Annotated in this window: 54 protein-coding genes and 1 tRNA gene (2 of these 55 only partly in view); 31 read left to right on the top strand and 24 right to left on the bottom strand. The window is 63.9% G+C overall.

Translation table 11 applies throughout. From position 1 onward, the window contains the following. Nucleotides 1-388, bottom strand: the 5' portion of a protein-coding gene (locus ACVW17_RS02970) for a M20/M25/M40 family metallo-hydrolase (protein WP_456750388.1). 863 nt of this gene lie to the left of the window's left edge; only the first 388 of its 1251 coding nucleotides appear in the window; it begins with the start codon at nt 386-388; its stop codon lies beyond the left edge, outside the window. 54 nt (nt 389-442) lie between these two features. Then, on the bottom strand, nt 443-1309 hold the full coding sequence (locus tag ACVW17_RS02965; RefSeq protein ID WP_456750387.1) for a sigma-70 family RNA polymerase sigma factor: 867 nt from the start codon (nt 1307-1309) through the stop codon (nt 443-445). A gap of 110 nt (nt 1310-1419) precedes the next feature. On the opposite strand from ACVW17_RS02965, the gene ACVW17_RS02960 reads away from it, so the two are divergent. Then, nucleotides 1420-1875: a carboxymuconolactone decarboxylase family protein gene (locus tag ACVW17_RS02960; RefSeq protein ID WP_456756311.1), complete on the top strand. Its 456-nt coding sequence runs from the start codon at nt 1420-1422 to the stop codon at nt 1873-1875. 200 nt (nt 1876-2075) lie between these two features. Here ACVW17_RS02960 and ACVW17_RS02955 read toward each other — a convergent pair whose 3' ends face one another. Beyond that, nucleotides 2076-2897 carry an alpha/beta fold hydrolase gene (locus ACVW17_RS02955; RefSeq protein WP_456750386.1) on the bottom strand — a complete coding sequence of 274 codons (822 nt, stop codon included), beginning with the start codon at nt 2895-2897 and terminating at the stop codon, nt 2076-2078. Nucleotides 2898-3054: 157 nt separating this feature from the next. On the opposite strand from ACVW17_RS02955, the gene ACVW17_RS02950 reads away from it, so the two are divergent. Further along, entirely contained in the window at nt 3055-3597 is a 543-nt protein-coding gene (locus ACVW17_RS02950; protein WP_456750385.1) for a methylated-DNA--[protein]-cysteine S-methyltransferase, read from the top strand. Between the two features lie 146 nt (nt 3598-3743). Here ACVW17_RS02950 and ACVW17_RS02945 read toward each other — a convergent pair whose 3' ends face one another. The 4 genes from ACVW17_RS02945 to ACVW17_RS02930 form a co-directional block, all read right to left on the bottom strand. Beyond that, complete coding sequence (locus tag ACVW17_RS02945; protein WP_456750384.1) at nt 3744-4616, bottom strand: MBL fold metallo-hydrolase; 873 nt, start codon at nt 4614-4616, stop codon at nt 3744-3746. Between the two features lie 217 nt (nt 4617-4833). Then, nucleotides 4834-5448: a glutathione S-transferase family protein gene (locus tag ACVW17_RS02940; protein ID WP_456750383.1), complete on the bottom strand. Its 615-nt coding sequence runs from the start codon at nt 5446-5448 to the stop codon at nt 4834-4836. Nucleotides 5449-5586: 138 nt separating this feature from the next. After that, nucleotides 5587-6429, bottom strand: a complete 843-nt coding sequence (locus ACVW17_RS02935) for a fumarylacetoacetate hydrolase family protein (protein WP_456750382.1) — start codon at nt 6427-6429, stop codon at nt 5587-5589. A gap of 140 nt (nt 6430-6569) precedes the next feature. Then, nucleotides 6570-7418 carry an MBL fold metallo-hydrolase gene (locus ACVW17_RS02930; protein ID WP_456750381.1) on the bottom strand — a complete coding sequence of 283 codons (849 nt, stop codon included), beginning with the start codon at nt 7416-7418 and terminating at the stop codon, nt 6570-6572. A gap of 118 nt (nt 7419-7536) precedes the next feature. Here ACVW17_RS02930 and ACVW17_RS02925 point away from each other — a divergent pair, with 118 nt between their 5' ends. Continuing rightward, nucleotides 7537-7950 (top strand): DUF3775 domain-containing protein, encoded by a 414-nt coding sequence (locus tag ACVW17_RS02925; protein ID WP_456750380.1) that lies wholly within the window; start codon nt 7537-7539, stop codon nt 7948-7950. A 223-nt stretch (nt 7951-8173) separates the two neighbouring features. On the opposite strand, the gene ACVW17_RS02920 is transcribed toward ACVW17_RS02925, so the two are convergent. From ACVW17_RS02920 to ACVW17_RS02910, 3 genes are all read right to left on the bottom strand, one after another. Next, a complete protein-coding gene (locus ACVW17_RS02920) occupies nt 8174-9163 on the bottom strand; it encodes an NADPH:quinone reductase (protein WP_456750379.1) in 990 nt (329 codons plus the stop codon). 166 nt (nt 9164-9329) lie between these two features. Beyond that, nucleotides 9330-10112: an SDR family oxidoreductase gene (locus tag ACVW17_RS02915; RefSeq protein WP_456750378.1), complete on the bottom strand. Its 783-nt coding sequence runs from the start codon at nt 10110-10112 to the stop codon at nt 9330-9332. Between the two features lie 136 nt (nt 10113-10248). Further along, complete coding sequence (locus tag ACVW17_RS02910) at nt 10249-10764, bottom strand: CvpA family protein (protein ID WP_456750377.1); 516 nt, start codon at nt 10762-10764, stop codon at nt 10249-10251. Nucleotides 10765-10886: 122 nt separating this feature from the next. Here ACVW17_RS02910 and ACVW17_RS02905 point away from each other — a divergent pair, with 122 nt between their 5' ends. Further along, complete coding sequence (locus ACVW17_RS02905; RefSeq protein WP_456750376.1) at nt 10887-11267, top strand: hypothetical protein; 381 nt, start codon at nt 10887-10889, stop codon at nt 11265-11267. Here ACVW17_RS02905 and ACVW17_RS02900 read toward each other — a convergent pair. Next, on the bottom strand, nt 11216-12649 hold the full coding sequence (locus tag ACVW17_RS02900) for a coniferyl aldehyde dehydrogenase (RefSeq protein WP_456750375.1): 1434 nt from the start codon (nt 12647-12649) through the stop codon (nt 11216-11218). The two genes, ACVW17_RS02905 and ACVW17_RS02900, sit on opposite strands and share 52 nt — an antisense overlap. A 315-nt stretch (nt 12650-12964) precedes the next feature. Here ACVW17_RS02900 and ACVW17_RS02895 point away from each other — a divergent pair. The 4 genes from ACVW17_RS02895 (at nt 12965) to ACVW17_RS02880 (ending at nt 15381) form a co-directional block, all read left to right on the top strand. Then, nucleotides 12965-13041, top strand: a tRNA-Met gene (locus tag ACVW17_RS02895). 520 nt (nt 13042-13561) lie between these two features. Next, a complete protein-coding gene (locus tag ACVW17_RS02890; protein WP_456750374.1) occupies nt 13562-14590 on the top strand; it encodes a hypothetical protein in 1029 nt (342 codons plus the stop codon). 246 nt (nt 14591-14836) lie between these two features. Beyond that, the gene (locus ACVW17_RS02885; RefSeq protein WP_456750372.1) at nt 14837-14968 is read left to right on the top strand and encodes a hypothetical protein; all 132 of its coding nucleotides are present in this window, start codon (nt 14837-14839) and stop codon (nt 14966-14968) included. Nucleotides 14969-15063: 95 nt separating this feature from the next. Continuing rightward, the gene (locus ACVW17_RS02880; RefSeq protein ID WP_456750371.1) at nt 15064-15381 is read left to right on the top strand and encodes a hypothetical protein; all 318 of its coding nucleotides are present in this window, start codon (nt 15064-15066) and stop codon (nt 15379-15381) included. 27 nt (nt 15382-15408) lie between these two features. On the opposite strand, the gene ACVW17_RS02875 is transcribed toward ACVW17_RS02880, so the two are convergent. After that, nucleotides 15409-15807: a hypothetical protein gene (locus tag ACVW17_RS02875; protein ID WP_456750370.1), complete on the bottom strand. Its 399-nt coding sequence runs from the start codon at nt 15805-15807 to the stop codon at nt 15409-15411. 193 nt (nt 15808-16000) lie between these two features. Here ACVW17_RS02875 and ACVW17_RS02870 point away from each other — a divergent pair, with 193 nt between their 5' ends. Next, entirely contained in the window at nt 16001-17080 is a 1080-nt protein-coding gene (locus ACVW17_RS02870) for an AI-2E family transporter (RefSeq protein ID WP_456750369.1), read from the top strand. Next, entirely contained in the window at nt 17080-17517 is a 438-nt protein-coding gene (locus ACVW17_RS02865; RefSeq protein ID WP_456750368.1) for an ion channel, read from the top strand. Before ACVW17_RS02870 ends, ACVW17_RS02865 begins: the two co-directional genes overlap by 1 nt. Before the next feature lie 8 nt (nt 17518-17525). Here ACVW17_RS02865 and ACVW17_RS02860 read toward each other — a convergent pair whose 3' ends face one another. After that, the gene (locus ACVW17_RS02860) at nt 17526-18194 is read right to left on the bottom strand and encodes a helix-turn-helix domain-containing protein (RefSeq protein WP_456750367.1); all 669 of its coding nucleotides are present in this window, start codon (nt 18192-18194) and stop codon (nt 17526-17528) included. 249 nt (nt 18195-18443) lie between these two features. Between ACVW17_RS02860 and ACVW17_RS02855 the strand changes: the two genes are divergently transcribed. From ACVW17_RS02855 to ACVW17_RS02845, 3 genes are all read left to right on the top strand, one after another. Beyond that, complete coding sequence (locus ACVW17_RS02855; RefSeq protein WP_456750366.1) at nt 18444-20288, top strand: sensor histidine kinase; 1845 nt, start codon at nt 18444-18446, stop codon at nt 20286-20288. 119 nt (nt 20289-20407) lie between these two features. Further along, nucleotides 20408-21040, top strand: coding sequence for a response regulator transcription factor (locus ACVW17_RS02850; RefSeq protein ID WP_456750365.1), 633 nt, complete (start codon nt 20408-20410; stop codon nt 21038-21040). Nucleotides 21041-21209: 169 nt separating this feature from the next. Continuing rightward, nucleotides 21210-21584: a response regulator transcription factor gene (locus ACVW17_RS02845; protein ID WP_456750364.1), complete on the top strand. Its 375-nt coding sequence runs from the start codon at nt 21210-21212 to the stop codon at nt 21582-21584. Nucleotides 21585-21599: 15 nt separating this feature from the next. Here ACVW17_RS02845 and ACVW17_RS02840 read toward each other — a convergent pair whose 3' ends face one another. Further along, nucleotides 21600-22163 carry an invasion associated locus B family protein gene (locus ACVW17_RS02840; RefSeq protein WP_456796767.1) on the bottom strand — a complete coding sequence of 188 codons (564 nt, stop codon included), beginning with the start codon at nt 22161-22163 and terminating at the stop codon, nt 21600-21602. Between the two features lie 46 nt (nt 22164-22209). Then, nucleotides 22210-23097 carry an alpha/beta hydrolase family protein gene (locus ACVW17_RS02835; protein WP_456750362.1) on the bottom strand — a complete coding sequence of 296 codons (888 nt, stop codon included), beginning with the start codon at nt 23095-23097 and terminating at the stop codon, nt 22210-22212. Nucleotides 23098-23394: 297 nt separating this feature from the next. Here ACVW17_RS02835 and ACVW17_RS02830 point away from each other — a divergent pair, with 297 nt between their 5' ends. Together ACVW17_RS02830 and ACVW17_RS02825 are read left to right on the top strand one after the other, a co-directional pair. Then, a complete protein-coding gene (locus tag ACVW17_RS02830) occupies nt 23395-26145 on the top strand; it encodes a decarboxylase (protein WP_456750361.1) in 2751 nt (916 codons plus the stop codon). A gap of 29 nt (nt 26146-26174) precedes the next feature. Continuing rightward, complete coding sequence (locus ACVW17_RS02825; protein WP_456750360.1) at nt 26175-26609, top strand: hypothetical protein; 435 nt, start codon at nt 26175-26177, stop codon at nt 26607-26609. Between the two features lie 42 nt (nt 26610-26651). Here the strand turns inward: ACVW17_RS02825 and ppk2 are convergent, their stop codons facing one another. Together ppk2 and ACVW17_RS02815 are read right to left on the bottom strand one after the other, a co-directional pair. Continuing rightward, nucleotides 26652-27452 carry a polyphosphate kinase 2 gene (ppk2, locus tag ACVW17_RS02820; RefSeq protein ID WP_456750359.1) on the bottom strand — a complete coding sequence of 267 codons (801 nt, stop codon included), beginning with the start codon at nt 27450-27452 and terminating at the stop codon, nt 26652-26654. Between the two features lie 23 nt (nt 27453-27475). Further along, a complete protein-coding gene (locus ACVW17_RS02815; protein WP_456750358.1) occupies nt 27476-27931 on the bottom strand; it encodes a hypothetical protein in 456 nt (151 codons plus the stop codon). A 176-nt stretch (nt 27932-28107) separates the two neighbouring features. On the opposite strand from ACVW17_RS02815, the gene ACVW17_RS02810 reads away from it, so the two are divergent. From ACVW17_RS02810 to ACVW17_RS02780, 7 genes are all read left to right on the top strand, one after another. Next, complete coding sequence (locus ACVW17_RS02810) at nt 28108-28536, top strand: hypothetical protein (RefSeq protein ID WP_456798926.1); 429 nt, start codon at nt 28108-28110, stop codon at nt 28534-28536. After that, on the top strand, nt 28521-29753 hold the full coding sequence (locus ACVW17_RS02805) for an HlyD family secretion protein (RefSeq protein WP_456756309.1): 1233 nt from the start codon (nt 28521-28523) through the stop codon (nt 29751-29753). The genes ACVW17_RS02810 and ACVW17_RS02805 overlap by 16 nt, the downstream gene beginning before the upstream one ends. A 24-nt stretch (nt 29754-29777) precedes the next feature. Beyond that, on the top strand, nt 29778-30191 hold the full coding sequence (locus ACVW17_RS02800; RefSeq protein ID WP_456750357.1) for a hypothetical protein: 414 nt from the start codon (nt 29778-29780) through the stop codon (nt 30189-30191). A gap of 75 nt (nt 30192-30266) precedes the next feature. After that, complete coding sequence (locus tag ACVW17_RS02795; RefSeq protein ID WP_456756308.1) at nt 30267-31592, top strand: TAXI family TRAP transporter solute-binding subunit; 1326 nt, start codon at nt 30267-30269, stop codon at nt 31590-31592. A gap of 86 nt (nt 31593-31678) precedes the next feature. After that, complete coding sequence (locus tag ACVW17_RS02790; protein WP_456750356.1) at nt 31679-33382, top strand: DUF3300 domain-containing protein; 1704 nt, start codon at nt 31679-31681, stop codon at nt 33380-33382. Further along, the gene (locus ACVW17_RS02785; protein WP_456750355.1) at nt 33379-34305 is read left to right on the top strand and encodes a DUF2950 domain-containing protein; all 927 of its coding nucleotides are present in this window, start codon (nt 33379-33381) and stop codon (nt 34303-34305) included. The genes ACVW17_RS02790 and ACVW17_RS02785 overlap by 4 nt, the downstream gene beginning before the upstream one ends. A 29-nt stretch (nt 34306-34334) precedes the next feature. Beyond that, nucleotides 34335-34757: a hypothetical protein gene (locus ACVW17_RS02780; RefSeq protein ID WP_456750354.1), complete on the top strand. Its 423-nt coding sequence runs from the start codon at nt 34335-34337 to the stop codon at nt 34755-34757. 222 nt (nt 34758-34979) lie between these two features. Here ACVW17_RS02780 and aspD read toward each other — a convergent pair whose 3' ends face one another. Next, nucleotides 34980-36605 (bottom strand): aspartate 4-decarboxylase, encoded by a 1626-nt coding sequence (gene aspD, locus ACVW17_RS02775; protein WP_456796766.1) that lies wholly within the window; start codon nt 36603-36605, stop codon nt 34980-34982. Nucleotides 36606-36967: 362 nt separating this feature from the next. On the opposite strand from aspD, the gene aspT (ACVW17_RS02770) reads away from it, so the two are divergent. Together aspT (ACVW17_RS02770) and aspT (ACVW17_RS02765) are read left to right on the top strand one after the other, a co-directional pair. Continuing rightward, entirely contained in the window at nt 36968-38659 is a 1692-nt protein-coding gene (gene aspT, locus ACVW17_RS02770) for an aspartate-alanine antiporter (RefSeq protein WP_456750352.1), read from the top strand. Nucleotides 38660-38672: 13 nt separating this feature from the next. Next, on the top strand, nt 38673-40367 hold the full coding sequence (gene aspT / locus ACVW17_RS02765) for an aspartate-alanine antiporter (RefSeq protein WP_456750351.1): 1695 nt from the start codon (nt 38673-38675) through the stop codon (nt 40365-40367). An 81-nt stretch (nt 40368-40448) separates the two neighbouring features. Here aspT (ACVW17_RS02765) and ACVW17_RS02760 read toward each other — a convergent pair whose 3' ends face one another. The 3 genes from ACVW17_RS02760 to ACVW17_RS02750 form a co-directional block, all read right to left on the bottom strand. Further along, a complete protein-coding gene (locus ACVW17_RS02760) occupies nt 40449-42158 on the bottom strand; it encodes a SulP family inorganic anion transporter (RefSeq protein WP_456798925.1) in 1710 nt (569 codons plus the stop codon). A gap of 311 nt (nt 42159-42469) precedes the next feature. Continuing rightward, a complete protein-coding gene (locus ACVW17_RS02755) occupies nt 42470-42991 on the bottom strand; it encodes an N-acetyltransferase family protein (RefSeq protein WP_456750350.1) in 522 nt (173 codons plus the stop codon). A gap of 380 nt (nt 42992-43371) precedes the next feature. Further along, complete coding sequence (locus ACVW17_RS02750) at nt 43372-44886, bottom strand: helicase HerA domain-containing protein (RefSeq protein WP_456796765.1); 1515 nt, start codon at nt 44884-44886, stop codon at nt 43372-43374. A gap of 284 nt (nt 44887-45170) precedes the next feature. On the opposite strand from ACVW17_RS02750, the gene ACVW17_RS02745 reads away from it, so the two are divergent. Further along, on the top strand, nt 45171-46460 hold the full coding sequence (locus tag ACVW17_RS02745; RefSeq protein ID WP_456796764.1) for an MFS transporter: 1290 nt from the start codon (nt 45171-45173) through the stop codon (nt 46458-46460). Nucleotides 46461-46501: 41 nt separating this feature from the next. On the opposite strand, the gene ACVW17_RS02740 is transcribed toward ACVW17_RS02745, so the two are convergent. From ACVW17_RS02740 to ACVW17_RS02730, 3 genes are all read right to left on the bottom strand, one after another. After that, complete coding sequence (locus tag ACVW17_RS02740; RefSeq protein WP_456796763.1) at nt 46502-47674, bottom strand: OpgC domain-containing protein; 1173 nt, start codon at nt 47672-47674, stop codon at nt 46502-46504. A 152-nt stretch (nt 47675-47826) separates the two neighbouring features. Then, nucleotides 47827-48441 carry a TetR/AcrR family transcriptional regulator gene (locus ACVW17_RS02735; RefSeq protein WP_456750347.1) on the bottom strand — a complete coding sequence of 205 codons (615 nt, stop codon included), beginning with the start codon at nt 48439-48441 and terminating at the stop codon, nt 47827-47829. A gap of 149 nt (nt 48442-48590) precedes the next feature. Continuing rightward, nucleotides 48591-48872: an acyl-CoA dehydrogenase family protein gene (locus ACVW17_RS02730; RefSeq protein WP_456796762.1), complete on the bottom strand. Its 282-nt coding sequence runs from the start codon at nt 48870-48872 to the stop codon at nt 48591-48593. Nucleotides 48873-48931: 59 nt separating this feature from the next. On the opposite strand from ACVW17_RS02730, the gene ACVW17_RS02725 reads away from it, so the two are divergent. The 6 genes from ACVW17_RS02725 to ACVW17_RS02700 all read left to right on the top strand — a co-directional run. Further along, nucleotides 48932-50032 (top strand): asparaginase, encoded by a 1101-nt coding sequence (locus tag ACVW17_RS02725; RefSeq protein ID WP_456796761.1) that lies wholly within the window; start codon nt 48932-48934, stop codon nt 50030-50032. A 131-nt stretch (nt 50033-50163) separates the two neighbouring features. After that, nucleotides 50164-51609: a xylulokinase gene (gene xylB, locus ACVW17_RS02720; protein ID WP_456796760.1), complete on the top strand. Its 1446-nt coding sequence runs from the start codon at nt 50164-50166 to the stop codon at nt 51607-51609. A 174-nt stretch (nt 51610-51783) separates the two neighbouring features. After that, entirely contained in the window at nt 51784-53307 is a 1524-nt protein-coding gene (locus ACVW17_RS02715) for a sugar ABC transporter ATP-binding protein (protein WP_456750344.1), read from the top strand. After that, nucleotides 53300-54337, top strand: a complete 1038-nt coding sequence (locus ACVW17_RS02710; RefSeq protein ID WP_456796759.1) for an ABC transporter permease subunit — start codon at nt 53300-53302, stop codon at nt 54335-54337. Before ACVW17_RS02715 ends, ACVW17_RS02710 begins: the two co-directional genes overlap by 8 nt. Before the next feature lie 70 nt (nt 54338-54407). Then, nucleotides 54408-55355, top strand: coding sequence for an ABC transporter substrate-binding protein (locus ACVW17_RS02705; protein WP_456750342.1), 948 nt, complete (start codon nt 54408-54410; stop codon nt 55353-55355). 21 nt (nt 55356-55376) lie between these two features. Continuing rightward, a protein-coding gene (locus ACVW17_RS02700; protein ID WP_456796758.1) for an MBL fold metallo-hydrolase crosses the window boundary here: on the top strand, nt 55377-55831 show its 5' portion. It continues 352 nt past the right edge of the window; the window shows 455 of its 807 coding nt (coding positions 1-455); it begins with the start codon at nt 55377-55379; its stop codon lies off the right edge, out of view.

Here is a 55831-nt window from a genome sequence, read left to right as displayed (position 1 = left end):
TGCTGCCCTCGACCTTGTAGGGCTGGCTGTCGAGGATGCCGTGCTCATAGACCGTATCCATATGCGCGATCAGCATCAGCTTCCTGCTGCCGGTCCCTTCAAATGTGCCGATCACCATGTCGGCGCCGGCACCCTTCGTGGTCTTGCGGCGCTCGGTCCTGGCGCCGAGCGCCTTCAGCCGCGCTTCGGTGTAGTCGGCCATCTTGTTCAGGCCGTCGACATCGCTGGAGCCTGATTCGATCAGCACCATGTCGTGCAGGCTCTCGATCACGGCCGGTTGGGCCTGCTCGGCGGCCGCGCGCAGCTTCTCATCCGCGGCGGCAAGAGCGGAGGACGAGGCGAGGGCGAGCAGTCCGGCCGACGCGAGCAATTTGATGGATCGTTTCATGATTGTCCTCCCTGCGTGAGCGCAGCGAGAGACTAGCATCGCGATCCAGCCGCGTCAGGCGCGATCGAGCACCTCGACATCAAGTGCTTCGATCTCGGCCGGCTCGGCGGTCGCGTCGATCGCCGCGATTCTGTCGCCTGCGATCGTGACCCGCAGCACGACGCGCAGTCTGCCGCCGAGAATGACGGCAACGCCGATCTCGCCGTCGACCAGCGCCGGCTTCGCGGCCTGAGCGCGTCCCTTGAAGCTTTCGGCGACCGCCGCCGCGCCGCGGATCACCGGCAGCGAGCCGAGCCGCTGCGCGGCCTGATCGGCGCGCACCACGACGTCGGGCGCGAGCACCGCAAGCAGCCCCTCGAAATCGCCGTTGCGGGACGCCGCAAGGAAAGCCTCGACGATGCCGCGCTGCCGGCTGAGATCGGCATCCGGCGCAGGCGGCGTGCCCTGCACGCGGCGACGCGCGCGGCTTGCCAGTTGCCGCGCGGCGGCCGGCGTGCGCCCGACGATCGGCGCGATCTCCTCGAACGGCACCGCGAACATGTCGTGCAGCACGAAGGCCAGCCGCTCGGCCGGCGCCAGCGTTTCCAGCACCACGAGCAACGCCGCACCGACCGAGTCCGCCATCTCGGTCTCGCGCTCGGACGGATTGTCGGCGATCGGCTCGGGCACGTGCGCCCCCATCGGCTCCTCGCGGCGCGATTTGCGCGCACGCAGCATGTCGAGGCAGATCCGCGCGGTCACCGTGGTCAGCCATCCGCCGAGATTGTCGACCGCGGCGGCATCGGTGCGGCCGAGCCGCAGCCAGGTTTCCTGCACCGCGTCGTCGACTTCGGCGGTCGAGCCGAGCATGCGATAGGCCACCGCCCGCAGCCGCGGCCGGTTGGCCTCGAACTGCTCAGCCAGAAATTTCTTCTCGTGCATCGGTCACATTCCCTTGGTCCGCTCCGTCATGGCCATGACGAACGAAACTGGGCCGATGTGACAACAGATCGGCACGGCGGCGTCAAAAGGCAAATCAGGAGACTGACATGATGAAAGCCCGCATGAACCACCCGGTGATGGTTGTTCCCGAGGCCATGAAGGCGCTGCAGGCGCTCAGCGAAAGCACCAAACAGGCCTTGCCGGAAAAGCTGCTCGAACTGGTCCATCTGCGCGCCAGCCAGATCAACGGTTGCAGCGTCTGCGTCGATATGCACCCAAAACTCGCCCGGCGCGCCGGCGAGACCGACGAACGGCTGTTCGCGGTCGGCGCCTGGCGCGATGCGCCGTATTTCACCGACGCCGAACGCGCCGCGCTGGCGCTGACGGAAGCGGTCACCCGGCTCAGCGATCGCGAGGATCCGGTCACGGACGCGGTGTGGGACGAGGCCGCGAAGCATTTCGACGAGCAGCAGCTTGCATCCTTGGTGCTGGGCATCGCGGCGATCAATGTCTGGAACAGGCTGAACGTCGCCGTGCGTCAGCCGGTCGGTGCGTGGAAGGTGTGAGAGCTCTCCCTCTCCCCGTTCTCTTGTCCGCCGAAGCCCGCCTTCGGGCGAAAGCGGATGCGGGGAGACGGTTGGTGAGGGGCTCTCTCCGCGAGCAGTGTAGTCGGATAGACCTGTCCCCCTCACCCGGATCACATTTCGCTACGCTGCATGATCCGACCTCTCCCCGCAAGCGGGGCGAGGTGAAGTGTTGGGCCGGCTCAGCCCGCCAAAAATTCCAGCACGATCTCGCAGTAGCGCTGCGGGGCCTGCTCGAACATCGGGTGCGTGGTGCCGGGGATCATCTCGGTACGCGCACCCTTCACGTTGGCGGCGAGCGCGTGCAGCACCTTCGGCAGCATGCCCTTGGTGTTGGCGCCGCCGATGAACAGCGTCGGCGTCTTGATCGCCTCGGCGTCCGCCTTCGAGAATGGCGGCCGCTGGTCGCGGGTCTGGCCGATCAGCGTGGTCGCGTTATCGCGCAGCAGCTGCTTGGAAGTTGCCGGAATCCGCTTCCAGGCACCGGGGCCTTCCAGCGCGTCCATGAAGATCTGCAAGCCGCCATCGACGTTGCCCTTGGCGATCACCTCGGCGGAAGCCGCGATCCGCGCCGCCAGTGGTGAGGGGCCCGGCTTGAAATCCGGATCGAGGGTCGCGTCGAGTTCGCCGCCGGGTTCGGCGAGGATCAGCCTGCGCAGCAGGTCCGGCCTTCGCTGCGCGACGCGGAAGCAGATATGGCCGCCGCGGGAATGCCCCATCAGGTCGACCGGTTTGGTGTCGAAGGCCTCGATGAAGGCGATCACATCGTCGACATGCTGGGCGATCGAATAGGTGTCGCCGACGCCGTCCCAATGCGCCGGGAAGAAATGCCGCAGGCTGACCGCGATCACGCGATGCGCCTGCGTCAGCGGCCCGAGCACCGCCGACCAGATCCGGAAATCGCACAGCGAGCCATGCACGCAGAGCAGCGGCGGCCCCTTGCCGCTCTCTTTGCCGATATCGAGATAGGGCATGTCGAAACCGTTGACGTGGAGACTGTGCATTCGGGGGCTCGCGGACGGGCAGGAGATGTTGTTGATTTGGCCCAAGTTCCCACGGAATTCGGGTGGATAGCAACATTCTCCAAGCCTAGATTTCAGATCAACAGCAGGCTCACGCGTGAGCCGAAGCAACGATATCAGGGAACATCTGGAGCGAGCCATGACCGGCCAGCATTTTGCAATCTTCGAGACCATGATCGGCGCCTGCGGCGTCGTCTGGGGCGAGCACGGCGTCACCGGCGTGCAGCTGCCGATGGGCACCGAGGAGAAAACCCGCAAGCGGATTGCCCAGCGCAACGGCGAGGTCACCGAGGCGGCCCCGCCGGCCGAGGTGCAGCACGCGATCGACGGCATGATCGAGCTGCTTGCCGGCAAGCCGAACGACCTCGCCGACATCGTGCTCGATCTCGACGGGGTGCCGGAGTTCAACCGCGGTGTCTACGACATCGCGCGGAAGATTCCGCCGGGCAAGACCATGACCTATGGTGACATCGCCAAGCAGCTCGGCGGCGTCGAGCTGTCGCGCGACGTCGGCCAGGCATTGGGCCGCAACCCGTGCCCGATCGTGGTGCCCTGCCACCGGGTGCTCGCGGCCGGCAACAAGCCGGGCGGCTTCTCGGCCAATGGCGGCGTGGTGACCAAGCTGAAGATGCTCGAGATCGAGGGCGCGGTGGTGAACCACACGCCGAGCTTGTTCGATTGAGCGGCGCAAGTTGCGAAACCGTGGGGTGGGCAAAGGGAGCGCAAGCGAACGTGCCCACCCTTCTTGCACCGTGCGCTTGAAGGCGGGCACGCTTCGCTTTGCCCACCCTACGGGTCGACCCCTCCAGGGGAGGGTGAAGCGCCCGCCTACTTCACCGTCTCGCACACGAACCCATTGCCCTTCCGCTTGATCTTGCCGACGGTCGGCGAGGGGAAATGCGCGGGGCAGCACAGCGTGTCGGTGTCGCAATAGCGTTCCAGGAAGCTGCGCCGCGTCTTCGCTGCCAGTGCCGGGTCGACGTCGAACTTCGGCGACAGCTCCGGATAAAGCGTCTGGATCGGCGAGTGCATCAGATCGCCGGCAAACACCGCGTCATCCTTGCCGCGGCCGAGAGTGAAGGCGACATGGCCCGGGGTGTGGCCGGGCGTCGGCAGGATGCGCAGGTGATCGCCGATCGCAAAATCAGTGCCGACGAGCTCGGCGCGCTTGGCCTCGACCACGGGCAGCACGCTGTCGACGAAGGGCGGGACCTCCGCCTTGGCATTGGTCTCGGTCCAATAGTCGAATTCGCTCTTGTCGAACACGTAGCGCGCGTTCGGGAAGGTCGGCACCCAGCGGCCGTTCTCCAGCCGCGTGTTCCAGCCGACATGATCGACATGCAGATGCGTGCACATCACATAGTCGATGTCACCGACCGAAAAGCCCGCCGCCGCGAGGCCGCGCAGATAATTGTCATCGGTCTTCATATTCCAGGTCGGCCGCGTCGGGCGCGGCTTGTCATTGCCGATGCAGCTGTCGATCAGGATGGTGTGGTGCGGTGTCTTCACGATGTAGGACTGGAATGCCAGGATCAAGGTGTCGCTGTCGTCGAGCGCACCGGCCGCCTTCATCCAGGCGCGGTTCTCGGCGAGCAGCTCCGGCGTCAAGCCGGGAAACATGTCCTGCGCGGGCAGGAACTTGCCTTCCTCCTCGACAATGCGATGAATGGTGAGATCGCCGGCTGAAAATTTCAGGCTCATGGTGATTCCTTGGATAAGGTCGGTGCGCGTCGCGCACGGTGAGGTGATGATGTCGGCGCGGTAGCCAACGCCGCAAGCGCTTCGTTCGGCCGGCCGTACCGGGCTGCCGCCGTCGTCATCACAAGATCGAGATCGGCAATCGTCGACACGAGCGCAAGGCTCGCGCCGGGAAGCGAGGGAGACGTGCGTGCATCTTCATCTCCCCGCCTTTGTCCGGTTACGCCGGCGGCGGCGCCGAGATCTTCACCGACGGCCGCTCCAGCATTTTCTGGTAGAACGCGTCGAGCTTCGGATAGGCCTTGCGCCAGCCGCAATCGGCGAAGCGGAAATCGGCGTAGCCGAGCACGCAGACGAGGCCGATCTGTGCGATGTCGAACGACGAGCCATCGAGCACGTCCGGCCGGTTCTCGAACCGCGCCATACCGGCCCAGGCCCGGTTCCAGTGATCGTCATACCAGGCCTGCCACAGCGAGCCCTGCGGCCGCACCATCTTCTCGTAGCGGCACAGCAGCATGGAATCGAGCATGCCGTTGAGCAGCGAATGATCGGTCTTCAGCTGCCAGCGTCGTGGGCCGTAGCCCGGGATCAGCCGGCCGCCGCCGATCTCGTTGAGATATTCGACGATGACGTAGGAATCCAGGATCACATCGCCATGGTCGAGGATCAGCACCGGCAGCTTCTTCAGCGGCGAGATCCTGGAGTATTCGTCGTTGGCCGTGCCGGGCGCAACGGTCGCCGGCACGAATTCGATCTTGTCGATCAGGCCAAGCTCGATCGCCGCGATGCGCACCTTGCGGGCGAACGGGGAGGCGGGAGAGAAGGTGAGTTTCATGGATGGTCCTTGCGCGGGCTATCGAATTTGAGCGTCATTGCGAGGAGCGAAGCGACGAAGCAATCCATTTGTCCGCTTGCTTGGATAGATGGATTGCTTCGCTTCGCTCGCAATGACGGCGGTGGCGCTGGCTGGACCTCAAGCCGCGACGATTTCCTGGCGCTGCTCGCCGAGGCCTTCGATGCCGAGCGTCACGACGTCGCCGACATTGAGATATTGCGGCGGCTTCATGCCGGTGCCGACGCCAGGCGGAGTGCCGGTGGTGACGATGTCGCCGGGCAGCAGCGTCATGAACTGCGAGACGTAGGAGATGCACTTCGCCATGGTGAAGATCATGGTCGAGGTCGAGCCGGTCTGGCGGCGTTGGCCGTTGACGTCGAGCCACATCGAGAGCTTCTGCACGTCGGCGATCTCGTCCTTGGTGGCGAGCCACGGGCCGACCGGACCGAACGTGTCGTGCGACTTGCCCTTGGTCCACTGACCGAGGCGCTCGATCTGGAAATTGCGCTCGGAGACGTCGTTGCAGATGCAGTAGCCGGCGACATGGTTCAGTGCGTCGGCTTCCGAGACATACTTGGCGCGGGTGCCGATGATCGCTGCGATCTCGACTTCCCAGTCGAGCTTGGTCGAGCCGCGCGGCTTCTCGACCGCGTCGTTCGGGCCCGACAGCGCCGTGTTGGCCTTGAGGAAGAAGATCGGCTCCGACGGAATCGGGTTGCCGGTTTCCTTGGCGTGGTCGGTGTAGTTCAATCCGATCGCGACGAACTTCGAGATGCCCGTGACCGGGGCGCCGAAGCGCGGCTTGCCGGAGACGGCGGGCAGGGAGGCGGGATCGAGGGCAGCGAGCTTCTTCAGCGATTCCGGCGAATAGGCCTCTCCGGTCAGGTCCTTCAGGTGAGCCGAGAGGTCGCGGAGTTGGCCGGATTTATCGATCAGACCGGGCTTTTCCGCACCCTTTTCGCCATAACGAACAAGCTTCATGTTGATCACTCCCTACGATGTCCTGAGGATTGTTACTGGTATACCTCGACACGCTTCATGGAACAGCGCGGGCGGAAATTCAACCGCCATGAGGCCGCTGCATTGCTGCCAAGCCTTATTTCAAGGCCGGTTCGGGCCGATCACTCCAGCGCGATGAACCTGAACGCATTGCCGTCGCGCTTGATGTGGCCGGCATTGAAATGCCCGCCGATCACCAGCGTGGGCGTGTCGGCAAAGCGTGAGAACAGCTCGCGCCGCGTCACCGCCGACTGCTTCTGGTCGGAGTCCGCGGTCGACGACCAGTCGAGGTGATACATCTGGCAGGGATGATGCGCGACGTCGCCGGTCAGCAGCCCTTCCTCTCCCGCCGACCTGATGTGGATGCTCATGTGGCCGGGGCTATGCCCCGGCGTCGGGATCAGCGTGATCTCCTCGGTCAGGCGGTGGTCGCTCGGCACCAGCTCGGCCTTGCCGGCGTCCGCGATCGGCTTCACGGAATCGGCGAACACCGCGGCGTGCGCAGCATCGTCACTGTGGTCGCGCCAGTGCTCGAATTCGGTCCTGCCGAATACGTAACGTGCGTTGGCGAAGGTCGGCACCCATTTGCCGCCGGCGAGCTTCGTGTTCCAGCCGACATGGTCGACATGCAGATGCGTGCACAGCACGGTGTCGATGCTGTCAGGGGCAAATCCCGCCGCGGTCAGCTTCTCCAGGAACGGATCGCTGCGGTTGTTCCAGGTCGGCACGTTGCGGCCCTGCTTGTCGTTGCCGAGCCCGGTGTCGACGATGATGCGGTGCTCCGGCGTCTCCACCAGCAGCGAGTGGATCGACATTTTCAGCCGGCCGTCCTCATTGGCGAAATGCGGGATCAGCCAGGGCAGGCTCTGGATCTCCTCCCGGCCGGCGAGCGGCAGGATGAAGCGGGTGCTGCCGACGGTCTCGAGCTCGACGACCTTGGTGATTTTGACCTTGCCGATCGTCCATTGCATGCGGCGTGCCCTCCGTTTTTTGTTCTCTGGCCCGACCATGCTTGTTTCCGCGTGCCGGCGCAATGGATCAAGTCGGCGCCTCCTGCGTTACCGCCTCGTTGGACCAAGGAGTGCGCGAATGCCGGAACTCACAATCTCCCCCGAAAAGGTCGGCTTCTTGATCGAGAAGGCGCGCGAATTCGACGTCAAGGAGGGCATCGTCGATCCGGACTCCGGCTCGAACGGCGCCGACGACGAGATGATCGACGTGCTGGAGGATGACGGCAATGATCCGGTGGCGCGCGAGATCACCGGCTTCATTGACGCGCTGACCGAGGACGAGCAGGTCGATCTGGTTGCGCTGATGCGGCTCGGCCGTGGCGACGCCACGATCGAGGAATGGGCCGATCTGCGCCGCGAGGCCGCGCGCGGCCGCAACGGCCGTACCGCGAGCTATCTGCTGGGCGAGCCGATGCTCGGCGATTTTCTTGCCGAAGGGCTCGACGAGTTCGGCCTTTCGCCGAACGACGAGCGCATCACGCCGATCCAGTAGGAGGAGCTGTTCACTTACCTCGCCCCGCTTGCGGGGAGAGGTCGGATTGCATGCAGCGAAGCGGAATGCAATCCGGGTGAGGGGGAGCTTCCGCAGTCTCTGCCGTCACCTTTTTCGCGGCGAGAGCCCCTCACCCCAACCCTCTCCCCGAATCCGCCTTCGCCCGAAGGCGGGCTTCGACGGACAAGAGAACGGGGAGAGGGAGAAGCAAAACATCCGCGTGTTATCGCGCGCAGTCGACGATCACGGTACCGATCTTGTCGCCCTTCTCGACCGCGAGATGGGCGTCGGCGGTCTCGGCCAGCGCGAATTGGCCGGCGATGTTGTGCACGCGGGTACCCGACTCCAACCATTTGGTGATGTCGGCCTGCGCGGCCGCGAGCAACGTCGGCGGCAGCGCGAACAGCACCAGCGTGCGCACCGCGATGCATTTCTCCATCAATTCGCGCACCGGCAGCGTGGGCGTGCGGTTGCCGTTGCTGGCATAGACCGCGATGGTCGAGTTCATCGCCATGAGCTTCAGCGTGGTGGCGAGGTTGCCGCCGAAATCGACGTCGATCACGCGGTCGACGCCGCGGTTCTCGGTGAAGGCCATCACCTTGGCGACGACGTCCTCGGTTCGGTAGTTGACGACGGCGTCGGCGCCGGCCAGCCGCGCTTCGACGTCCTTGACCTCTGAACTGACGGTCGCGATCACGCGCGCGCCGCCCCACTTCGCCAATTGCACGGCGTAGTGACCGACCGCGCCGGCGCCGCCGGTGACCAGCACCGTTTGCCCTGCGATCGGACCGTCGGCAAACAGCGCGCACCACGCGGTCATGCAGGGGATGCCGAGCGTAGCACCTGCGGCGAACGACACGTCCTGCGGCAGCGGCGTCACCAGGTAGTCGGCGAGCGCGATGTATTCGGCCGCGGTGCCGAAGGCGCGGCCGTTGCGCTGGCCGTTGAACAACCAGACGCGGTCGCCGACCGCAAAGCGCGTCACGCCTTCACCGACCTGATCGATGATCCCCGCGCCGTCGCTGTTCGGGATCACGCGCGGGAATTCCATCGCGCGATAGTTGCCGCTGCGGCGGCCGACATCGGCCGGATTCACGCCCGACGCTTCGAGGCGGACGCGGACTTCGCCAGGGCCCGCGTCAGGCGTCGGCATCTCACCGACAGTGAGCACCGTCGGCGCCGCGCCGGTTTTTTCGTACCAGACTGCTCTCATCTAGCGCCCCTTTCCGAAGTTCGTGAACTCGTCCAGCGACCTCGTGCGCGAACTTCGGAAAGCAAGAGGGCGCTAGAAGACTCATGAATCTCTAGTGCCGCTTGACCGATTTGAAGCTCCAAACCGGTCTCGCCGCATACAGTGCAGGAGCTTCAAATCGGCGGCACTAGAGCGTGCCCGGGAAGGCGCCGCCGTCGAGCAGAATGTTCTGCCCGGTGATGAAGCCGGCCTTGTCGCCGCACAGGAACGCGCAGGCATAGCCGAACTCGTCGGGACGGCCGAAGCGGCCGGCGGGGTTCAGCTTGGCGCGCTCGGCCAGCACCTGGTCGGCCGAGATGCCGCGCTTCTCGGCCTCGGGCTTGGCGGTGCCGCGCAGGCGGTCGGTGTCGAACGGGCCCGGCAGCAGGCCGTTGATGGTGACATTGTTGATCACGGTCTTGCGCGACAGGCCGGCGACGAAGCCGGTGAGGCCGGCGCGGGCGCCGTTGGAGAGGCCGAGGATCTCGATCGGCGCCTTCACGGCGGCCGAGGTGATGTTGACGATGCGGCCGAACTTGCGCGCCATCATGCCGTCGACGGTTGCCTTGATCAGCTCGATCGGCGTCAGCATGTTGGCATCGATCGCCTTGATCCAGTCGTCGCGGGTCCAGTTGCGGAAATCGCCGGGCGGCGGGCCGCCGGCATTGTTGATCAGGATGTCCGGTTCGGGGCAGGCCCTGAGCACGGCCTCGCGTCCGGCCGCCGTCGTGATGTCGCCGACGATCTCGGTCACCGTGACGGACGGATGGGCCTTGCGGATGTCGTCGGCGGTCTGCTTCAGCGCCTCGGCGCCGCGCGCCGTCAGGGTGACGTGCACCCCTTCATTGGCGAGCGCGATCGCGCAGGCACGGCCTAGTCCCTTGCTCGATGCGCAGACGATGGCCCGGCGGCCTTTGATTCCAAGATCCACGAGTTCACTCCCTGTGATGTCGGGTCGGTTTGTAAGGTTTCGATGGCGCCAGTCTAGCCAGGCTCGGCCGCGGCGATAAGGGAGGTGCAATGCATAAGTGCATGCCGGGCCGGAGCGGCCGGGCCAGCGCAACGGGCTAGATGCGCTGCTCCCGCCGCAGCCGCTCGATCGCCATGGTAGCTTCGGGCGGCAGCGAGCGGAATCCGGCCTGACCCGCCGCGGAGAACAGCGGCCGCAATTGCGATCCGTTGAGGAATTGCGGCTGCTTCGCCAGCGGCACCAGCTGGTCGAACACCAGCACCAGCGTGGTCACCACAAGGCCGACCCTGACCGCGCCGAGCAGCGCGCCGCCCAGCCGGTCGCCGATCCCGATCTCCGCGCCGATGGTGTCGTCGAGCATCGTCCGCGCCATCTTTCCGAGGATGACGCCGGTCAGCAGGAACAGGCCGAACAGCAGCACCCCGTTGGGCGGAAACGGCGACGACGGCAGCGTCGCGATGTGTGGCCCGATCATCGCCAGCACCGCGACCGCAATCGGCATGGCGACCAGATAGGCCAGGATGGTGACCGCGCTGCGCAGCAGGCCGGTGGTGAAGCCGGTGACGACTGCGAACAGCAGCCCGAGGATCACGACGATGTCGAAGAGGTTCATGGATGACGATTTCCTGCCCCGATCTCCTACGGTTCCCAGGTTGATGAAACCGGTTTGCATCGAGGACAATTGTAGCAATCAATCGTCCGTGTTCCGCAACCTGTCGATGTCCGGCCTATGCGATGCCGGTAAAGAAATCATCCTCCTCGCCCGCCACAGGCGTCATTCCGGGCGCGACGAACGTGCGAGTTCGTAGCCCGGATGGAGCGCAGCGCAATCCGGGGAGCCTGTGCGCGAAATCCCGGATTACGCTTCGCTTCATCCGGGCTACGATGTCTCGTATTGGCCGCGATCGTTACCGCGCCCGCATCTCCGCCCTGGTCATATCGGCCGCCTTCCGCCGGCGTGTCGAGCAGCCGCCTGGTCATCTTGAAGCCCGCGACCATGGTCTCGACGTCGCTGTCCTCGCCGTGTCAGTCACGTATGTTTCCCCCACTCTCTTGCCGTTCGGCTACGACAACATCCGCATCAGCTTCTCCAGTCGCGCGACCTTCGCGCCATAGGGCGGATAGAGATCGGCGAGCCGGTTGAAGCGCGAGCGGTAGAACACCGGCTTCAGCTTGGTCAGCGTCTTGAATCCCCATTCGCCGTGATAGGCGCCGGTGCCGGACGCGCCGACGCCGCCCATCGGCTGATAGGCCTGCGCGAAATGGAACAGGCAGTCGTTGACGGTGACGCCGCCGGACACCGTGCGCGCCAGCACCGCGTCGCGGGCGGCATTGTCGGTGCCGAACCAGTACAGCGCCAGCGGGCGGTCGCGCTTGTTGATGAAGGCGATCGCCTCATCGGTGTCGCGGGTGCCGATGATCGGCAGCAGCGGTCCGAAGATCTCCTCCTGCATCACGGTCATCTCGGGCGTCGCATCGACGATGACGGTGGGCGGAAATTTGCGCACTCCCTTCCATTCGGGATCGTTCGGCGCCGCCGGCTGCATGATGGTCGCACCCTTTGCGGCGGCGTCGGCGACGAGGCGTTCGAGCCGGGCGTAGTGCCGGTCCGAGACGATCGAGGTGTAGTCGGGATTTTTCGGATTGGTACCGAACATGTGCTGCATATGGCCCAGCAGCCGCATCGCGAACGGCTGCACCGCGGCTTGCGGCAGCAGCACGTAATCGGGCGCGATGCAGGTCTGCCCGGCATTGAGCAGCTTGCCATAGGCGATGCGCTGCGCGGCCTCGTCGATGTCGGCGGAGCCGTCGACGATCGCGGGCGACTTGCCGCCGAGCTCGAGCGTCACCGGCGTCAGATTGCGGCCACAGGCTTCCGCGACCAGCCGGCCGATCCGGGTCGAGCCGGTGAAGATCAGATGGTCGAACGGCAGCGCGGCGAAGGCCTTTGCAACGTCGTCGTCGATCGCGGTGACCGCGAGCTCGGTGGGGTCGAATTTCTTTTCAATCGCCTCGGCCAGCAGTTCGGCGAAGCGCGGCACCAGCTCGCTCGGCTTGATGATGGCGCGGTTGCCGGCCGCGATCGCGGCGACCGCAGGCGCCAGCGTCAGTTGCAGCGGATAATTCCACGGTGCGATGATCCCGACCACGCCGAGCGGCTGCGGCATCAGCCGGTTCTTTGCCGGCGCGAACTGCATGGTGGTCGGCACCTTTTGCGGCGCCATCCACGACTTGAGGTGCTTGGCCGCGTGCTTGATCTCGCCGAGCACCAGCATGGTCTCGGCGATCGCGGTCTCGACGGTGGAGCGGTGGCCGAAATCGGCCGAGATCGCCGCCTCGAATCGCGCCTCGTTCTCGGTCAGGGCGGCGCGCAGGCGGCGCAGCCGGTCGAGCCGCGCCTGCAATGTCGGCGCCGGCTCGCTCCGTGACAGCTCGATCTGGCGGTGAAAGGTCTCCTCAAGCGCGTACAGCCCCGGGCTCTTCAACAGCCGGTCCATGGCGTTCCCCCTCGGATGACATTTCCTTGACGGATTTTGTTGGCGCCAAGCTCCGCTTTTGCGGGCGGTCTGGCAAGCCCCGGTTCCCGGCGGTCATTTTGTCAGGAAAACCGGTGATCTGGACGTCACAAAATCCTCAAAAACCCGCATCCGGGGCTTTCCAAACCCACTTCACATTGATACATACGCCCCGCACCCGACGGCTTCGGCCCGGGTCGCCTTCTCAGGAAGCCCTCCGGACGGATCGATCGGCGCCGTTAGACGCGTTGGCCGGCAGGTTCGGGCACTCTTTCTGCAAGGCACGCAACGGTTTAACGCGGGGTGGAGCAGCCCGGTAGCTCGTCAGGCTCATAACCTGAAGGTCATAGGTTCAAATCCTATCCCCGCAACCAAGTCGGTCAAAAGCCCCAGCAACCTCAATGGTTTGCTGGGGCTTTGTTTTGCCGTCCAATCGAGCGTAACAGTCTCAGTGACTTAGCTCGTAGGTTCAAATCACCCCGCAACCATCAGCCGACGAGCCATAGCGCGGAGCCCCTTTTACCTCGGCTGTTTTGTCGTGTGTGGCGCGTGCTGAATCAACCTGAGTCGGCAGCCGCGTCGATCACGAGGGCCGTTGCATGCGAGGCGCGATGCGTCGCCTCGCAGGTCAGCAATTGCATTCATCCGACGGGCTTCCCGCGCGTTTGCCCCTTCGTCAAGCCCCCAGCATTGTGCCGAGTGTCTGCAGACGCCTGCGAACGGCACCGTCGTCGCCGCGCGACAAGAAGCTACCGGCGACCTGCTGACCTTCAGGACTCAATGGCATCGTCGTGGACCCTGCCTGCGAAGTTGTTGGTTTGATTCAGATCAAGCTACGGCGGGCTTCCATGTTCTGTCTTTCGTGCGAGATCCAGGGTCAAATGGGGGAGCGCCGTGGAAGCCAAGACGCACGCTTTGAGAGTCCTCAGCGCGCTATTTTCCGATGCCTACGTAAAGAGCCGGAATGCCTCGCAGTGCTGTCTGGATCTGCTCGGATTGGCGATGCGACCTTGTCGTGGTCGCTCGATGCCGGCTACCGCCCTCGTCTTGAACATCGCGGTCGCATTGTTCGCGACGACCTGTCTCGCGATGGAATTTTCCCGTGTCCCCGGGTGCTTCGGCGATGTCTTGAAACTCAGGGATGACATTCGGGATGGGGACTTTGTCCGTTTCCGCGGTTACCTTGGTGCAGAGCGACGGATCGTCGGCCTGGATCTCGATTCCGGCGGAGGCTCTCTCTACGAGGGTTTCCGGATCGCCATGCTTGTACACCAGAAACAGTTCGCCACTTACGTTTCCGGAGAATGCGACTCGGCATGCGCTTTTATCTTCCTGGCGGGCGCGAAGCGTTACGTGGCGCCGGACGGCAAGATCGGCGTCCATTCGGTTTCCAACATGCATGGCAACGAAGACCTTGGTACGCTTCGCGACACGATCAAGCTGGCAAGGCTATCGGCCAAGCTCCGTGTTCCTCCGTCGGTGATTGGAAAGATGGTGATGACCCCGCCAGGAAGGATGGCGTATTTGAATAGGGAAGAGCTCGCTTCGCTGAAGGTTGTGGAGCGGAACCCGTTTGATCGCGTCGCTCGCACGGCGACCTCTGGATCAAAGAGCTCCATATGTGGCGCGATGCCCTCGAAGAGCGCGTCGGAAGAGGAACGTCCGATTCGGATTACCGCAGACTCGAAAGGAAGCTTAGAGACGGACCTCCGCCAAGCGAGAAGCGAACGTCAGGCGAGGTGTCCCGAGATATGTCGTTCCGGCTTGAGCGATCCGGCTCTGGTGGTGGGCCGCCAAGCCGCTAATGCATTGTCTCAGCATGTTGCGGCGGCACCGGGCAGGCCGCATAGCCAAATTGGGTCATCGAATCTGCCGCATCTGGGTTTGATGGATTGGCACAAGCTGCACTGGTCATCCTGTTGAACCATGATCTACAGTGGCAATCATGGGGTACGACCGCCATAAGTTTTGGCAAGTGCATGGCGCAGGCCGGCAGGCTGGCGTTCGCAATCGGCTGCGTGCTTGGTTCGACGTGGTCGACGGTGATATTGCCTTCAGGGTCGTAGTCATGACCGCCGGGATGCTGTCGAGTGTGGCGATCGCCTTTGGATTGCTGTCATCCTGAACGGCACCTTATTTGAAGTTGAGCGATCTGATGTCAGCGACGACATGCGCATCCTCGCCGATCTGGTCAATCATCGGGGCGATCATGCCGATCAGGATGTCGACGGGCCGGCGCTTGCTGCGATCGCCTCATCGATGACCGCTTCGCTTCACAAGCTGCGCATAATCCGTGCGTGATGCTGAAATCGCCGTATTCAGGTGCGTCGCCCGCGAAGCTCAGGCAATATGAGCAGGATTTTCAGCACGACACGGATCACTCCCGGCGGCAATGAATGCGCTTCAGATTAGCTGCAAATTCGATCGGACGTCGAGATTGCCCGATCGCAAGTTTAGGCGTCGGGGCTTGGGCCGCAATCGTCCTGCTTTGCTGCGCACAACAGGCGATTGCGCTGCCGCTGACGCCTTTCCGGTATGAGGCTCAGGCCCAGCGGCATTGCCCCGGCGATAGCGTGGTCTGGCTCGATTTTCACCGTGGCCGTTATTACCTCAAAGAGCAGCGACGCTATGCCAAGGGCTTTAGTGGCAGCTTCGTGTGCAGGAATGAAGCGCGCGAGAGCGGCTATCGGCGTTCGCTCCTCGGCCTTCGGTGACATCACCGAAGGGCCGGATGCGCTGGCCTACCAGCCGTAGTAATGCGGTTGGTAGTAGCCGTAGCCTCCGCCGGGCGGGCAATAGCCGTATCCGGAGCCATAGCCGTAACCATATCCGGTGCCGTAATAGGGATATCCACCGTAATAGGCCGAGCTTGTGATGGCTCCGCCGACGATTGCGCCAGCAGCAGCCGCGCCCCAACCGCGATAACCCCATCCTCGATATCCGCCCCAGCCGCCATAGCCGCGCCAATCGCGGTAGCCCCAGCCGCCGCCCCAGCCACCCCACCGAACCTGAACGGTGGCATTGTCGACCGCGCCCTTCATCGCGGCGATGCTGGTCGGTAGTGGGGCTGCCTGGCCGGCGTCAATACCGATCGTGCTCGCAAGCAGGGTCAGGGCCAGCAAGGTTCTGGTGTTCATCATGACGTCCTCCACATCGGGTGACACAGGCAGTCGTGATCGCATGGCAGCCGAAAGGGAAGCCGGCTTTTCGATCGTGCGCAGCCAAGCTTCGCAGCCTGGGGCGAGCCGGCGCTTGATCTGGATCAAGCCGTGCGTTCCAGGGCGATGGCACCGATTCCTGCGTGCCTGCTGACGCTCAATCGAAAGCACGCCCTTGAAAACCCTTCGCCAGCTCGTGGCCGGAGACGAGTTCATTCAGCTCGCAATTCGCCTCGGATTGCTGGCGCTGTTAATCGCCTGGTCGTTCGTTCTGGTTCGGCCGTTCGTGCCGATCCTGGCCTGGAGCGTGGTGCTGGCGGTCGCGCTCCATCCCGTCTTCAATTGGCTTTTGGGCATGCTCGGCGGCCGCGCCGGCATCGCGGCTCTCGTCTTGACCTTGGCCTCGCTGGGCGTCGTCATCGGGCCGGCGACCTGGCTGGGGATTGGAGCCGTCGAGGGGGTGAGGGAGCTCGCCGGGCAATTGAGCGCCGGCAACGTGGTTGTGCCGTCGCCGCCGCCGGAGGTGAAGGATTGGCCGCTGGTCGGCGGGCCGCTCTATGAGGTCTGGGATCGGGCGTCGACCAATCTGCGCGCCGTGCTGCGCGAGGTCGTTCCGCATCTGAAGCCGTTAGGCGGGACCTTGTTTGCGTTTGCGAGCAATGCCGGGGTTGGGATGCTGAAGTTTCTGCTGGCGGTCGTGCTCGCAGGGTTTCTGTTTCCGCATGGCTTGCAGCTTGCCGCGGTGTGCCGAAGCTTCCTGTCCCGCATCGTGCCGGAACAGAGCGAGCACTTCCTCGGCCTTGCAGGCACAACCATTCGGGCGGTCTCCCGGGGCGTCATTGGCATCGCCGTTCTGCAGTCCCTGCTGGCCGGCATCGGCTTCAAGCTGGCTGGAATTCCGAGTGCGGGGCTCGTGGCGTTTGTCGTGATGCTGCTGGCGATCGTGCAGGTCGGGGCCGCGATCGTGCTCGTTCCAATTATCATCTGGCTCTGGTCGGCCAAGGACTTCACGACGGCGCTTGCGTTGACGTTGTTCTTCCTGGTTGTCGGTGTCCTCGACAATGTGCTGAAGCCGCTGGTGATGGGGCGGGGCCTGACCACACCGGCACCCGTCATCCTCGTCGGGGTGATCGGCGGCACACTGGCCCATGGCATGGTCGGCCTGTTCATAGGTCCAATCATTCTCGCGGTCGCCTGGGAGTTGGTCACGGCGTGGATACGGGACGATCGCGCGCGGCTGCTGGGAGAGCGATGATGTTGCTTCAGCTCCTCGTAGGATCGGCGGTCAGTGCGATCAACATCGTGATCCATTCGCTGTGGACTGTTGCGGCCATCGGGTGGCTTCGCAACATCGGCTTGACTACGTCCGGCCGGGCGTGGCTAGAACTCAGCGGCGTGATGGTCGCAACCGCGCTTGCGCTGATGCTGGCTCACACGCTTGAGATCGTGGTCTGGACTTTGGCCTACTGGCTGCTCGGCGCAGCATCCGGCGGCAGCAATCTGCTCTATTTCGCTTTCGTGAATTACACCACGCTCGGCTATGGCGACATCACCCCGGTCAAGCAGTGGCTGCTGGTCGGGCCGATGGCGGCCATGAATGGCATCCTGATGTTCGGCTGGTCGACGGCGGTCCTGTTCGAAGTGCTGCAAAAGACCATCGAACGCCAGGGGATGCTCGCGAAATCCTCGTAACGCCGCGCTCAGTTGTCCAGCCTGGCCAGCTGGTCACGGTCGACCAGCATGATTTCGCGCTGGTTCGAGCCGAGGAAGTCGAGTGCTCCATAGCTGTGCAACTTGGACAGCGCACGCGATACCGTCTCGAGGGTGAGCCCGAGGTAATCGGCGATATCGCGCCGGCACATCGGCAAGGCGACGACGCCGACCCCGGTCAGCCGGCGATCCATTTCGAGCAGGAACGCGGCGACCCGCTCCAACGCGGTTTTGCGGCCGAGCAGCAGCATGTGATCCTCGGCGTGCCGCAGGTTGCTGGTGGTCATGATCAGCAGGTTGCGAGCCAGGGCGAAATCGGAATCAGCCACCCGTTCGAGGCTGGTCCGCCTGATCAGGCGCACATCAGTGTCGACGATGGCCTCGGCCGTGAACCGGTGTGTTTCGGCATTCTCTAGGCCGAAAATGTCTCCGACGAGGTGAAAGGCGCCGATCTGACGGCGTCCGTCGGACAGGAGCTTGTAGCTACGGACTGCCCCTGAAACGACCTGGTAGACGTACTCCGCCGGCTCCTTCTCTCCGTAGATCTCGGTGCCTTTCCGGTAATGGAATTCGCTGGTGATGCAGTTGGTATGCTGGGCGGTCAGCCCGCCGAGGATGCTCGGTATATTGGCCGGTCTGACATTGACGCGAGCGAACATGGACCAACTCTCTTGGATAACGACTGTTGCAGCGTCCGTGGCGGCTCGAAATGCTTGTCCGCGCGCAATCTCTACGACAGGGCCCGGTCAGTCTCTATTGGTCCTGAGGGCATTGTCCCAAAGGACAGGGTGCGCGAAATGCGGCAATTTGTTCGTAATTGATGCGCACCGTCTTAGATTACTTTTCAATTTTCACGACGATAACCGGGTGCTAGGTTTTCAACTTGTTGGTCTCCGGCTCCGAACGCCATGGGCAGTGCAATTCGGCTCTCTGGACTGATCATCCTGCTGGCTGTGTTGTTGGCGCCGGCTGGTCTGCGGGCGCAACAGATGCGCCCCCATTCCATGCTGGTGCTGGACCAGTCCGATCGGCGTGGGCCGTTCTATTACCAGGTGTTCGTTGGGCTGAGGGACGCTGTGAGCGCCCACGGTCACGCGCCGACCACCGTCTACACCGAGAGCCTCGACCTCAATCGCTTCGGCGGTGAAGCCTATCAGGAGGATTTCCGGCGGTTTCTCGAGGCGAAGTATCGCGATCGGCCGATCGGCGTCGTGGTTACGGTTGGGGCGGCTGCGCTGGAGCTTGCACTCCGCTGGCGCCCGCAGCTTTGGCCCGACACGCCAATCGTGTTCGCACTGGTCGAAGAGGCCGATTTCAAGCGATTGCGTCCGCCGGCCTATGTCACCGGCGGGATCGTGACCTCGAAGCTCAGGGACGCCGTCACCGTCGCCCGCGCCGTGGTGCCAGGTCTCAGGTCTGTGGTGTTTATTGGTGCGGAATGGGATAGGCAGGTTCTATTCCGGAATTGGAAGGACGAGGCTACGGCTGGCATTCCGGGTCTCGACATCATCGAGATTGTCGGCCATCCGATGTCTGACGTCGTTGAGCGCGTCAAGGCGCTCCCCGATCATAGCGCGATCATCTACACGGGCCTCTATAGCGACGGCAAAGGCAATTACTATCCGCCCTCGGACGCCCTCGCGTTTGTCGCGGCAAGAGCAAATCGGCCGATCATCGTTGCGTCGGAAACTTTCCTCGACGCCGGCGGCATCGGCGGATTCACCATTGTCCCCTCGCTGATCGGCGCCGAGGCGGCGCGGCGGTCGCTGCGAATTCTGGATGGCGAGGCGCCGGAAAGCCTGCCCCCGTCGGTGGTCGATGCCGTGAAGCCGATCTTCAACTGGCGGCAGATGCAGCGCTGGAATGTCAGCGAAGCGAAGCTGCCGAAAGGCAGCGAAATTCGCTTTCGTGAGCCGACCTTCCTGGAAAAATACCGCTGGCGGGCGATCGCCCTTACCACGGCGCTCGTGGTTCAAACCACACTGATTGCATTCCTGCTGCACGAGCGGTTCATGCGGCGCAAGGCCGAGGTCGAATCCCGCAATCGTCTGTCTGACCTTGCCCATATCAACCGACAGGCGACTGCGGGAGAACTCTCGTCCTCGATTGCCCATGAGCTGAACCAGCCGCTGGGCTCGATCCTGACCAATGCCGAGAGCGCGGAGTTGATCCTGGCCTCGCCAGCTCCCGACCTCCATGAGGTGCGGGAGATCATTTCCGACATCAAGCGCGACGATCTCCGTGCAAGCGAGGTGATCCGCAGGATGCGCAGCCTGCTGAAGCGTGCGCCATTTGAGAAAAAGGAGATCGATCTCAACCAAATCATGCGGGAAGCGTTTGACTTCCTCAAGCTGCAGGCGTCCGCGCGCAACGTCGCAATCTATTTGCAGGCCTCACCGCAGACTCTGCCGGTGAAAGGTGATCCGGTGCAGCTGCAGCAGGTGATCCTCAACCTTGTGGTCAATAGCATGGATGCGATGGCCAAAATGCCCTACGGACGCACGATCATCGGCCGGACCGAGGTCAACGGCGATGCGTCGGCGGTGATTTCGATCTGCGATTCCGGTCCTGGAATTCCGCAGGACAGCCTGAACGATATTTTCGATCCGTTTTTCACCACGAAGGAGCAGGGGATGGGCATCGGCCTGTCCATCGCACGGACGATCGTTCTGGCGCATAGCGGCCAGCTCTGGGCTGAGAATCAGTCCGGCGGAGGAGCGGTATTTCACCTCTCGCTGCCACTGGCGGCTTAGCGCGTTTGGGTCTTGCTTGCCGAAACGTAAGGTCGGATTTACGACGAACGCAGCATTTTTCAGATTGCCGCTGATCATCATTCTACAGATAGCGGCGATCATCCGGCGGTGGAGCGATAATGCACGCTTACGTGCACATAGTCGACGACGACCCCTCGTTTCGCGCAGCTCTTGAGCGCCGGCTGAAGCTCGCAGGCTATTGCGTTGCCACATATGCATCGGCGCGGGAGTTGCTCGATCGATCGCCCGACGACGAGAAGACCGGCTGTATCCTGCTCGACGTCCGCATTCCCGGAATCAGTGGCCCGGAGTTGCAGCGTCGTTTGAACGAGCTGGGGTCGACGCTTCCGATCGTATTCCTGACCGGACATGCCGACACCGCGACGACTGTCCAGGCCATCAAGGCCGGTGCCGAGGATTTCCTGACCAAGCCGATCGCCTCCGACCAGCTGATCGAGGCAATCAATCGTGCCGTCGCGCGGCATGAACGAGCCCTTGGCCAGCGAAACAGGCTCGATTCACTCCGCGCGCTGCTGGCGAAGCTGACCCCGCGCGAGCGGCAGGTGTTCGATCTGATCGTGTGCGGCCGGATCAACAAGCAGGTTGCGCACGAGCTTGGCACCACCGAACGCACGATCAAAGCGCATCGTCACCAGGTCATGGAGAAGATGCAGGTGCAGTCACTCGCCGAGCTGGTTTCGATCGCGGAGCGGCTCGGCACGCGCGCATCCGGTGATGAAATCAAGGCTTGATCCACCGGGAGCTCTGCTCGTCCTGTCCCATGGTACAATATGAAAGCTCTGTGACGGAGCGTATCTCCGCCATTGGCTGCGACGATGTTGCACGCCGATAGCCGCTTGACATGTCCCTCGTCTACAGGCGGATGAAGGTCATTCAGCGATCAGGACGAGGCCTCAGGATTTGCCGACCGCGAAATTCGTCTTCGTCGTGGATGATAATCCCTCGATGCTCCGTGGGATCGGACGGCTTCTGCGGCAGTATGGATTTGCATCCAGGCTGTTTGAGACCGGGAGCGCCTTGCTGAGGGATGGCAGCTTTGAAAGCGTGGTGTGCCTGGTCCTGGACATCAATCTCAGCGATGGTTCCGGAATCGAGTTGCGCAATCGCCTCGCGGATCTGGGCATCGACGTCCCGGTCATCTACATCACCGGAAACGACAACCCGGCGACTCGCATGGCCGCGATGGCATCGGGATGCGTGGCCTATCTGACCAAGCCGTTCACCGCCGATTCGCTGATTCAGCCGATCGAGCGGCTGTTGGAAGGCGTCGCCTAGCGATTGCGGTCCCGATTATTCATCAATGGCCTGATCGAGCGTCAGCGCCGGGACGCCCTTGCGCACGGCCGCAAAGCGGTCAAGAGGCACCGAGGTCGTCATCGTCAGAATGCTGCTATCGACAACCTCGACTGAGAGCGCTTTCCCGCCATCCATGTCCTCGAGCAGCTTGGGATCGGCGACATCTGCCGCAATGCACATGTTAGTCACGCACCAGGTATAGGGCAGGCGATGAACGGCCTTCTGGTCGACCGATAGCTTGACCCCTGCCTGCAGATACATCCCGACCGGGAGGAAGAGCTGGACGCGGTCGCTGCCGTCCTCGCGTTCGACCAGATCGACGCGAACCGCGGTCTGGCCGGTAGCGAAGGTGCCGGTGATCGTCGTTCGGCACAATGTCTTGGCGCCGGCGGCGTTGAAGCAGAGCTTTCGCCACTCGCCATACTTGATGTCCCGGACCAGCGAGCGCGCCCCCCGCGGGGCTACCTCGCCGCCGTGCTTGACCGCGGCGGGCGGTGAAGGCGCCTGTTGGCCGTGGGCCGCACTGATGCCGGCCGCGAACAGCATCAACTTGGCCAAGACTTCATATCGGACCATGGATGCTCCTCCAGCGGGGCGTGATTACCTAGCGAACGTTGCCCAGAAATCGTTCGACCAATGGCGACCAGGTGGGAATGGAATCGGGAGAACCGATGAGGAAGTGCCCTTCGTCGCCGAACGGCGGCAACAGATGGTACTCGGCACGGCCGCCAGCGGTGGTGAAGGCCTCGTGCATTCGTTTCGATAGAACCGGCCCGAAGAACGTGTCGTTCTGGATGTAGAGCCACAGCATCGGCACCCGCGAGGTGTGCCCGAACGCGCCCGTCGCTTCGACCAGTTTGTCGGGATTGCAATTGTTGTTAGGCTTGCCATCGACACGGCCGCCCCGGCCTGCCGCGAAGGTAATGATGGCCTTGACTTGGGGTGGATTGAGGCTCGACAGCGCGATCGCCGCCCAGCCGCCGGCCGATTGTCCGACCACGATGACGTCTTTCGGCACGATGCGCTGCTCGGCCGCTAAATAGTCGATGATCCAGAGATCGACCTGCGCGACGGCGAGGCCCGGATCGAGGAAATTCGGATTAGTGCATTTGCCGATCTTGGAGAAGAACGGGCCGTAAATCCCGCGTTCGGGAATATCGATCGCTGCCGCGCCATAGCCGGTCCCGACCGGCGCTACCACGAGATAGCCGCGCCGTGCGAACCACATCGCGGCATCGCGGAATTCGACCAGCGGGAAGAAGCTGCGATCCCTGGGTTTGAGCGAGACGCCATGGTTCATGATGACCAGCGGCAACGGGCCGTCGCCGACCGGACGAACCAGATAAGCGAACATCGGCAGTGGAAGCGGCAACACCCAGATCTCTTCCTGGAGGCGCTCGGGCGAGCCCTTGTCGTCGACGCGCGCAGGTGAGGTCAGGCCGAGCAGTAGAAGCGCACAGATTGTGAAGGCCCGTAAGCGGTGCTGACGCATGCAACCTCATCCAACGGTCATCGAGCTGGGCACGACAGCAGCCACGTCACCGACCGCGAGGCCTTGATCTGAATCAACGCGTATCGGCTTCGTCGGCGCAACCGCATGCAGTCACTGCGGCTTTATACGGCGGGCTTGAATGTCGATCCGGGGGAAGGCGAGTGGGTGCGCTAGTTTCCGCCGGCGAACTAGCTCGTTAACCGGCCCGATTGGGCTGCGGTTTGACTTGGATCAAAGAGGACGATGATCGCGGTTCTTACGATTGGACAGCACCAGCGCTAAGATCGGGAGACAATAATGGCAAACGAGGCGAAGCCGGCACAGCAGCGCATCGACCAGTTCTTCTCGGGACCCGGCGGGCGAGCCGACAATTGGCGCGATCTCGTCGAGGCGGCCAAGATGTGGAGCAGCGGTGGCGACCTTGCGGCATATGAGGCCGCGCTGTCGGCGCTTGCGGTGACGGAGGAATTTCACGGCTACCCGGGCTTGCGTTTGATGGCCGCGCTGAAGGAAGCCGCGGTAGCAGGCGACGCCGCTACCTCGCATATGCTCGTGGCGCGGATCGCCCAAGCGCTTCAGACCAAATCCTTCCGCCAGCACGCCAGCGACTGGAGCACGCAGGATGAGGGCAATGGCGATGTTCCCGATCTTCTCCCGCCGACTCTCGGACTATCGGCGGCGCGCCGTCCCTACTTCGAAACGTTGATCGTGACCGGTGTGCCGGCCGGAAACTGGCCGGGGCTCCTGTCGGAGTGGCGCAAGCTGCGGCGTCCGGTCGACGCCTTCATCTATGAGCCTGTCGTGGTGGGCAATCTCGAGGACGCCTTCTGTGCGGCCATGCTCAACCCCAATATTGCGGCGGTCGTGATCAACGAAGGCTTTGGACTGCGCTCGCGACACGATGCGCCTGTGCTTCGTGCCATGACTGGCGCCATGGGCCTCAACGACGAGTCGGATGCGTCCGCACTGCGGCTCGCCCATATCCTGAAGCGGGTCCGTCCCGAGCTTGACCTCTACCTCATGTCCAATCGCGACGTCGAGGAGCTGGCAGGCAATCCCGAGGCCGACGTTGTGCGCCGAGTGTTCTACTCGGTCGAGGACATTCTCGAACTGCATCTTTCAATTCTGGAAGGCGTGCAGGACCGCTTCGACACGCCGTTCTTCGACAATCTGAAAAAGTACGCGCAGCGGCCGATCGGTACCTTCCACGCGCTGCCGATCGCGCGCGGCAAGTCCGTGTTCAAGTCGGACTGGATCCGCGACATGGGGGAATTCTACGGGCTGAACCTGTTCCTAGCGGAGAGTAGCGCTACCACCGGCGGCCTCGACAGCATGCTCGAGCCGACCGGCAACATCAAGAAGGCGCAAGAGAAGGCCGCGCGTGCCCTCGGCGCCGACCGCGTCTACTTCGTAACCAACGGCACCTCGACATCGAACAAGATGGCGGTGCAGGCACTGCTCGGCCCCGGCGACATCGCGATCGTCGATCGCAACTGCCACAAGTCGCACCACTACGGCATGGTGCTGGCCGGCGCGCAGCCGCTCTATGTCGAGGCATTTCCGATGACGGAATACTCGATGTACGGCGCGGTGCCGCTGAACACGATCAAGCAGGCGCTTCTGAACGCCAAGGCCGATGGCCGCCTCGACCGGGTCAAAATGATCGACCTGACCAATTGCACGTTCGACGGTCACATCTACAACACGCGGCGGGTAATGGAGGAATGCCTCGCCATCAAGCCGGACCTGATCTTCCTGTGGGACGAGGCCTGGTTCGGCTTCGCGCGGTTCTCACCGTTCCTGCGGCGGCGAACCGCGATGGGGGCGGCAAACCAGATCGAGGCCTGGATCCGCGATCCCAAATCGGTCGCCGCCTACGAGAAGCAGCAGGCCGAGCTCGGCAAGAACCCTTCCGATGAGGTTCTGCTCAAGACCAGATTGATCCCCGATCCGCGCAAAATCCGACTGCGGGTCTATCAGACCAACTCGACGCACAAGTCGATGTCGGCGATCCGGCAGGGCTCGATGCTGGCCGTCAAGGACATCGAATTCCAAACCGTCGAGGCGCAGTTCAAGGAGGCGGTATTCACCCACGCCTCGACCAGTCCGAACCAGCAGCTGATCGCGAGCCTCGACGTCTCGCGCCGGCAGATGGAACTCGAGGGCTATGGACTGGTCGCTAATGCCATGGAGATCGCGTTCGCGATCCGCAATGCGGTCAACACCAACCCGCTGATCTCCCGGTATTTCCGCGTGCTCGGCGCCGATGCCATGGTGCCGAAGCAATATCGCCAGAGCGGGTTCACGGATTATCTGGCTGATGGCACGAACTGGGCGAGCGCGCTGAAGAGCTTGAACGACGACGAGTTCTGTCTCGATCCGACCCGCATGACGCTGGTCTGCGGCACGGCCGGGTACGACGGTACGCAGTTCAAGGGACTGCTCGCTAGCCGCTATAACATCCAGGTCAACAAAACCTCGCGCAACTCGGTCCTGATCCAGTCCAACATCAACAACACGCGGAGCGATGTCGCGCATCTCGTCCGGGTGCTGGCAGAAATTGCCGGTGAGATCGATCGCGGGCTCGCCAAGGCCGGCGCGACCGCCAGGGTCGATTTCGACATGCGTGTCAACAGCCTGATGAAGGACGTGCCCGACCTGCCGAACTTCTCGCATTTCCACGCCGCCTATCGCAGCGACGCCGGCACCAAGACAAACGAGGGCGACATCCGCGGCGGGTTCTACTCGGCCTATGACGCCGCGGGATGCGAATATATTCGCCTGAACGATCCCGAGATCGACCGGCGTCTGAAGGATGGGCCCGATCTCGTCTCGGCGAATTTTGTCATCCCCTATCCGCCTGGCTTCCCGATTATGGTGCCCGGCCAGGTGATCACACAGGAAACCATCGATTTCATGCGCAAGCTGGATGTGAAGGAGATCCATGGCTACGACGCGGCCGAGGGCTTGAAGCTCGTGACGGCCGAGGCGCTCGCCAGGAAAGGCAGGCCGAAGACGGCAGCGCCGAAGCTGAAGGCTGCTTCATAGTATTCGACACAACAGGTCCTGGAGGGAACATGAGGAAGGCGGGTTTGATCGGAGCTCTTGCTGCACTGGCGATCGGCGTGGCCGGATTCAGCGCGCCATCGTTGGCTGAAACCGGCTCGGTGGCTGTCATCTTCACCAAGGGTGGTTTCATCGTCGGCGTCGGAGGCGGCGAGGGCGTCCTAACGCTGCGCGGCAAGCATTATCCGTTCACGGTGTCGGGTATGAGCGTCGGCTTCACGATCGGTGCTTCGACCACCAAGCTTGTCGGGCGTGCCATCAACCTCAGGGGACCCGCCTCGATCGAAGGCTCCTACAGCGTCGCAGGCGCCGGCGGAGCAATTGCCGCGGGCGCCGGTGGGGTGCAACTGCAAAACGCTAACGGCGTGATCCTGCAGCTCAGCGGCCCGAAGGTCGGCGCCGAGGTCTCGGCCGCTGTGGGCGGCGTTTCCATCCGCTTGAAGTAGGTTCGAGAGACCCAGGTCGCACGCTCGCCGCGGCCTGGCCTTTCAGTAGCGCTCCTCGACGAACTTCATCCCGCGGAGACCGGCCTGATCATTGTAGCGGCCCTTGGTTGAGCGCTTGGGCAGCTTGACCTTGTCGCGCTTGATCCGTCCGTGGGGAATGTTCTTCAGCAGGAACGAGATGCAGTTCAGCCGTGCCCGCCGCTTGTCGTCGGATCGGATCACGTTCCAGGGCGCGTGCTTCGAGCTCGTGGCCTTGAACATCAGGTCGCGCGCGCGCGAGTAATCGTACCAGCGCCGGTAGGATTCCGTGTCCATCGGGCTCAGTTTCCACTGCCGCATCGGATCGTCGATCCGCGCCCGAAAGCGCCGTTCCTGCTCGTCCATCCCGACTTCGAGCCACAGCTTGATCAGGATGATGCCGCCCTCGATGATGTATTGCTCCATCTGCGGACAAAGCGACAGAAACCGCTTGTGCTCCTCCGGCGTGCAGAACCCCATCACATATTCGACGCCGGCGCGGTTGTACCAGCTGCGATCGAAGATCACGATTTCCCCGCCAGCCGGAAAATGCTGCATGTAGCGCTGGATGAACAGCTGGGACTTCTCGCGATCGGACGGGGCGGGGAGGGCGACCACGCGAAACACACGCGGGCTGACCTTCTCGGTGAGGGCCTTGATCGTTCCGCCCTTGCCAGCAGCGTCGCGTCCCTCGAACAGGATGATGACCCTGAGCTTGTTCGCCTGCACCCAATCCTGGAGACGGCAGAGCTCGACCTGTAGCTTCTGCAGCTCTTCTTCATAATCCTTGCGCTTCATCTTATCGGCGGGTTTGTCTTTCGCCATGGATACCCCGTCTATCGTTTGAGCTAGTCGCCCCAGGCAATGACGATGCCGATGTCGCCAGGCATGCCGCCGGGGTAATCGACGACCTGATAGAGGATGCGGTAGCCGCGCGGCTGCAGGTAGTCGGACCAGAGCTGGTATATCTCCCTGGGTATACCTGTCAGCGTCTTCTCCCAGCCGGCCTCCATCTGATTGATGGCCCGCCCCTTGTCGGTGCACAGCGAGTTCGGGAAACGATAGACCTGAACTTCGCTCAAGCCGTTGCGCACCGCGCGCTGAATCACCGTCGACGCCAGCTTGACCTTCTCGTCCTCGGTGAGCCCGGAGGGCTTGCTGAGCCGCTCGATCAAGGCGAGTTTCTCAGCTTCGATGGCGGCCGCACGCTTCGCATGCTCCTCGGCCTTTTCGGCTTCCTTGGACGCGGCCTGCTTCTGGATCTCGTGCGCGTTCGGGATCAGGTCATCGATCTTGTCTCGCATGGCTGGGGACTCCTAAGGCCCGATCTTCCACCTTGCGCTTCAAAGGTAGGGACCAGCCAACCGCCATCCTTGATCCAGATCAAATCGGGGCGATAGGAGGGCACCCAATGTCGTTCGAGGGTCGCGGCGATTTGATCGCCGCAGGGAGGCTTGGCTTGAGCGAACAGATGCATCCGCTGGCTCCGCACCATCTGCCGTTCTTCATGCCCGGCGCCGACGGCTCGGACACCCTGACGGTCGTGATGGGCATTTTCCTTGTCGGCACGGTCCTATGGGTTGGCACCCTCTACTGGAAGCTGCACAGTTTGCCGGAGCGCATGGCGCACAAGTCCCAGAAGCTTCAGTTCGAGATCGTCGGCGTTCTCGGCCTGATTTCGCTTTTCACCCATATGCATATCTTCTGGGTCGCCGGCCTGCTGCTGGCGCTCATCGACCTGCCGGATTTCGGCACGCCGATCCGCAGCATAGCCGACTCCGTCGAGCGCATTGCCGACGCCGCACCGGGCACGCCCGCTGCCGAAGCCGAGGCCGAGGTACCCGGCGGCAAGCTCCGACGTCCAGGCCGCGGCGAAGCTGGAGGTGCTCAACCATGCTTGAGCTCATGATCTGCTCGCTGGTGACGATCCTGCCGGATTACCTCTACCGTCGCTATCGGCAGGGCAAGCGGTTCGGCAAGGAGATCACGTTCTTCTCCGTCTGGTACGAACTTCGGTGGGGTATCACCGGCTGCCTGATGCTCACGATCTCCCTGATCACGATGATCTTCTACTTCCATCCCTCGACCACCAACGCAGCGATCTATTTCAGGACCGTGCCGATCTTGCCTGAGGGTTCCGGCCGTGTCGTCGAAGTCAACGTCGACTTCACCGCGGCGGTGAAGAAGGGAGACGTTCTGTTCCGGCTCGACAGTTCGAAGCAAGAGGCTGCACTCGAGACCGCCAAGCGAAAGATCGCCGAAGTGGATGCGTCGTTGATCGCGGCGCAGGCCGACGTCGTGAAGGCGGACGCTCAGATCGGCGAGGCGAAAGCCTCCCTGCAGCAGGCCAAGGACGAACTGGACGTGAAGAGCGATTTGCAGCGCCGCAATCCCGGCATCGTGCCGCAACGTGACATCGAGAAGCTGCAGGTTCTGGTTGATCAGCGGCAAGCCGGCGTCGATGCCGCCAGCGCGGCCAAGGAGTCGGCGACATTGCGCATCTCCACACTGCTGCCGGCCGAGAAGGCGAGCGCCGAGGCCGCGCGCGCACAGGCGCAGGTCGATCTCGACAAGACCTTCGTCCGTGCCGGCGTTGACGGCCGCGTCGAGCAATTCCTCGTTCGTCCCGGAGATCTCGTCGCCCAGATCATGCGGCCGGCCGGAGTCATGATACCCGAGGAAGCAGGTCGCAACAGGCTGCAGGCGGGGTTCGGGCAGATCGAGGCCCAGGTGATGAAACCCGGTATGGTCGCGGAAGCCACTTGCATGTCGAAGCCCTGGGTTATCATTCCGCTGGTCGTCACCAGCGTGCAAGATTTCATCGCCACGGGCCAGTTTCGGGCCAGCGAGCTGTTGATCGACCCGAAGAATCTGGACCAGCCGGGTTCGATCCTCGTGTTCCTCGAGCCGCTCTACAAGAACGGCCTCGACGGCGTGACGCCGGGCAGCACTTGCATCGTCAATGCCTACACGAGCAACCACGACCAGATTGCCGATCCGAAAACCGGCGCGTTGAAGGGCTTCGCCCTGCACGCCGTCGATGCGACAGCCCTCGTTCATGCATTGCTTCTTCGGATCCAGGCTCTGCTGCTGCCGATCAAGACGCTAGTGCTCAGTGGTCACTGACGGGCGAGAACAGGGAGACGCCGGATGAAGCCGGGCCGCAAGCTTCGCGCAATCGTGGCGACGGGCATGACCTTCGCAGTGCCAGATCATGCGCTGGCGTTCGATCTTACAGGGGCCTGGGCGACGAGTGCGGCCCAATGCGGGAAGGTGTTCGTCCGCAAGGGCAGGGCGAACCAACTGACCTTCTCGAACTTTTCGGGCGTGTATGGCGGAGGATTCATCGCCGAGGCTGATCGCCTCAGGGGCAAGTTCGAGAACTGCAAGATCAAATCGCGCAAGGACGACGGCCAGAACATCAACATCATCGTCGGCTGCGCGTCTGGAATCATGGTATCGAATGTGCAGTTCTTCCTGAAGGCTGTCGACGACGATACGATCACGCGCCAGTTCCCGGGCATCGAGGGGATGGAGGTCAACTATCACCGGTGCAAGTTCTAGAAACGTCCGGCCCCCGCACCGACTCAGTCTATAAGACCGTTGTTGGCTGACACCGAACCGATGGGGTGGTGCGACATGGATCCGAGCAGGTTGCCGAGGTCATTGCGCATCGCCCTTGTGGTTGGGCTTGTTCTTTTGGCAGCCGGCGCCGGCCTCCTTGGCTATCGCTGGTATGAGCAGCCGACCACCCTGACGATCGCGGTGGGGTCGCTGGATGGCGAAGCGGGCAGGCTGGTGTCGGCGATCGCTGCAAAATTCGCACAGTCGAAAGCGCCTGTTCGACTCAGCCTGGTCCAGACCCCGGGACCGCTCGAATCCGCCGCAGCCTTCGCGTCCGGAAAGGTCGACCTTGCCGTCGTCCGCGGCGATGTCGGTGATCTCTCGCAGGCTCAGGCCGTCATCGTGTTGGCGCACGCCACCGTGCTGATGGTCGCGCCGCCCGGCGCGTCGATGTCCGATGTGGCGGAGCTTAAGCGCACCACGATCGGCGTGATCGGGGCCGAGGCCAGTCAGAAGCTGATCAAGGTGCTGACCGATGAGTACGACCTGACGCGCGCGGGCGTGACGTTCAAGCCGCTGGCCCCCGCGGACGCGCGCCGGGCGCTCGAGACCAAGGAGGTGCGGGCGATCCTGCTCGTGATGCCTTTGACCGAGAAATACCTCGCGCTGCTGCGCAATTTCTTCCCGCACACCGGGAAAGCCGGCCCGGTCATGATCGCGATCGAGTCCGCGGGTGCGATCGCCGAAAAGGAGCGCGCTTATGAGAGCTTCGATGTACCGAAGGGAACCCTGCGCGGCTCGCCGCCGATTCCTGCTGACGATCTGACAACACTACGGACGTCGTTCTATCTGGTGGCGCAGAAGAAGCTCGGTAACGACGTGATCGGCGACCTCACGCAGTCGATCATGAATGCGCGGCGGGACTTGCTTGCCGAACTGCCGGCGCTTTCCCAAATCGCCACGCCCGATACCGACGCGGGTGCGTACATCCCCGTGCATCCCGGGGCGGCCGCGGTCTACGAGGGGACCAGGGAGAGTTTTCTCGACCAATGGGGCAACGCGATCTTCCTGGCGCCGATGATCGCAGGCGCCCTTGCGTCTGTGCTCGCGGCGGCGTGGAAATTTCTCCACTCGAGCGAGACACCGAGCCGGAAGGAGGCGCTCGACGCACTTTATGCATTGGCGGCCCGGATTCGGGTCGCTGGGCAGGAAGCGGAACTGACAGAGATCGAGCGCGAAATCGACCAGGTATTGCGGACGCAGCGCGAGGAGCCGGTCGCTGACGACAACGCCGAGCGCACAGTGACGGCGGTCAACGTTGCCGCTCACCGGCTCGAGAACCTGATCCACGATCGCCGCATCCACCTCGCGTCGCAGCAGCCGGGCCAGATCGGAAGCTGAGCGGACGACATTTTCCTTGATCTCGATCAAAGAGGGCGCATGGCCGTGGCCGATGGTGTCGACCGTTGGTGTCGATGGAGGTCGCGATGGTCCGTTGGGGCAAGACTTTGATCGCGGTTGTGCTGGTCTCGATGACGTCAGTCGCCGCATTCGCGGAGACGGCTGACAAACCGACCGCCCAAACCAGTCAGCCCGTTCAGGCCAACCAGCCGGCCGCGGCGGCACAACCGGCCGACCAGCTGTTGAAGCCTGAACAGGTGGAAGCGCTGGTCGCACCCATCGCGCTCTATCCGGACTCGCTGCTGGCCAATGTGCTCGCGGCATCGACCTATCCGCTCGAGGTGGTGCAGGCCGATCGCTGGCTGAAGGAGCGCAAGAGCCTGAAAGGAGACGCGCTGAAGACCGAGGTCGACAAGCAGGCCTGGGACGACAGCGTCAAGGCACTCGCAAGCACCGCCGACGTGCTCGCGATGATGAGTGACAAGGTCGATTGGACCAAGAATCTCGGCGATGCCGTGCTGGCCCAGCAGGCCGACGTCATGGATGCGATCCAGCGGCTGCGCAGCAAGGCGCAGGCCAACAACAAGCTGGTGACGACCAAGCAGCAGAAGGTCAGCGTCCAGACCCAGGAGAACAAGCAGGTCATCGTCATCGAGCAGACCGATCCGAACACGATCTACGTTCCCTATTACGATCCGGCCACGGTCTATGGCACGTGGCCCTATGCGGCTTACCCGCCGTACTATTTTGGCTATCCGTCCTATATCGGGGCGGGAGTCGTCGCGGCAGGCCTCGCTTTCGGCGCCGGATGGGCGATCGGACGCTGGGGCAATTACTGGGGCGGCGGCTGCAACTGGGGCAATCGCAACGTCTATGTCAATCACCGGACCACCAACGTCGGAAATGGCTGGCAGCACAATCCCACGCATCGCCAGGGCGTTCGCTACAACAACAGCAACGTGCAGCGGCGCTTCGGCGGCAACAACAACCGGGCCGGTGTCAGCGACCGGATGAATTATCGTGGCCGCGACGGTCAACAGGTCCTCAATCCGGGCGGCGATCGCCAAGGTGCGGATCGTGCAGGTGACCGGGCGGGAGACCGCGCGGGTGATCGCGGCGGAGATCGTGCCGGCGATCGTGGAGGCAACCGCGCCGCCGATCGCGGCAGAGATGGCGACCGGGCCGGTGCGGGCGATCGCGCCAAGGGTGGCGACCGCGCGGGTGCGGGCAACAGGGGCGGTGGCGATCGCGCAAAGGCCGCCAACCGCGGCAATACGGGTAACCGCGCGGCGGCGGCTAATCGTGGCGGCGGCAATCGCGGTGGCGCGATGAATGTGTCATCCGGGCGGGCAGCCGCGGCGGCATCGGCGCGCGGGCGATCGAGTATGGCCAGCATGCCGCGCGGCGGCGGCGGCAGTTTCGCCGGCCGTGGTGGCGGTGGCTTCGGTGGAGGCGGCGGTGGCTTCCGCGGCGGAGGCGGAGGTGGTGGTTTCCGTGGTGGCGGCGGCGGTGGCCGACGTTCCGACATCGCGCTCAAGCACGACATCGAGCTGCTTGGGTATCTCGCCAACGGTCTCGGCTATTACCGCTTCAGCTATCTCGGCAGCAGCAAAGCCTATGTCGGCGTGATGGCGCAGGAGGTCGCGCAGGTCATGCCGGCGGCGGTGACACGCGGTGGCGATGGCTATCTCAGGGTCTATTACGACAAGCTCGGGATCAAGTTCCGCAGTTATCACGACTGGCAGGCGGCCGGCGCGAAGATTCCGTCCTCGTCGGAGGCATCACGATGACAAACTATTCGCGATTGAACCATATTGCTTCCATCAGCTTGGCTGCAGTCACGGCGCTTGCCGTGCTGCTGTCTCCGGCTCGTGCCCAGCAGGGCTTCCCCAACCCTGAAGCCGCGGCGTCTGCCCTAGCAGCCGCTGTCAAGGCAGGCACGAGCCGGGCCATGCTGAAAGTGCTGGGCCGCGACGCTACCGACATCATCGAGTCCGGCGACGATGTTGCCGACGCCAATGCGCGAGAGAGCTTTCTTTCAGCCTACGACGCGAGGCATTCGATCAAGGCCGAAGGCAACAAGAGGGCTATCCTGATTCTGGGTACGGACGATTTCCCGTTCCCGATCCCACTCGTCAACAACGCCGACGGCTGGAGTTTCGACGCCGATGCAGGTCGGCGCGAAATCCTCTACCGCAGGATCGGCCGCAACGAGCTGGCCGCGATCCAGACCTGCCTGGCCTATGTCGACGCGCAGAACGAATACGCCGAGAAGGATCGCGGGGACGGCGTCGGCGCCTATGCCCAGCGCATCGTCAGCAGGCCGGGTAAGACGGACGGATTGTTCTGGCGCGACGACAAGGATCCGAGCCCGCTCGGTGCGTTGGCGGCCCAGGCCGCGGCGGAAGGCTACAAGGTCGGCGAACAGCCCGAGCCTTACCACGGATACTACTATCGCATCCTGAAGGCCCAGGGCTCCGATGCCCCGGGCGGTGCGCTGAACTATGTTGTCAAGGGCAAGATGATCGGCGGCTTTGCCCTGGTGGCCTGGCCTGCCGAATACGGCAATTCCGGCGTTATGACCTTCCTGGTCAATCACGCAGGCACGGTCTACCAGAAGGATCTCGGCTCACGCACCGACTTCCTCGCCAAGCGCATGATCGTGTTCGATCCGGATCACACCTGGAAGAAAGTTGAGCCGACAAATCCTTGAGCAAAGAGGGGGCCGCAGCGATGCATGGCATGATCCGTTCCGCCATATTGACGCTTGTTGCAATGGTTCTGCTGACCGCGCCATGCATGGCCCAGGCGACCGGCCACGTTCAGGTCAAATTCGTGAAGGCGGCTCTCGTCGTGGGTGGCGGCGGAGGGACCGGCACGCTCACTTACCGCGGGCGGCACTATCGGTTCACCGCGTCCGGCTTCAGCCTCGGCGCAAGCGCGGGCACCTCCGTGAGCTGGCTGGAAGGGACCGCCTCCGGCATCAAGGACGTCCACGATTTCGCCGGCAGTTACACGCTGGTCGGAGGAGGCGGCGCATGGGGGGCCGGCGCAGGAGGGGTGTCGCTGCGCAATGAAAATGGCGTGGTTCTCATGCTCAAAGGGCCGAAAGCAGGACTGGAGTTCGCCGCCAATGTTGGCGGCCTCACGATTACGCTGCGGTGAGCCGCAGCCGGCTCTCATCGGCATCGTGCAAACAAGATGCTGACGCAGCCGAGAACTCCGGTGCTCGTCGGTCCGAGCCGCTCGACAAAGCGTTCGCTTGCGGAATTCCAAGTATCGGGCGCCTTGACCAGGATCAAGGCACCACCGGGGCCGGGATAGTGCAGCCGGACGCAGTAAGTACACGGCGCGATGCCGTCACCTTGCCGAAGTCTCAGGCGGCCGTCACCGCTTCGCGGCTCCGCCCTTCGCGGCGTCGTAGGCGTCGCGATAGCCCCTGGCGATGGTCCGGACACCGCGTCCGATATCGTCATAGACATCGTCAGGCAGGTTCGCGAGCGACACGCGAAGCGACCATTCTGGCGCGTCGAATCCGCCTCCGTTCAGCAGCACGATCCCGTGGGCTTCGGCCAGCCTGAACGCGAGGTCCAGCGGGTGAACGTTCTTCTTCAGGTATTCGACGGCATCGTCGCCGATGTTCTTGCGGGCCCAGAATTCGAAATCGATCAGGGCGTAATAGGCATCATAGTTCGGATTCGGGCTCAGCTTGTCGGCCAGCCCGAGACCGTCGAGCATCGACCACAGGCGCTTGTTGACGATTTCCATGCAGGCTGCCTGATAGGCCTTGTTCACGTCCATCATCTCCGCGAGCGAAAACAGGCTCATCATCACCTGCTGCGGCAACGACAATCCGGCGGTGTGATTGAGCGCCACGTCGCGGCTGTCGGCGACGATGCGGTCGATCAGCTTCAGCTTGCGCGGCTCGAGCGTGAGCGGCCCGTAGCGCTTGTCGAGCGCCTTCACGGCCTCGTCCGGGAGATTGGCGATCTTCTTGTCGAAGATGTTGTCTTCGTGGATCGCAATGGCCCCTAACCGCCATCCCGTGCAGCCGAAATACTTCGAATAGGAGTAGACGCCGATGGTGTTGTGCGGCAGCTCGCCGAGCAGCGAACGGAAATTGTGCACGAAGGTTCCGTAGACGTCGTCGGTGAGGATCATCAGGTCGGGACGCTTGGTCCTGACCAGATTGGCCAGCTTGGCAACCGTCTCCTTACTCAACGCCATCCCCGGCGGGTTGGACGGATTGACGACGAAGAAGGCCTTGATCTTCGGGTCTTCCAGCTTCCTGATTTCCTCGTCGGTGAATTGGAATTTGTTTTCCTGCGGCGCCCTGATCTGAACGACCTTCAGGTCGTAGTCCTCAAGGTGCGTCATCTCGATGTAAGGCGTGAATATCGGCGTCGCCAGCGCAATCGTATCGCCGGGCACCAGCAGCCGATTGGCCTTCAGCGACTTGAACAGGTAGCACATCGCCGCTGTGCCGCCCTCGACCGCATAGATGTCGAACTTCCCGGCCGGCCGGGGCTCGCCGCAAACCGCCCACATCAGGTATTCGTGCACGATCCTCTCGTTGTGCACCAGCATGCGGTCCGGCACCGGGTAATTGTCGCCGATGATCGAATCGACAAGTTCATGGACGAAGGCATCGGGATCGAAGCCAAATTTCCTGACCGTAAAGGCCAGCATCTCGGTCAGGAAGCTCGCGCCGGGCATGTCGTGGTGCTGCTTGAGCCAAGCCTCGAACCGTCCGGCGATGCCTTTTGCCTGAGGCATGCCGCCGATGCCCGCGGGGTGTTCCATCACCCGCTTGCTCTCGGTGATGGCGAATTGTCCCAGCAAGAAGAAGCCTTCGCGCGGCGTCGTGGCGACCCAGTTCGGATTGCCGCGCCCGGCGTTCAGGAAGGGCATCTGACTTCGCTTCGAATTGGTCTTGGCGAGGTTGATCAGCTCGTCCTTGATCTCGAAGGGGCTCAGCGCCTCGAATTTCTTTAAGGTCAGAAGATCGGCCATTTTGACACTCCCGGGGCGATGCAGGCTGCTGGATTGGACGCGACAGGCTCTGTTGCCTGCGCGATCGCGCGCAGCATGATCGGCAGCCGGTAACGGCCCTTGATCTATGTCAACGGTCTCGCGAGCGTCATGCACGCACCGAAGGACGGTCGCGTCGGGCTGCACGTGCGAATCCATGCCCTTGACAGACGATGGAGCTGCAAGGCAATCGCCCGTTGTGATTGACATAGATCAACATCCGTCTTGCCGACCGTTGCCTGATGTCCCCGACACACGATCGCTTCGCCCTGCTTCGGCGCGCCCCGCGCTGGATCGAAGCGGGCGCAAGCCGAGGCTCCGGGACAGCATCAACGGGTGACATCATGATCGATTGGCTTTTCCAGACTCTCCGCACCTATCCCGAAATCGCGATCTTCCTGTCGCTCGCGCTGGGCTATTATTTCGGATCCTTCACCTATAAAGGCCTCGGACTCGGCGCAGTCACCGCGACGCTGATCGCTGCCGTCATTATCGGCCAGATCGGAATCACGATTTCAGGTCCGCTGAAGCCGTTCTTCTTTCTGATGTTCCTGTTCGCCATCGGTTATGGCGTCGGACCGCAATTCGTGCGGGGCATCGCGCAGGACGGCGTTCCGCAGGCGATTTTCGCGGCCGTAGTCTGCGTCTTCTGCCTGCTGTCCGCCTATCTCGGCGCCAAGATCGCCGGCTACGACGTTGGATCAGCGATCGGGCTCTACGCCGGCTCGCAGACGATCTCCGCGTCGATGGGTCTCGCAACCGACGCCATCAACCGTCTTGGTCTGCCGGCGGATGAAGCCAAGAAGCTGCTCGATGCCATGCCGGTCGCCTATGCCGTGACCTATATCTTCGGCACGGTCGGCTCGGCGATCGTCCTGGCCCTGCTCGGACCGGTGCTGCTCGGGATCGATCTCGAGAGCGCTTGCAAGAAATATGAGGAGGAGCATGGCGGCAAGAAACAGCTGGGCGGCCCCGGCACGGCCTGGCACCAGTTTGATGTGCGCGCCTATCGCGTTCATGAGCGCGGACCCGTCGCCGGCAAGACGGTCGGGCAGGCCGAGGCGCTGCTTCCCGACCATCGCACCTTCGTCCTCCGGCTGAGGCAAGGTGGCAAAATCGTTGAGGCAACCTCGGACACCGTGATTCATGCCGGCGACATCGTCGCCGTTGCAGGCCGCCGCGACGTGCTCGTGCAATTGATCGGCGAACAGGCCGAGGAAGTCGACGATCGCGAGCTATTGGCGGTGCCGATCGAGGGCGTCGATGTCTACGTGACCAGCAAGGACGTCGATGGCAAGACGCTCGAGGAGCTGGCGAAGGAGCCGGCCTCCCGCGGCGTCTTCCTGCGCAAGATCGCCCGCGGCGCGATCGCGGTCGAGATTCCGATCCTGCCGAACACTAAGATCAACCGGGGCGACATTGTCACCCTGGTGGGCCGCACGTCCGATGTCGCTGCCACCACGAAGATGCTGGGCCGGCCGGACCGCGCGACCGACGTTGCCGACGTCGCCTTCATCGGGGCCGCCATTGCGATCGGCGCCCTAGTCGGCGCCTTCGTCTACAAGATCGGAAGCGTGCCGCTCACGCTGTCCACCTCCGGCGGCGCGCTGATTTCCGGCCTGTTCTTCGGCTGGCTCCGATCGGTGCACCCGACCTTCGGCCGCATTCCGTCGCCCACCGTGTGGTTCATGAACTCGGTCGGCCTGAATGTCTTTATTGCCATTGTCGGCATCTCCTCGGGCCCGGGATTTGTCGCCGGCCTGCAGAAACTCGGCTTCAGCCTATTCCTCTGGGGCGTCGTCGTGACCACGGTGCCTTTGATCCTGGCGATGTTCGTCGGCAAGTACGTATTTAGATTCCACGACGCGATCCTGCTGGGATGCTGTTCCGGCGCGCGCACGACGACTGCTTCGCTCGGCATGATCAACGACCGCGCGAAAAGCCAGATTCCCGGCCTCGGTTATACCGTCACCTACGCGGTCGGGAACACGTTGCTGACGATCTGGGGCATGGTGCTGGTCATGATGATGACATAGCCGCGGCTCGACGATGTTGGCGTGGCTGCAGCAGTTTCTCGTCCGCTATCCGGAGCTCGCGCTGTTCCTGGTGATCGCGGCGGGCTACTGGATCGGAAGCTTCAGGATCGGCGCTTTCAGCCTTGGCCCGGTGACGGGATCTCTGTTCGCGGGGCTCGCGGTCGGCGATTTCGCGCACGTCCCCGTCTCCGGCATGACCAAATCGTTCCTGTTCCTGCTGTTCCTGTTCGGCGTAGGCTATTCGGTCGGCCCGCAGTTCGTGCTGGCGATGAAGCGCGATGGGCTGAAGCCGATGCTGATGGCCATTGTCGTGAGCCTCACCGGTCTTGCGGCAGCGATCGTCGTAGCACGCGTACTGCAGCTTGACGCCGGCTTTGCGGCCGGGCTCCTGTCGGGGGCGCTCAGCCAGAGTGCCGCGATGGGTACGGCGACCGACGCGGTCAATGGGCTGGCCGTTCCCGAAGCACAGCGCGCGTTGCTTGTCTCGCATATCGCGGTGGCGGATGCGGTTTGCTACATCTTCGGCTATGCCGGCGTGATCACGTTCTGCACGATCGTCGTTCCAGCGCTGCTGAAGATCGATCTGAAGGCGGAAGCGCTCAAGCTGGAACAGGCGTTGGGCATCACGCGTGCGAAGCCCGGCCTGGCATCCGCCTGGCGCAAATTCGAGCTGCGCGCCTACCGGCTGGACGATCACGCGGCGCTCGCGGGACTGACGGTTGCCGCCGCCGAAGCCCGGGTGCCCGGCCAACGCGTGTTCATCCACCGCATTCGTCGCGGCGAGCGTGTCCTCGAGGCGGAACCTGGAACGGTCCTCTCGGCCGGCGACGTCATCGCGCTGTCGGCGCCGCGCCAGATCATCGTCGAGCTGGTCGGACAGCGAGGCGAGGAAGTGGAGGACAAGGAGCTGCTCGATATCCCCGTGGTCTCGACCGACGTTTTCCTGATCAACGCGAAGCTCGCAGGCAGCAGTCTTCAGCAGGCGTCGGAACAAGATTGGGCGCGCGGTCTCTATTTGCGCTCGGTGAGCCGGGGCGGTGAAGCTCTCCCCATCCCGGCCGGAGTGGTCCTTGAGCGCGGCGACTTGCTTCGCATCGTCGGACCCGAAGCCGTCGTGCAGAATGCGGCCAAGAACATCGGCGTCATAGTCGCACCGAGCACCAGCATCGATTTCGTGGTATTGGGGCTCGCGATTTTCTTCGGCGGTCTCGTTGGAGTTTTCGTGAGCTTCTCCGTTAGCGGTGTGACGATCTCGTTGAGCACCAGCGTCGGCACGCTGCTCGCCGGACTGCTGGTCGGCTATCTTCGCACCCATTTACCGTATTTCGGCCGGATCCCCGACGGCGCCATCAGCCTGATGACGTCACTCGGACTGGCTGCCTTCGTCGGTCTGACCGGAATTCATGCCGGGCCGATCTTCCTTTCCGCGATACGGGAGTCTGGCATCGGCCTGCTTCTGGGCGGCGTGATCGTCACGCTGCTGCCGCAGATCGTCGGCTTCTGCTTCGGCCATTTCGTGCTGCGTATGAGCCCGATCCTCTTGCTTGGCGCATTGACCGGAGCACAGACGGTAACGGCCGCGATGGCCGCCATCCAGGAGCGCTCGGGCAGCTCCGTGGTGGTGCTCGGGTATACGCCCGCCTATCCGGTCTCGAACATTCTGCTGACGACCTGGGGATCCGTCATGGTCGTCGTCTTCGCTGGTTGAAGCGCCAGGCATGCCCTCTGCAGGCCAAACCAAAATTCAGCCGCCTCCGTCTCCCGACGGACGACCCCTGAGATTCGGTACCTAGTCCTCCCAATCTTCCCATTCGACCTTGTTGATTTCCAAATAGCCGGAAACCGCCGAGCCGATCGTCGGGAAGAAGTAGCCTTCGCCGAGCTGCGCGAACAGTCCAAATCGCTTCAGCTTGTCTTTGACCGGGTCCTTGAGTTCAGCAAAGCAGAGTTCGATCCCTTTCTCGTGCAAAGCTTCGTCCAGTTCAGCAACGGTATCGCAGGCCGTGACGTCGACGCTGGTGACTGGCTCTGCCGCGACGACCAGCCAGCGAACCGGCGTGGGCGACGTCGCCACCGCGTGCAGGACGCGTTCCTTGAAGAACTCGGCGTTGGCAAAGAACAGCGGCGCGTCCCACCGGAATAGGACCAGCCCCGGGATCTGGCGCGCATCGGGGTATCGCGTGATGTCGTGATAGCCCTTGACGCCGTGGGCACGGCCCAGCACCGCGGAGTGCGGTCGCCATCCGTCCCACAGGAACTCCGCGATGGCCACGGCGATTGCAAGACCGATTCCTGGAATCGCGCCGAACACAGCCACGCCGACGAAGCACAGCACGATCAACCAGAATTCCCATCTCTGGATGCGATAAATTCGCTTGAGGTCGGTGATCTCGAACAGGCCGATCGCCGCGGCGATGACGACGGCGGCCAATGCAGCGTTGGGCAAATGCTGCAGAAGGTTTGGCGCCACGACGAGAAGGAATGCGATGGCGAGCGCGCCGACGACGCTGGTCAGTTGTGTGCGAGCACCGGCGGCCTCCGCCACCGGAGTGCGCGAAGAGCTGCTGCTGATCGGGAAGCCCTGAAAAAAGCCGGTTGCCAGGTTGGCGGCCCCGAGCCCCACCATCTCCTGGTTCGGATCGACCTTGTCGCCCAGTCGCGCGGCGTAGGTTCGCGACAGCACACTGGTATCGGCAAATGAGACGAGCGCGACGGCGCTTCCGCCGATTAGTACCGGAACCAGATCGCCATAGCTGATCCAGGGAACGGCAAGCGCCGGCAGACCCTGAGGAAGGGGGCCCAGGACCTTCACGCCGTAGCTGGCCCCCAGATCGAGCGCACCGACGACGAGAGTTGCCCCGACAACCGCAATCAGAATACCCGGCAGCCGCTTGTTGTCCTTGAGCAGCAGGATGACGATCAGCGTTGCGAGCCCAACCGCGAAAGCAACCCAGTTTGTCCTGCCGGCGAGGATCGCGCCGCCGATTCTCCACAGGTCCCGCAATGGTCCTTCGTTCTCAATCGAGAATCCGAGGAGCTTTGGTAGTTGGCTGATCAATACTGTCAGCGCAATTCCGTTCATGTAGCCGTAGCGGATCGGCTTGGAAAGAAGCTCGGTCACGAAACCCAGCCTCGCGAAGCCTGTCAGCATGAGCACTGTTCCCGAAACGAGGGCCATCATGGCGCCGAGTGTTGCCGCGCGAAGGGGATCGCCACCGGACAATGGGGCGACCACACCGAGAATGACAGCTGCGAGGGCCGAGTCCGGTCCGAGCACAATGATGCGGCTCGGGCCGAACACCGCGTAGGCCAGGAGCGGGATGATGGTCGCGTAGAGACCGTGGATGCCCGGCAGGCCCGATGCTGCCGCATAGGCGATACCAACCGGGACCAGCATTGTTGCAAGGACTAGGCCGGCAAAGATGTCGTGCGGTAGCCACGCCGCTTCGTATCGGCGGAGGGTGCCGACGCCGGGCGTCCAGCGTATCCAACGGCTCATTTGGCGAGCACTCCCGGGCTCGGTCGAGCGCATGGCAAACACTCCCAGTCCGGCCAGAGCAATCGGCCGACGAATTAACCGGAAGCCAATTTGCACTAGCGTTTGCCAGGCTGAGCGTTGATCTATCTCAAGCCGGCTCGCAACGATGGCCAGTTCCCTGGGTGGCGCATCGTCAGTATGGAACAAGTGGGCTCTGTGAACGGAAGCTTGGTGTGCCGCAACGCGGCGCGCAGCGGCGGCTATCGGCTTCGTTGATCGCGACGCCAGGAGTGCCTGCCGCCCCCGGGCCAGGGACACGTGCTTTGTCCCGTTCAGGAAAGCTTCAACGTCAAGTGTCTGACTTGCCGGTCGCCGCCGGCGCTCGAACGGAACCCGAAGCGGCTGAATATGCTGAGCATCGCCACGTTCTCGGGTAGGACTTCCGCGGTTAGTTCTTTCAGCCCTGCATGGCGCGCGATCACCAGCAAATGGCGCATGAGCGCCGTGCCGATACCCTTGCTCTGATAGGCATCTATCACGACGAAGGCCAACTCAGCCTGGCCAGGCTGCGCGACGATGTAGCGGCCGCCGCCTGCGACGACCGGTCGGCCGTCCTCGTCGATCTGCGCAACCAGCGCGACATGATCGGCGAAATCGATATTCATGAAAAACGCGATCTCTTTGTCGGAGAAGCTGCGCTTCGGGGCGAAAAAGCGGCGCTGTCGCGATTGGACGCTGGTGCGGCCGACCGCCGCGAGCATGTCGTCCCGGTCGTCCGGCCGGAGCGCCCGAACTTCGATCCTGCTGCCGTCACGCAAATGCTCGATCGCAGAATAATCGGCTGCACCTGGCATCGTTGTCCTCGCAAAGATCGTTGCCAGCGATACAACCTTGCGAACTTAGGGGAGTGGTCGTCCTCGCTGAGAGAGACCTGCATTCCGACAAAGAAGGAAGCGATTGTGGCGTCAATGGAGGCTTTCGACCCAATTTCCGGAATGGCCACTGATTTTCCGAGAGAATGATACGTCTCTTAATCGCGAGCCCTGACTGAGCGCCTTCGGGACGCGAGGATGCCCACGCTCAGATCGCAACCTGAACCGAATGTCGGTATCGGTGGTTGCGCCTCCCCGCAACCAAATCTCTTTAACCGGCAGAGATGAAAAGCCCGCCTTTCGGCGGGCTTTTTCGTGCCGAGCTGTATCTCTATCGTGCGCTTCGCTGCTCGCAGCTCCAATCACAGTGGTGAGCAGCTCGTGGCCGTCTCCGCCGACACATCATCCGCATTCGGATCGGCCGCCGCGGTCGCCCAGGCGAGTTCGACGAGGGTCACGATCCGCCGGCCGGCGCCGTCGAGCTGGCAGACGATCAGGCCCTGCTCCTCGATGTAGGTCAGTAGATGCCGGGCGCGACGCAGCGAGTGGGTGCCGTAGGCGCGGGCGATGGCGGCATCGCCCGGGCAGGGCCAGCCCTCCTTCGCGGCGCGGGCGATCATCATGAAGACGCCCTGCATGTCCTCGGGCAGGATGGCGGCACGCAGCGCGACGTCCTGCCAGGCATCGTCTTCCGCCATGTCGGCGCCGAGCCCGGCGCGGGCGCGCGTCAGCATGCGGCGGAAATCGGTCAGCTCCGGCACCACGGCACCGAGCCCCTCGATCCGGCAGCGCACCACGAATTCCTGATAGAGCACGCCGATGGCGCGGAAGCCGGCGTCGGGCTCGGCAAGAATGGCGCGTAGGATGCGGTCCAGCCGCTCACGCCGCTCGGCCAATTGCTCGGCGCTCGGCGGTGGCTCCGCGGTTTCTGGATTCGGCTCCGGTGCCGCCGGCTTGGCGGCCACCAATTGGCTGAGCAGGTCCGGCGCCGGCGCCCGGCGTGGTGGCCGCGTTGTCTCGGGCGGCGGCGCGGCCAGGATGATGGCGCGTGCGTCCTCCAGTGCCGCCTCCGGCAGCGGCATCAGCCGCGGCGCTGCGTTGCGCGGCTGAGTGTCGGTTGGACCGATGCGCAGGCCGAGCGGACGGCGCGAGAGCGCAGGTCCCAGCGCCATGAACTGTCCGCGTTCGAGATCGCGGAAGGCCTCCGCCTGCCGCCGCTCCATGCCGAGCAGGTCGGCGGCGCGCGCCATGTCGATATCGAGGAAGGTGCGGCCCATCAGGAAGTTCGACGCTTCGGCGGCGACATTCTTGGCGAGCTTCGCCAGCCGCTGGGTTGCGATGATGCCGGCAAGGCCGCGCTTGCGGCCGCGGCACATCAAATTGGTCATCGCGCCGAGCGAGAGCTTGCGCGCCTCGTCGGTGACTTCGCCGGCGACCGCCGGCGCGAACAGCTGCGCCTCGTCCACCACCACCAGCATCGGATACCAGTGGTCGCGGGGCACCTCGAACATTCCGCCGAGGAACGCCGCCGCGCGCCGCATCTGGTTCTCGGCATCCAGCCCCTCGAGATTGAGCACGGTGGAGACGCGATGGATGCGCACGCGCTCGCCGGCGACCTGCAGGCTGCGCTCGGTGTGGTCCTCGGCGTCGATCACGAGGTGGCCGAAGCGCTCAGCCAGGGTGACGAAGTCGCCTTCGGGATCGATGATGGCCTGCTGCACCCAGGGGGCGCTCTGCTCCAGCAGCCGCCGCAGCAGATGGGACTTGCCGGAACCCGAATTGCCCTGCACCAGCAGGCGCGTGGCCAGCAGCTCCTCGAGGTCGATGGCCGCCGAAGCGCCGGCCGTCGTCTGTCCCATCTCGATCGCTACGGTCATCTGCCCCGACTCAAATTGTCCTTGCGGAGACGCGGCTTAACAAGCCGATCGCGCCCCGTCGAGCCGACCGCAGCATCATCCCCAGACACGGCGCGGGACAATCTGGACATCATTCACCGTGAAGCGCCGCCGAATCTGCGAGCAACGTTCGCGCCGCGCAGGAATGTCGAAGCTAAAACGATGCCGCTATTCTCGCGCCGGATACCTCCGTCCCGTTTGCCGGTGGTGTCTCCTCGCGCAAACCCCGTCATAGTCCTCAGCACAAAAGAAACGTGCGAGGAAACATGACTGAGAGCATCGTTGATGCCGTCGCGCCGTCGGTCGCGGCGCCTGGTGCGGTGTCGCCGCGAAAAGTGTTTTGGGCGACCTGGTTCGGCTGGATGCTCGATGGCTTCGATTCCTCGATGTACAGCTACATCCTGGTCAGCGCACTGAGCGAACTATTGCCCGCGAGCGGCATCGAGCCGAGCAAGGCCAATATCGGCATCTATGGCGGGATGTTGTTCTCGATCTTCATGCTGGGCTGGGCCTGCTCGATGGTTTGGGGCTGGGCCGCCGATCGTTACGGGCGGGTCAGGATCATGTGCTGGACGGTGCTGGTCTACTCGCTGTTCACGGCGTTGTGCGGGCTTGCGACCGGGATCGTGATGTTCGCCTTGTTTCGGTTCGTTGCCGGTTTCGGCATCGGCGGCGAATGGGCCGCGGGCACGCCGTTGCTCCAGGAAGCCGTGCCGGAGGCCACGCGGGTACGGCTCGCCGGCTGGCTGCATACGGCCACGCCGACCGGGCTGTTCCTCGCCGCCGCCGTGACGCTCGCGATCGGCAGCACGCTCGGCTGGCGCGGCATGTTCCTGCTCGGCATCCTGCCCGCGCTCTTGATTGCGTATCTGCGCAGCAACATTCCCGAGCCGGAACACGGCGCGTCGCGCCCGCAGCCGCGGGTCTCGGCCTTGTTCGCCGGCGACCAGGCGCGCACCACCTGGGCGGCCGCGCTGATGATGGCCTGCATCATCTTCGGCCTGTGGTCGTCGAACTTCTGGGCGCCCACCGTGATTGCGACCAAGCTGGTCGCCGCCGGCGCGACGCCTGCGCATGCGCAGGAAATGGGCGCAGTGGCGGGCTTGATCACCAATGTCGGCACCTTGATCGGCTGCCTCCTTGTCCCATGGCTCACCGGCTGGCTCGGCAGCCGGCGCCGCACCGCGGTGCTGTTCTTCATCGGCGGGCTGGTCTCCGTCGTGGCCTGCTACGAGGTCGCGATCGAATGGCTGGATAGTCTGTTGCTGTTCATGGTGCTGCTGCCGGTGCTCGGCTTCTTCACCAATGGCGTGTTCGGCCTGTTCACGATCTGGCTGCCGGAGATGTTTCCGTCCGCACTGCGCGGCTCGGGCTCCGGCTTTGCCTTCAGCATGGGCCGGGTGCTCGGTGCAGCCGGCCCGTCGCTGATCGGCGCGCTCGCGGCCCGCACCGGCAGTTTTCCGCTGGCGATCTCAATGCTGTCGCTGATCTATGTGATCGGCTTGCCGTTGATCCGGCTCGCGCCGGAGACCGCTGGCAAGCCGCTCGCGAAATAGCGAGCGCGTCGGCCACCCGGCGGCGCTCGTACACGGAAAGGCTATTCCGCCGGCTTCACGGCCACCGCCGCCGGCGCAGCCGCCGCTGTCCTCGGGGGCGCCTTGTCGACCTTCTTCGACCACGAGCGGTAATAGGCCAGCACGGTCATCAGCACGATGCCGACCACGCTGACCATGATCTGCATCCACAGGCTGCCGGAAACCTCGACCAGCACCACATGTGCGACCACGGCGAGGAACACGCCCGAGCAGAACACCTCGAGCGACTGCTGGCCGCATTTGATGATCGGCTGGAAGATCGGCCATTCATATCCCGGCCATTCGCGCGGCAGGAAGCGCGTGACGAAGAAGGCCAGCACCACGAAGTGCAGCACGCGATAGGGCGCGAGGTTGGTCTTGTCGTTCGGATTGAACGCATCATAGAGCCAGGCCGGCATCGCCTGCCCGAGCTCCGGGAAGCGGCCCGCCAGCGTCATCACCAGCGCGAACAAGAGATAGGCGCCGCCGAGCCAAAGGAAGGCGCGCGAACGGATGAAATTGATCGACTCGCTGGCGCCGCCGAGCGCGAACCAGCCGCCGAACACGAACAGGAACTGCCAGCAGAACGGATTGAAGTACCATGTACCGGACGGATAGGCCGGCAGATTCCAGCCGAAATGACGTGCGGCGAGATACAGCAGGAACGAGGCCAGCAGCGTCAGATTGAGCTTGCGCAGCATCGCCCACAGCACCACGGGATAGACCAGCATCAGCGCGATATAGAGCGGCAGCACGTCCATGTTGACCGGCTTGAACGCCAGGATCAGGCCCTGATAGAGCGTCTCGGCCGGGTTCTGCATGAAGCCCGCGACGTTGAACTCGTTCTGCAGATTCGGGTCGTGATAGCGCTGGGCGAGATAGCCGATCTCGGCGATGTAGATCACGAACAGCAGGACGTGCGCGACGTAGATCTGCCAGGCCCGCTTGATCAGGCGGGTGGCGCCGATCACGGTGCCGCGCTCGAGCATCATCCGCGCATAGACGAAGGACGCGGTGTAGCCGGAGATGAAGACGAACAGATCGGCGGCGTCGCTGAAGCCGAAATTCTTCTGCGTGATCCAGTTCACCGCATTGTTCGGGATATGATCGAGATAGATCGCCCAGTTGGCGAAGCCGCGCAGCAGATCGAGGCGGTAGTCGCGGCCACGCGGCGGCAGGACAGCCTTGACGTCCATCGGTTCGCTCCCATCCCCATTGCCCGCGTCCGGCCGCGGGTTCGCGACGTCATACTAGAACAGGATTTCGACGGCTGTGTATCGGTTTTCCGGGAAAGGATCGTCTCAACCGCGGGACAAACAACGCTGAATTTGGATCAAATCGTTCGCAGCTAGTGCTGCACGAACCCGTTATGCAGCGTGGTGAACAGCGTCCGGCCCTTCTTCACCAGATCATATTTGCGGCCATAGAGCAGCCACACCGCGGTGAGGTGGCACATGCCGCCCATCATCAGCGACATCGCAGTGTAGGGATCGAGATTGCGGCGATAGATGCCGGCGCGGCTCGCCTGCCTGATCAGCTGCACATAGCGCAGCGCGTATTTGTCGACCGCTTTCTTGATCCGGGGCTCGGCGGCAAGCACGCTTGGCCAGATCTCCAGGAAGAACACGCGGCCCCAGCCCGGATTGTCCTTGATGTATTGGAAGTTGGTCAGGAAGATGATGCGAAGCTGCTCGACCGGATCGCCACCCTTGAGCAGCAGCGGCTCGGTCTTCTGATAGAGCGCTTCGAAATTGCCCTCGGGCACATCGAGGACCAGCGCGCGCTTGTCCTCGAAATAGTCGTAGAGGCTGGAGAGCGGCACCTTGGCCGCCGCGGCGATGTCGGTGAGCGAGGTGCCGTCGATGCCCCTCTGGCCGAACAGCCTGGTCGCCGCCGACAGGATCTGCTCGCGCCGGTCGCGGCTGCGTTGTTGCTTGAGCTTGAGCGTCGTCCCCGAAGCCACGATCGTCTCCAAGAGCGTTTGCGCGCGAAGTGGATACAGGTTCGCGCAAGGAGAACGCGTCAAACAAGAATCTCGTCCCGCAAAAACAGTAAGGCAGCGGGATCGGAACACAAGCGCTATTGCTGCGGCATACAGCGTAAGATTGTCGGCTAGATCGGCGCGTTCCGCCGTTCCCGATTGCCGAACGCGTTGCGGGCGATGATCTGGCGCATGATCTCGGATGTGCCGTCGAGAATGCGGACCACACGCGTTTCCCGCCAGATACATGGGCCCGTAAATTCGAACAATAACCGAAAAATGTGTGACGTCATTCCGGCGCTGTCGAGATTTCGGGCAGGCGCCGAAAAACCGCGGCACTCGCCTGATGACGCGACCCACGCGGGATCGGCGGGAAATATTGCCGCCGGCGTTTCCGCCGCAAGTTTGTCCATTTCTTACGCGACAAAACCATGAGTTGTGGGTAGATAGCTTGTCACTGAGGGAAGAAATGATGCAGCAGTACTCGCTTCGATCGACCCGCTCCGGACGCACGATCTTCGGGCTCGCCGCAGCCCTCATAATCGGGCTTGCGTCGTCGGCTATCGCACAGCAGTCGCCCGGCGGCAGCACACTGGCCAAGGTGCTCGTGCTCGGCACCGGCGGCACCATCGCGGGCCAGGCCAACGCGCGTGCCGGCAATGCCTACGATTCGGGCAAGGTCAGTGCGGCAAACCTGATCGCGGCGATTCCGGGCATCGACCAGCTCGCCCAGATCTCGGCCGAGCAGATCTCCTCGATCGGATCGCAGGACATGAACGACAAGGTCTGGTTCGACCTCGTCAGGCGCATCCGCGCCGCCATCGACAACAAGGAAGTCGACGGCATCGTCATCACCCACGGCACCGACACGATGGAGGAGACCGCGTTCTTCCTGCAAAACGTGCTCGACACCGACATGCCGGTGGTGCTGGTCGGCTCGATGCGGCCGTCGACCGCGATCGGCGCCGACGGGCCGGCCAATCTTTACGACGCGATGCGGGTTGCATCGGCGCCGGAATCCCGCGGCCGCGGCGTGCTCGTGGTGCTCAACGACACCATCCACGGGGCGCGCTGGGTGCAGAAGACCAATACGACCAGCGTCCAGACGTTCCGCTCGCCCGATGCCGGGCCGGTCGGTTACGTCGACACCGGCTCGCTGCGCTTCCTGGCGGCGGCCCCAGCCAACGGCGCCAAGCTGAAGCTGCCGGACGCACCGCCGCTGCCCCGGGTCGACATCATCTACTCGCACGCCAACATGGACGCCGCCGAGGTCGAGGATGCGGTCAAGCGCGGCGCCAAGGGCATCGTGCTGGCCGGCGTCGGCGACGGCAATTCGTCGAAGGGCGCAATCGATGCGCTGGCGGCGGCGGCAAAGCAGGGCGTCGTCGTGGTGCGTTCGACCCGCGTCGGCTCGGGCTATGTCAACCGCAACGTCGAGGTCGAGGACGACAAGCTCGGCTTTGCGGTCTCGCTCGATCTCAATCCGCAGAAGGCGCGCGTCCTGCTCGAACTCCTGATCGCCAACGGCATCACCGATCCCAAGGCGGTGCAGCAGGCCTTCGCCCAGCCGTGATCGCACGACGTGAGGTGAGCACGGTCGTCAGGCTCGCTCTCCCGCTTGCGGGGGAGGGCTGGGGTGGGGGTCTCTCCACGAGTCGCCTTGCGGAAGCAGCCCTCACCCGGATCGCGTAGACACGAGGCGTCATGTATCTCGGGATCGATCTCGGTACCTCGGCGGTCAAGACCGTGCTGGTCGACGCAGGCCAGCGCGTGGTGGCGAGCCGCAGTCAATCGCTGACTGTGGCCTCGCCGTATCCGGGCCATAGCGAGCAGGATCCGGCGCAGTGGGTCGACGCCGCGTTCGTGACGCTCGACGCCCTGAAGGCGGATCATCCGGCCGAGCTGGCTGCGGTCGACGGCATCGGCCTGTCCGGCCAGATGCACGGCGCGACGCTGCTGGACGCGAATTGGAAGCCGTTGCGGCCATGCATTCTCTGGAACGACGGGCGCTCGGCCGCGGAATGCGGTGAGCTGGAGCGGCGCTGGCCGGCGCTGCGCGCGACCACCGGCAACAAGGCGATGCCGGGCTTCACCGCGCCCAAGCTGTTGTGGGTCGCCAAACACGAACCGGAGGTCTTCGCGGCCACCCGGCTGGTGCTGCTGCCGAAGGCCTATCTGCGCCTGGTGCTGACCGGCGAGGCGATCGAGGATATCTCGGACGCCTCGGGCACGCTGTGGCTCGATGCGGCGCGGCGGGACTGGTCGGATGCGGCGCTCGACGCGACCGGCCTGTCGCGCCGGCATATGCCGCGTCTCGTCGAGGGCTGCGCGCCGTCAGCGCGGTTGTCGAGCGAACTCGCGCAGCGCTGGGGCATGACCAGGCGGCCGATGATCGCCGGCGGCGCCGGCGACAATCCGGCGGGCGCGATCGGCATCGGCGCGATCGGCCAGGGCGCAGCCTTCGTTTCGCTCGGAACCTCCGGCGCGCTGCTGGCGCCGACCGGTACGATCGCCGCCAACCCCGAGCGCGCCGTGCACACCTTCTGTCATGCCGTTCCCGGGATGTGGATCCAGGCCGGCGCGATCCTCTCGGCAGCGTCGTGCCTGGCCTGGATCGCGCGGTTGCTGCGGACTCCCGAAGCCGAACTGCTGGCGCCGCTCGGGGCGCAGCCGACGGCGCCGTCGCCGGTCAGCTTCCTGCCCTATCTGTCCGGCGAGCGCACGCCGCATGACGATCCCGATGTGCGCGGCATGCTCGAGGGCCTCAGCCATGGCACCGATCGCGACGCGATCGTGCAGGCGGTGCTCGAAGGCGTCGCTTTCGCGTTGGCGGATTGCCTCGACGTGCTTGCCGATAGCGGCGTGGCGATCACCGCAGTCGATGCCATCGGCGGCGGCTCGCGCTCGCGGTTCTGGCTTGCGGTGCTCGCCAACGTCCTCGACATTCCGGTGCATCGCTTTGCCGATGGCGAAACCGGGGCCGCGTTCGGCGCCGCGCGGCTCGGACGCCTTGCCGTCAGCGGCGAGGCGATCGAGGCCGTCTGCACGGCGCCGGCCCGCGTCGAGACGTTCGAGCCCGACCGCGCGCTCGCACAGGCCTATGCGGAACGGCTGCCGAAATGGCGCAGCCTGTATCGGCCACAACACTGAGACGCTGAACGGCAGCAGCGCAACTCGGGTTCCGCAAACGAATCCGATTCCAGCCTTGTGATCATCGGAAGGTATTGCCCTACGCAGCGGCCTTTTGTTTAATGTGCCGACGCGCGCGAGGAATGAACACAACTTGCGGGTGCGGCGCAACGTCGTCGGCAGTGGGGAGGCAGGATGAGCGACCCGATCCTCGAGATGCGCCGGGTCTCCAAGTCTTTCTTCAGCATCAAGGCATTGCGCGGCGTCGACCTCACGGTCTATCCCGGCGAAATCCACGCTTTGATGGGCGAGAACGGCGCCGGCAAATCGACGCTGATGAAGATCCTGTCGGGCGCCTACCGGCCCGATCCGGGCGGCGAGATCCGCATCGAGGGCAAGCCCGTGAGCTTCAACGGCCCGCATGCCGGCCGCGCGGCGGGCATCTCGATCATCTATCAGGAGCTGTCGCTCGCGCCCAATCTCAGCGTGGCGCAGAACATCTATCTCGGCCGCGAGGTCTCGCGCTTCGGGATGCTGGCGCGCGAGGCGATGGAGGCCGGCGTCGGCCCGATCCTCGAACGGCTCGGCGCGGACTTCGCGCCGTCGACGCTGGTGGCCGGTCTGTCGATGGGCCAGCGCCAGCTGGTCGAGATCGCCCGCGCGCTGCACGCCCGCTCGAAAATCCTGATCATGGACGAGCCGACCACGGCGCTGTCGGCCGGCGAGAGCGAGCGGCTGTTCGGCCTGATCCGTCGGCTCCGCGCCGAGGGCCTTGCCATCATCTACATCTCGCACCGCATGGATGAGGTCTATGCGCTCGGCGACCGCGTCACGGTGCTCCGTGACGGCACGCTGGTCGGTTCGCTCGACAAGCCGGAGATCCGCGCCGACACCATCGTCCGCCTGATGGTGGGACGCGACGTCTCGTCCTTCTACAAGAAGGAGCATGATCCGCGCGCGATGCACGGCGCGCCCATGCTCGCGGCCGTCGACCTCGCCGACGGACGGCGCGTCAAGGGTTGCTCGCTGACCGTGCATGCCGGCGAGGTCGTCGGCCTCGCCGGACTGGTCGGCGCCGGCCGCACCGAGCTTGCGCATCTGATCATCGGCGCGGCGGCAAAGACCGCCGGCCATGTCGAGATCGAGGGACGCGCGGTCGACATCCGCAACCCCGGCGAGGCGCTCGAGGCGGGCATTGCCTACCTCACCGAGGACCGGAAGGCGCTCGGCCTGTTCCTGGACATGTCCTGTCTCGACAACATCAATCTCGCGGTGCTGGGCCGCGATGCCAGGCTCGGCGCCATCCTGGATCGCGACAAGGCGCGCGACCGCGCCAGCAAGGCATTCGCTGCGTTAGGCATCCGCGCCGCGGATATCCGCGTTGCGGCCGGTGGCCTCTCCGGCGGCAACCAGCAGAAGGTGCTGCTGTCGCGCCTGCTTGCGACGACGCCAAAGGTCTTGATCCTCGACGAGCCGACGCGCGGCGTCGATGTCGGCGCCAAGTCCGAGATCTATTCGATCATCGACAACCTTGCCAAGGCGGGCACCGCGGTGCTGGTGATCTCATCCGATTTGCCCGAGATCATCGGCATCTGCGACCGCGTCATCGTGATGCGCGCCGGGCTGCTTGCCGGCGAGATCAAGCGGACGACGGCAGCGCCGCTCGACCAGGAGCAGATCATGGCGCTCGCAACCGGAATGGAGCAGCTCGATGCCTGATGACGGGGCTTCCGCAAAGGCCACCGCCGCGGTCGGCCTCGTCGCTGCGCAGGAGACGCGGCGTCAGCGCACGCGGCTGCTGATCCGTTCGGCCGGCATGCTGCCGGTGCTGGTGCTGCTGTGCATCGGCTTTCATCTGCTGTCGGATGGGCGCTTCTTCACCGCGCAGAATCTCGGCATCGTGGTGCAGCAGGCCGCCGTCAACACCGTGCTGGCGGCGGGCATGACCTTCGTGATCCTCACCGGCGGCATCGATCTGTCGGTCGGCTCGATCCTGGCGGCTTCGGCGATGGCCGGGCTGATCATCTCCAAGTTTCCCGATTTCGGCGCGTTGTGGTTGCCGGCTGCGGTGCTCACGGGCGCAATCTTCGGCATCCTCAATGGCGGTTTCATCGCGCTGCTGCGGCTGCCGCCCTTCATCGTGACGCTGGGCTCGCTCACCGCGGTGCGCGGCGTGGCGCGCCTTCTGGGTGCCGACACCACGGTGTTCAATTCGGAGATTCCCTACGCCTTCATCGGCAACGGTTCGCTGATGCTCATTCCCGGCGTGCTCTCGATCCCCTGGCTCTGGGTGATCGCGCTGCTCGTGATCCTGGTCTCCTGGCTGGTGCTGCGCCGCACCGTGCTCGGCGTGCACATCTACGCGGTCGGCGGCAACGAGAGCGCGGCGCGGCTGGCCGGCATCAAGGTCTGGGCCGTGCTGATCTTCGTCTATGGCGTGTCGGGGCTGCTTGCCGGCCTCGGCGGCGCCATGCAGGCGGCGCGGCTCTACGCCGCCAACGGCCTGCAGCTCGGGCAGTCCTACGAGCTCGACGCGATCACCGCCGTGATCCTCGGCGGCACCTCCTTTGTCGGCGGCATCGGCTCGATCTGGGGCACGCTGGTCGGCGCGCTGATCATCGCCGTGCTGTCGAACGGGTTGATCCTCACCGGCGTCTCCGACGTCTGGCAATATGTCATCAAGGGCCTCGTGATCATCGGCGCGGTGGCGCTCGATCGCTACCGGTTGCAGGGCTCGGCGCGCACCTGAGGCACAACAACAGTCCGTCGCGATCACTGGTCGACGTGGCGGAGCTTCAAGCAGACCAGGGAGGAAGCCAATGTTGAAGTCGATCTCGCTTGCCGGCGCCGCCGTCGCGCTTGTCTTGAGTTCCGTCCCGTCCTCGGCCAAGGAGCTGAAGGCGATCGGCATCTCGCTGGGCTCGCTCGGCAACCCGTTCTTCGTCGCGCTGTCGAAGGGCGCCGAGTTCGAGGCGAAGAAAACCAATCCGAACGTCAAGATCACCACCGTCGGATTCGAATACGATCTCGGCAAGCAGGTGACCCAGATCGACAATTTCATCGCCGCCGGCGTCGATCTGATCCTGCTCAACCCCGGCGATCCCAAGGCCGTCGGGCCGGCGATCAAGAAGGCGCAGGCCGCCGGCATCATCGTCGTCGCCGTCGACACCGCGGCCGAAGGCGCCGATGCCACGGTCACCACCAACAACGTCCAGGCCGGCGAGATCTCCTGCCAGTACATCGTCGACAAGCTCGGCGGCAAGGGCGACGTGATCATCGAGAACGGGCCGCAAGTCTCCGCGGTGATCGATCGCGTCGTCGGTTGCAAGAACGTGTTCGGCAAGAACCCTGGCATCAAGGTGCTGTCGAGCGATCAGGACGGCAAGGGCTCGCGCGAAGGCGGCCTCACCGTGGCGCAGGGCTATCTGACCCGCTTTGCCAAGATCGACGCCATCTTCGCCATCAACGATCCGCAGGCGATCGGTACCGACCTCGCGGCGCGCCAGCAGAACCGCAGCGGCATCGTCATCACCGCGGTCGACGGCGCGCCCGACATCGAGGCCGCGCTCAAGGATCCCGGCTCGCCGCAAATCCAGGCGTCCTCCTCGCAGGATCCGTTCTTCATGGCGCGCCGCGCCGTGCAGATCGGCGTCGGCCTGCTCAACGGCCAGAAGCCTGCCTCGACCGTCGAGCTGTTGCCGTCAAAGCTCGTGACGCGCGACAACATCGCCGAATACAAGGGTTGGACCTCGAACCGTTCGCAATAGCAATACGAAAGACGATCGACCATGCCTCTTTGGACCTGCGAACAATGCGGCGCGCAATTTCCCGAAACCGCGGCGCCGCCGCCGGCTTGCCCGAACTGCGAAGACGAGCGGCAATATGTGAACTGGAAAGGGCAGACGTGGCTGACCCGCGAGGAGCTCGCGCAGCGGCATAGGCTGGTCTGGCGCGACGATCTCGGCCTCGTTGGACTGGCGCTCGAGCCGTCCTTTGCGATCGGGCAGCGCGCGCTGCTGGTGCCGGATCGCGGCGGCTGCGTGATGTGGGACTGCGTGCCGCTGGCCACGGCCGAGGCGATCACGCATGTCAAATCGCTCGGCGGGCTGAAGGCGATCGCGATCTCGCATCCGCATTATTATGGCGCGGTCGCCGACTGGAGCGCGGCGTTCGGCGATGCGCCGGTCTATCTGCACGGCGACGACGCGCAATGGGTGACGCGGCCCTATCGGTCGATCGTGCC

The sequence above is a fragment of the Bradyrhizobium sp. USDA 4473 genome, from assembly GCF_054063335.1.
The sequence above is the reverse complement of the archived record's forward strand: the minus strand, read 5'-3'. Positions and strand labels throughout refer to the sequence as shown.

Excerpts from the sequence above, each read along its gene's own strand:
- ppk2 (WP_456750359.1), bottom strand. The coding sequence starts at position 27,452 with ATGGCGAAAGACAAACCCGCCGATAAGATGAAGCGCAAGGATTATGAA.
- ACVW17_RS02900 (WP_456750375.1), bottom strand. The coding sequence starts at position 12,649 with ATGGACCGGCTGTTGAAGAGCCCGGGGCTGTACGCGCTTGAGGAGACC.
- ACVW17_RS02835 (WP_456750362.1), bottom strand. The coding sequence starts at position 23,097 with ATGCGTCAGCACCGCTTACGGGCCTTCACAATCTGTGCGCTTCTACTG.
- ACVW17_RS02920 (WP_456750379.1), bottom strand. The coding sequence starts at position 9,163 with ATGAGAGCAGTCTGGTACGAAAAAACCGGCGCGGCGCCGACGGTGCTC.
- ACVW17_RS02795 (WP_456756308.1), top strand. The coding sequence starts at position 30,267 with ATGGATCCGAGCAGGTTGCCGAGGTCATTGCGCATCGCCCTTGTGGTT.
- ACVW17_RS02710 (WP_456796759.1), top strand. The coding sequence starts at position 53,300 with ATGCCTGATGACGGGGCTTCCGCAAAGGCCACCGCCGCGGTCGGCCTC.
- ACVW17_RS02850 (WP_456750365.1), top strand. The coding sequence starts at position 20,408 with ATGCACGCTTACGTGCACATAGTCGACGACGACCCCTCGTTTCGCGCA.
- ACVW17_RS02860 (WP_456750367.1), bottom strand. The coding sequence starts at position 18,194 with ATGTTCGCTCGCGTCAATGTCAGACCGGCCAATATACCGAGCATCCTC.
- ACVW17_RS02945 (WP_456750384.1), bottom strand. The coding sequence starts at position 4,616 with ATGAGCCTGAAATTTTCAGCCGGCGATCTCACCATTCATCGCATTGTC.
- aspT (WP_456750351.1), top strand. The coding sequence starts at position 38,673 with ATGTTGGCGTGGCTGCAGCAGTTTCTCGTCCGCTATCCGGAGCTCGCG.
- ACVW17_RS02800 (WP_456750357.1), top strand. The coding sequence starts at position 29,778 with ATGAAGCCGGGCCGCAAGCTTCGCGCAATCGTGGCGACGGGCATGACC.
- ACVW17_RS02705 (WP_456750342.1), top strand. The coding sequence starts at position 54,408 with ATGTTGAAGTCGATCTCGCTTGCCGGCGCCGCCGTCGCGCTTGTCTTG.
- ACVW17_RS02910 (WP_456750377.1), bottom strand. The coding sequence starts at position 10,764 with ATGAACCTCTTCGACATCGTCGTGATCCTCGGGCTGCTGTTCGCAGTC.
- ACVW17_RS02940 (WP_456750383.1), bottom strand. The coding sequence starts at position 5,448 with ATGAAACTCACCTTCTCTCCCGCCTCCCCGTTCGCCCGCAAGGTGCGC.
- ACVW17_RS02930 (WP_456750381.1), bottom strand. The coding sequence starts at position 7,418 with ATGCAATGGACGATCGGCAAGGTCAAAATCACCAAGGTCGTCGAGCTC.
- ACVW17_RS02865 (WP_456750368.1), top strand. The coding sequence starts at position 17,080 with ATGTTGCTTCAGCTCCTCGTAGGATCGGCGGTCAGTGCGATCAACATC.
- ACVW17_RS02745 (WP_456796764.1), top strand. The coding sequence starts at position 45,171 with ATGACTGAGAGCATCGTTGATGCCGTCGCGCCGTCGGTCGCGGCGCCT.
- ACVW17_RS02785 (WP_456750355.1), top strand. The coding sequence starts at position 33,379 with ATGACAAACTATTCGCGATTGAACCATATTGCTTCCATCAGCTTGGCT.
- ACVW17_RS02830 (WP_456750361.1), top strand. The coding sequence starts at position 23,395 with ATGGCAAACGAGGCGAAGCCGGCACAGCAGCGCATCGACCAGTTCTTC.
- ACVW17_RS02965 (WP_456750387.1), bottom strand. The coding sequence starts at position 1,309 with ATGCACGAGAAGAAATTTCTGGCTGAGCAGTTCGAGGCCAACCGGCCG.
- aspD (WP_456796766.1), bottom strand. The coding sequence starts at position 36,605 with ATGGCCGATCTTCTGACCTTAAAGAAATTCGAGGCGCTGAGCCCCTTC.
- ACVW17_RS02715 (WP_456750344.1), top strand. The coding sequence starts at position 51,784 with ATGAGCGACCCGATCCTCGAGATGCGCCGGGTCTCCAAGTCTTTCTTC.
- ACVW17_RS02740 (WP_456796763.1), bottom strand. The coding sequence starts at position 47,674 with ATGGACGTCAAGGCTGTCCTGCCGCCGCGTGGCCGCGACTACCGCCTC.
- ACVW17_RS02955 (WP_456750386.1), bottom strand. The coding sequence starts at position 2,897 with ATGCACAGTCTCCACGTCAACGGTTTCGACATGCCCTATCTCGATATC.
- ACVW17_RS02885 (WP_456750372.1), top strand. The coding sequence starts at position 14,837 with ATGCGCATCCTCGCCGATCTGGTCAATCATCGGGGCGATCATGCCGAT.
- xylB (WP_456796760.1), top strand. The coding sequence starts at position 50,164 with ATGTATCTCGGGATCGATCTCGGTACCTCGGCGGTCAAGACCGTGCTG.
- ACVW17_RS02750 (WP_456796765.1), bottom strand. The coding sequence starts at position 44,886 with ATGACCGTAGCGATCGAGATGGGACAGACGACGGCCGGCGCTTCGGCG.
- ACVW17_RS02790 (WP_456750356.1), top strand. The coding sequence starts at position 31,679 with ATGGTCCGTTGGGGCAAGACTTTGATCGCGGTTGTGCTGGTCTCGATG.
- ACVW17_RS02815 (WP_456750358.1), bottom strand. The coding sequence starts at position 27,931 with ATGCGAGACAAGATCGATGACCTGATCCCGAACGCGCACGAGATCCAG.
- ACVW17_RS02805 (WP_456756309.1), top strand. The coding sequence starts at position 28,521 with ATGCTTGAGCTCATGATCTGCTCGCTGGTGACGATCCTGCCGGATTAC.
- ACVW17_RS02905 (WP_456750376.1), top strand. The coding sequence starts at position 10,887 with ATGCCGGTAAAGAAATCATCCTCCTCGCCCGCCACAGGCGTCATTCCG.
- ACVW17_RS02760 (WP_456798925.1), bottom strand. The coding sequence starts at position 42,158 with ATGAGCCGTTGGATACGCTGGACGCCCGGCGTCGGCACCCTCCGCCGA.
- ACVW17_RS02875 (WP_456750370.1), bottom strand. The coding sequence starts at position 15,807 with ATGATGAACACCAGAACCTTGCTGGCCCTGACCCTGCTTGCGAGCACG.
- ACVW17_RS02755 (WP_456750350.1), bottom strand. The coding sequence starts at position 42,991 with ATGCCAGGTGCAGCCGATTATTCTGCGATCGAGCATTTGCGTGACGGC.
- ACVW17_RS02730 (WP_456796762.1), bottom strand. The coding sequence starts at position 48,872 with ATGGACAAACTTGCGGCGGAAACGCCGGCGGCAATATTTCCCGCCGAT.
- ACVW17_RS02950 (WP_456750385.1), top strand. The coding sequence starts at position 3,055 with ATGACCGGCCAGCATTTTGCAATCTTCGAGACCATGATCGGCGCCTGC.
- ACVW17_RS02925 (WP_456750380.1), top strand. The coding sequence starts at position 7,537 with ATGCCGGAACTCACAATCTCCCCCGAAAAGGTCGGCTTCTTGATCGAG.
- ACVW17_RS02935 (WP_456750382.1), bottom strand. The coding sequence starts at position 6,429 with ATGAAGCTTGTTCGTTATGGCGAAAAGGGTGCGGAAAAGCCCGGTCTG.
- ACVW17_RS02855 (WP_456750366.1), top strand. The coding sequence starts at position 18,444 with ATGGGCAGTGCAATTCGGCTCTCTGGACTGATCATCCTGCTGGCTGTG.
- ACVW17_RS02880 (WP_456750371.1), top strand. The coding sequence starts at position 15,064 with ATGCGCTTCAGATTAGCTGCAAATTCGATCGGACGTCGAGATTGCCCG.
- ACVW17_RS02960 (WP_456756311.1), top strand. The coding sequence starts at position 1,420 with ATGAAAGCCCGCATGAACCACCCGGTGATGGTTGTTCCCGAGGCCATG.
- ACVW17_RS02780 (WP_456750354.1), top strand. The coding sequence starts at position 34,335 with ATGATCCGTTCCGCCATATTGACGCTTGTTGCAATGGTTCTGCTGACC.
- ACVW17_RS02725 (WP_456796761.1), top strand. The coding sequence starts at position 48,932 with ATGCAGCAGTACTCGCTTCGATCGACCCGCTCCGGACGCACGATCTTC.
- aspT (WP_456750352.1), top strand. The coding sequence starts at position 36,968 with ATGATCGATTGGCTTTTCCAGACTCTCCGCACCTATCCCGAAATCGCG.
- ACVW17_RS02825 (WP_456750360.1), top strand. The coding sequence starts at position 26,175 with ATGAGGAAGGCGGGTTTGATCGGAGCTCTTGCTGCACTGGCGATCGGC.